We start from the raw sequence: 54,181 nt of genomic DNA on the forward strand, positions 1-54,181 counted from the left end.
TCTCAAGGGCGCGCTCGTCGATGACGTGACGCTGGTCCGCCACACCGAAACGGTGGACAAGGCCAGCGCGCCGGTACGGCTGTTCTCGCCAGCAGGAACGCCCGCGCAGCATTTCGCCCAGATCGGCTGGGTGGGTGAAGGCGTGGTGGCACCCGATGCGAACACGGTGTGGACCGCCGAAGGCGCGAAGCTGACCCCGCAGACGCCGGTTACGCTGCGCTGGAGCAACCCGACCGGGCAGACTTATACGATCCGTTACGCCATCGATGCCGACTATATGATCACCGCGACGCAAAGCGTTGCCAACGCTGGCGTTGCACCGGTCGTGGTGCGCCCCTTCGCGCTGGTCAACCGCACGGAAAAGACATCGAGCATCGATACCTGGCAGTTGCATTCAGGCCCGATCGGCGCGCTCGACGGCTCGGTGAACTTTGACAACAACTATTCGACCGTCGCCGAAGCGCCCGGTGGGGTGGTTCCCCTGAAGGGCATGGCCAACTGGATCGGCTTTACCGACATCTACTGGCAGTCCGCCCTGATTCCCGATGGCAATGCCAAGGCCGAAGCGGCCTTCCGCGCGCTCGGCCAGGGCATCTATCGTGCCGACCTGATCTATCCCACCGTGTCGGTGGCACCGGGCAAGGTCCAGTCGCAGACCCTGCGCCTGTTTGCGGGGGCCAAGGAGAACGCGGTCCTCGAAAAGTATGAGGAAGCGGGCGTTTCGAACTTCAGCTATTCGATCGACTGGGGCTGGTTCTCGTGGTTCGAAAAGCCGATTTTCTGGCTGCTCGATTCGATCTTCAACAAGGTCGGCAACTTCGGCCTTGCGATCATCCTGCTGACCCTGGTGGTGCGCGGCGTGATGTTCCCGATCGCCCAGCGCCAGTTCGCCTCGATGGCGGCCATGCGCGCGCTGCAACCCAAGATGAAGGCGCTGCAGGAACGCTACAAGGACGACAAGCAGGCGCAGCAGCAGAAGATCATGGAATTGTACAAGGAGGAGAAGGTCAACCCGCTTGCCGGGTGCCTGCCGATCTTCCTTCAGATTCCGGTGTTCTTCGCGCTGTACAAGGTGCTGACGCTGACCATCGAAATGCGCCACCAGCCGTTCGTGCTGTGGATCAAGGATCTGTCCGCGCCCGATCCTGCGCATATCCTCAACCTGTTCGGCCTGCTGCCGTTCGATCCGCCCGGCTTCCTCGCCATCGGCGTGCTGGCGATCCTGCTCGGCATCACCATGTGGCTTCAGTTCAAGCTGCAACCTGCCGCGATGGACCCGGCGCAGCAGCAAATCTTCGCGTTCATGCCCTGGATCATGATGTTCGTGATGGCTCCCTTCGCGGCGGGTCTGCTGATCTACTGGATCACCTCGAACCTGCTCACCATCGCCCAGCAGAAGTATCTTTACAGCAAGCATCCGCAATTGAAGGCGCAAGCTGACAAGGACCAGATCGACGTGAACCGCGTCGTCACCCGCGAACAGAAGGCTGCTTCCACCCGGAAGCCGAAAACACCTTGACCCCTGAAGACATCGAAGCAGCCGCCATCAAGGCCGAAATGATCGAACGCGCGCGTCTGCTGTTTGCCGGGCGGATCGAGTTCCTCAAGTCCGCGCCAGCGCTGCATTTCCTGCCTGATCCTGAAGTGCCGGAAATAGCCTTTGCGGGCCGGTCGAACGTGGGCAAATCATCGCTGCTCAACGCGCTGACCGGGCGCAAGTCGATTGCGCGTACCTCGGTCACGCCGGGTCGTACGCAGGAGTTGAATTTCTTCGAAGTGGGCGATCCCACGCTGCTGCGGTTGGTTGACATGCCCGGCTACGGCTTTGCCAAGGCCCCGCCCAAGGTGGTGGAGCAATGGCGCAAGCTGGTACGCGATTTCCTGCGCGGCCGCGTCGTGCTCAAGCGCGCGCTGCTGCTGATCGACGCGCGCCACGGCATCAAGGACGTCGATAGCGAGATGATGAAGATGCTGGATGAGGCCGCTGTCGGCTATCGCGTCGTGCTGACCAAGGCCGACAAGATCAAGGCCAGCGAACTCGATCAGGTCTATACCGAAACGCTCGCCGCCGCGCGCAAGCGCACCGCCGCCTATCCCGAAGTGCTGGTCACCTCATCCGAAAAGAAGATGGGCATCGAAGACCTGCGCGCCGCGGTACTGGCCGACAGCGAGATTTAGAGCGCCGTGCGGTCAATCTGAATCGTCGTCATTGCGAGGCCGAAGGCCGAAGCAATCCACACCCTTTGTGTCCGACACTCTGGATTGCCGCGTTGGGCCCGCCTCCTCGCAATGACGATTTCTGATTTGCGCCCACAGATATAGAGACACTTCCGACTTCGCTCGACACGAGCGCCTTTGTGGTTTGTTCAGTCTCGACACTTCAAAACTGAACCGCTACGCGCCTGTGCGACGCAACAGGGCGAGCGCGATGAAGCTGATCATCGGTAACAAGAACTACTCAAGCTGGTCGCTGCGCGGCTGGCTGGCCGCCAAGCAATCGGGCCTGACCTTCGAAGAAATCACCGTGCCGCTTTATGGCGAGGACTGGGACGAGGCGCGCCGGGCCGACGATCTTGCCCCGTCATCGGGCAAGGTGCCGATCCTGTGGGACGGCGAAGCGGTGGTGTGGGACAGCCTTGCGATCATCGATTACCTGGCGGACAAGGTCGGGCGCGACCGCTTCTGGCCCAAGGACGATGCGGCGCGGGCGATGGCGCGTTCGATGGTGGCCGAAATGCATTCCAGCTATCTGCCCTTGCGCCGCAGCCTGCCGATGAACATCCGCAAGCGCGTGGAAGGCATCGAGATCAAGCCCGATGTGCGCGCGGACATCGTGCGTATCCTGACGCTGTGGGCCGAATCGCGCGCCCGGTTCGGCAAGGGTGGGCCATTCCTGTTCGGCGCGTTCAGCGCTGCTGACATTATCTATGCCCCCGTTGTCTCGCGCTTCATGACGTATGGCGTGGGCGTTCCCGGTTTTGCCCTGACTTACATGGAAGCAGTCTGGACTCACGACTGGATGCAGGCATGGATCAACGCCGCCGAAGCTGAAGGCTGGGTGATCGAACAGTTCGAGGAGCCTGCCGTCTGATGCCCGATCCCGTCCTTCTTGCCGAACGGCTCATCGATTGCGAAAGCGTGACGCCCGCCACCGGCGCTGTGTTCGATTGCCTTGCCGGAATGCTGGAGCCGCTTGGTTTCGCGATTCACCGCTTCGTTGCGGGGGAAGCGCCCGATGGCCCGGTCGAGAACCTGTTCGCCATCCGCAAAGGCCCGGAAGGATCGCGCCACTTCGCATTTGCCGGTCATCTGGACGTGGTGCCGCCGGGCGAGGGCTGGGCGTCCGGCCCGTTCAAGGCTGAACGGCGCGGTGAACTGCTTTACGGGCGCGGCGCGGTGGACATGAAGGGTTCGATCGCTTCCATGGTGGCGGCCGTGGCCGACATTCCGGCAGAGGCGGGCACAATCAGCTTCATTATTACCGGCGATGAGGAAGGGCCTGCACGGTTCGGCACGGTTCCGCTGATCGACCTGATCCGCGAGATGAAGGCCGAGCCGGACCTGTGCCTGGTGGGCGAGCCGACATCGGTTCACCGGCTGGGTGACATGGCCAAGATCGGGCGTCGCGGTTCTGTGAACATGTGGATCGCCTGCAAGGGCGCGCAGGGGCACGTTGCCTATCCGCATCTTGCCGACAATCCGATCCCGCGCCTGATCGCCTTGCTGGCCGAACTCGATGCGCTGGTGCTGGATGGCGGCACGGCATGGTTCCAGCCGTCGAACCTTGAAGTGACCGATCTCGACGTGGGCAACAAGGCCACCAATGTGATCCCGGCAGAGGCGCGGGCGCGCATTTCGATCCGCTTCAACGATCTGCATTCGGGCGCGACCCTGGTGGCCATGGTCGAGGAAATCGCGCGCCGCCACAAGGGCGAGGTGCGCGCGGTGATTTCAGGCGAAAGCTTCATCACGCTGCCGGGCGAATTTTCGACGATCATTGCCGAAGCGGTAAAGGCAGAGACGGGCCTTGATCCCGAACTTTCGACCAGCGGCGGCACGTCCGATGCGCGGTTCTTGCGCGCGCTGTGCCCGGTGGTGGAATTCGGCCTGTGCAACGCCACGATGCACAAGAAGGATGAGGCGGTGGCGATGGAAGATCTGCGCGTATTGCAGCGGATCTACACCCGAATCGCGATCAGCGCGCTTTCCTGAGCACGATATAGACTGCGCCCGCGCCGCCATGGCGGGGCTGCGCCGCGCGGACGGCGGCGATCTGGCTGGCGTGGGGGCTGTGCGCGAGCCAATCGAGCAGCTTGGCGCGGATCACGCCGCGCCGCGATCCGCGCGCATCGTGTTCGTCATGCGGGCGGGGCTTCCCCGCGATCAGCAGGATCACGCGTGAACCCATGGCCAAGGCCTGCGCGATGCCGCCGTTGAGGCGGCCATGCGCGGCATCGAGGCCGAGGCCGTGGAGGTCTATCGTCACATCCGGCACGATCGCGCCGCGCGCCAGTTTGCGGTCCCACGTCGAATCGAGACCGTGGTTTTGCAGCGGCCGCGCGACCGGAGAGGGCGGTGGCGGCGGGACCGGAGGCGGTGGCACGCGGCCCTTGATCGCCTTGGGCGGCGCGGGAGCATGCACCACCGCCGGTTCGGCCAGCATCGGCCTTGCCTTGCGCACCGGGTGCAAGGGTACGATGGTGGCGGCGACCTTCTGCCACAGTTCTGCCTCTTCGGGCGAAAGACCGCGCGGGGGCCGCATCAGCGCTGACCCAGACGCGCCAGAGTGCCCTTGGGCAGGAGGATCAGGGCGCGGCCCCGCGCGCTCATGCCGCCAGCGATCTGCCGGGCTTGCGCGCCTGCGCCCCAGAAGCTGTCAAAACGGTTGGCACCCTGAATCGCGCCGCCGGTATCCTGCGCCACCCACAGCCCGCTCACCTCCTTGCGATCGACCTGGAGCCAGACCGGCGCACCCAGGGGCACGAATGCGGGGTCGGCGGCAACGGTCGAACGCCCGGCAATGGGCACGTTGAGAGCACCGACCGGGCCGGGACCGGTCAATTCACGGAAGAACACATAGCTGCGGTTCTGGCGCATCAGATCGCGGCCTGCTTCGGGAAAATCGCGCAAGTATTGCTGGATGCCCTGCATCGAGCCGGAATACTGGCCCGGCGCGCTGCCGATCAGCCCGCGTTCGCGCATGACTGATCCGATGCCGGTATAAGGGTGGCCGTTCTGCCCGGCAAAGCCGATGCGGATAACGCTGCCATCGGGCGCGCGCAACCGGCCGGAGCCTTGGATCTGCAGGAAGAACAGTTCGACGGGATCAGCAGCCCAGGCGATTTCGAGGCCCTTGCCGGCAAGTTCGCCATCATCGATCTGGCCGCGATCGTAATAGGGCACGAACACGCCTGCATCGTCATAACGGCCGAGCGGCATGCGGCCATCGGGAAGGGGCGGCGCATCCCCGGCGCGCGCGCGGACAAGATCGGGCGGCAACTTGTAAACGGGCACATCGTAGCCGGGCTGCCTTGTGCGGACGCCCGCGATTTCAGGTTCGAAATAGCCGGTGACGAAGGCATTGCCATCGCCCACTTCTGCGGTCTCGAAATAGGTCGTGAAGAACCGCGGTGCCTCGCCTTCGGGCCAGCCTTTGGCGGCGATACAGGCAGGCGCCCAGTCGTCGGGGCGGGTGAGGCCGGAATTGTCGATACGTTTGGTCAGGCGCGGGCAGGACTGGATGAAAGTGCGCAGCGCGGCGGCGGTATTGTCAGCCTTGAAGCCAAGACCCGATGCGAGCGGGCCGGGACTGACCCCGGCCAGGGCCGCGGTAGCAGCTTTTGTGGCGGGTGGCGCAATTGGCGCAGGTCTCGTCCCTTCGGGCACGAGACGCACGCAACCGGCAATCAGCGCAATCGCGAGGAGGAAAGCGGACCGGACAAGCCCTGACTTGCGCCGGATATGTCCGGTTACGCCATCCCCCCGCATCGTACTGGTTCAGGCTTCGTCGGTCTCGTCGAGCAGCCAGTCAGGATCGCGCGAGGTGAGGTCGCGGCGGAACGTCCACACGTCACGCGCTTCGACTGCATCGTCGAGTGTGCCGGCAATGACCGTGCCTTCGGCATCGCGCGTGACAGAGGCGATGTCTGCCAGGAAGCGCACGGTGATTCGCGCGGTCATGCCTTCGAGCGAGGCTGCGATGATGCGCGCTTCGTCGATGCGGATCAGGCGGGCATCGACCGTTTCCCCCGCAGCGACGCGCGCGTCGATCGCCGAGGCGAAGCCTTCGTACACATCGGCGTCACAAAGTTGCTGCAGTTCTTCCTTGTCGGCGCGCCAGAACGCTTCGAGAATCATGCGATAGGCGCTTTTCGACCCGGCGAGGAACTGCGCCAGATCGAAACGGCGATCCGCCGCAATGATCGCGCGGACGCCGATTTCGGCGCGGTTGTCGAACGTGTTCGGCTCTGGCGCGGCAAGTTCGCGCGTACGGGCGGCGTTCGCGCCGCCTTCGACAACGCGCTGGGAAACCGGCTGTTGCGGGTTGGCCGAAGGATCAGGCTGTTCGATCCGGCGGCGCACAGGCTCCTCGTCCCGCTCAGGCCGGCGGCCAAGGACGGAGTAGAGACGCAGGCCCAGAAAGGCCGCAATCATCGCCAGGATCACAATCTGAACAATCACGCGCTTTATTCCCGAACTGGCCACGACTTGCACCCGGCAAGTCTGGCATCATTCCAACCTGCCTTAAATAGGTACGGATTACAAATGAACAACGTGTGCACGGCCCTTTTGGGTGGTTCACTTGGGCAGGATTCGGGACCGCCTGCTTCAGGCGCGCCTGATACAAGGCGCATTGCCGCGCGATTGCCGCGGTGCTAGGCGCGCGGGCAAGGGAAAACCACCAGGAAAGCTGTCCTCATGGCCGACGAAGGCAACATCATTTCGAATCTCAATCTCGACGACCACAGCCATGGCGGCCCGCTGCCCAATGGCGAGGACACGGCGCCCGCAATCGGCCTGATCTCGCAATATGTGAAGGATCTGTCGGTCGAGAATCCGAACGCGCCGGAAAGCTATCAGTGGACTGAAGTTCCTGAAATGGCCGTGGACTTCAACATTTCGGCCCGCGCGATTCAGACCGAGATTCACGAGATCGAGCTGAAGATCAATGTGACATCCAAGGGTTCGCAAGGCACCGCGTTCATCGTCGAACTGGCCTATTGCGGCTTGATCGGCATGCGCAATGTGCCTGAGGAGCAGGCCCATCCGTTCCTGTTTGCCGAAGGCCCGCGCATCCTGTTTCCGTTCGCGCGCCGTATCATTGCCGATGCCGTGCGCGATGCAGGCTATCCGCCGATGATGCTGGAGCCGATCGACTTCAACGGGCTGTACATGCAGCAACTGGCACAGGCGCAGGCCACGGCTGACGCGGTTCCTGCGGGTCAGGCCTGATTTCGGGCTGCTTCCCCATTTCAGACGGGTTCTTTGATTTGGGGAAGCGGTCATGAATCTTCTCAAGGCCACCGGCACGATTGGCGGGCTGACATTGCTCAGCCGCGTACTGGGGCTGGTGCGCGACAGCCTGTTTGCGCGCTATGTGGGTGCAGGGTTTGCTTCGGACGCATTTCTTGTCGCGTTCCGGCTGCCCAACATGTTCCGCGCGCTGTTTGCCGAAGGCGCGTTTTCTTCCGCGTTCATCCCGATGTTCAACCAGAAGGTTGCCAACCCCGAAGGCAAGGGCTTGCGTGACGGGCTGGACTTTGCCGAAGCGGCGCTGGCGGTGCTGCTGCCGGTGCTGATCGTGATGACCGTGCTGCTGGAAGTGTTCGCCTGGCCGGTTACCCTGGTGCTTTCGGGCAGGTTCAACGGGGTAACGCCGGAACAGTTTGCCTATGCCGTGCAGCTTTCCCGGCTGACGATCCCCTATCTGATGCTGATCAGCATCGTGTCGCTGTTCGGCGGCATCCTCAATTCGATGCACAAGTTCTGGGTCAACGCGGCAGCACCGATCCTGCTGAACGTGACGCTGATCGTGGCGCTGCTGGGCTTTCATTCCGACGATCCGCTGGTCACCGCGCGCAATCAGGCGATCGGCGTTTCGGTTTCGGGCGCGTTGCAACTGGCGTGGCTGGCCTGGGCCTGTCGTCGCAATGGTGTAAGGCTGCGGTTGCGGCGGCCCCGGTTGTCGCCCGAAGTGAAGCGGCTGTTGAAGCTGATCTGGCCTGCTGCGGCAGGCGCAGGCGCGGTGCAGATCAACCTTGTGGTTTCCACCGCGCTGGCGGCATCGCTGCTGGCCAATGGATCGGTTACCTACATCTACATGGCTGACCGGTTGAACCAGTTGCCGCTGGGGCTGATCGGCATCGGCCTTGGCACCGTGCTGCTGCCGACGATTTCGCGCCAGTTGGGCGGGGGCGAGGAAGCCGCCGCGATGGAAACGCAGAATAGGGGCATGGAACTGGCGCTGCTGCTGACCCTGCCCGCCACGATGGCGCTGGTGCTGTGCGGTGAACCGATTGCCGCTGCGCTGTTCGGCTATGGCAAGTTCGATGCGATGGACACGCATTACACCGCGCAGGCGCTGGCCGCGTTTTCGATCGGGCTGCCCAGTTATATTCTGGTGAAGGTGCTGACGCCGGGCTTCTATGCCCGGCAGGACACGAAAACGCCGGTGCGCTATGCCACGATGTCGATGGGGGTAAACCTGGCGTTCAACCTCATCCTGATCCTGCCCTTGCAGCACATGGGGCCGCCGCTGGCCACCGCCATCGCTTCAACCGTCAATGTGTGGATGCTTTATCGCACCCTGGTAAAACGCGGACACTTTGTGGCCGATGCGCAATTGAAGCGCCGGGTGTGGCGGCTGGCGCTGGCGGCGCTGGCGATGGGCGGTGTGCTGTGGATGGGGCAGGGGCTGGTGATGCCCTATGTCCATGGCACATGGACGATCCGCCTTGCCGCGATGGCCGCACTGGTCACGTCCGGGGTGGTGGTCTATGGGCTGGCCGCCGTCTTGATGGGGGCGTTCTCGAAGAACGACCTCACGCTTCTCCTGCGGCGTCGCCGCGCAAACTGAAGGCCGATTGAATGCGTATCGTTTCCGGTATCCAGCCTACGGGCAATCTCCACCTTGGCAATTACCTGGGTGCGATACGGAACTGGGTACGCATGCAGGACGAGTATTCGGCCAAGGGGGGCCAGTGCCTCTACTTCCTGGCTGACCTTCATGCGATTTCCATGCCGCACAGCCCTGCCGAACTCGCATCGAACACGCGCGAGATGGTGGCGGCGCTGGTTTCGTGCGGGATCGACCCGGACAAGTCGATCCTGTTCAACCAGGCGCAAGTGCCCGCCCATGCCGAAATGCAATGGCTGCTGAACGGCACCGCGCGGATGGGCTGGCTGAACCGCATGACGCAGTGGAAGGACAAGGCGGGCAAGAACCGCGAAGGTGCTTCCGTGGCGTTGTTCACGTACCCTGTGCTGCAGGCCGCCGACGTGCTGCTGTATCAGGCGACACACGTGCCGGTGGGCGAGGACCAGAAGCAGCATCTGGAACTGGCGCGCGACGTGGCGCAGAAGTTCAACAACGATTTCGCATCGGTGGAGGCGCCGGTGTTCACCCTGCCTGAACCGATCATTCCGCCCGAAGCCGCGCGGATCATGAGCCTGCGCGATGGCAGCGCCAAGATGAGCAAGTCCGATCCTTCAGACATGAGCCGGATCAACCTGACCGATGACGCCGATGCGATCATGCAGAAGGTCAAGAAGGCCAAGACCGATCCTGAGCCGCTGCCCGCCACGGTTGAAGGACTGGCAGGTCGGCCCGAAGCGAACAATCTTGTCGGCATCTACGCTGCGATGGCGGGGACAACGCCTGCCGCCGTGCTCGCCGATTTCGAAGGCAAGGGCTTCGGCCAGTTCAAGCCTGCACTGGGCGAATTGCTGGTGGAGAAGCTCGCGCCGATGGCAGCGCGCTATCGCGAACTGCGCGAGGACCGTGAGGCGCTGGATGCGATCCTGTGCAAGGGCGCGCTGAAGGCTCGTGATCTTGCGGCACCAACGCTGGCGCGAACCTATGAGGCGCTGGGGCTTGTAAGGGGCTGATTGCCAACCTGAATTGTTGCAGAACATTAACGTCGTGCAACTTATGTTGCAGGCGGCATTCAACGTGCATTCAGCACCTCCCGTCCATAAGTGCGGCATGCTAAACAGGCCTGCGTCCGATAGGTTCATGCGAACTTTGGTGCGGCGGACTGCATTTGAGGAGTCGCAAGAATGAAAACCCTTTTGCAGAAGAAGCGACAGCGCCTTGCCGGGCTGGTCGCCGTTCCGCTGCTACTGGCCGCGCTGGGTGGCTGTGCCACGCCGTTCAAGGCTGACGTGCAGCGTTACCAAAGCCAGTTGCCCGCACCGCAGGGCCAGACTTTCGCCATCGTGGCTGACGATCCCAAGGACGCGGGCGGACTGGAGTTTTCGCAGTATGCGTCGCTTGTCGCCGCGCAGATGCGCAAGCTGGGCTATGCGCCCGCCAGCCCTGAATCCGCCGACATGATCGTGCGCTTCGATTACGGCGTCGATCAGGGCCGGGACCGCATCCGCCAGACCGGCTTCAACGATCCCTACTGGGGCGCGTGGGGCGGCTGGGGTGGCGGCTATTGGGGCCGTCCGGGCTTCTATGGCCGTCGCGGCTGGGGCTATGGCTGGTATGATCCGTTCTTCTTCGGCGGTGGCGGCTTCGGCAATTCTATCGACGTGGTGACGGTCTACACCAGCGGGGTGGACCTGAAGATCGATCGTCGCGCCGATGGCCAGCGTCTGTTCGAAGGCAAGGCCGAAGCGGCCTCGCAATCGAACCGCCTGTCCTATGTCGTGCCGAACCTGGTCGAAGCGATGTTCACCGACTTCCCCGGCAACAACGGCGAGACGGTGCGCATTTCCATCGCGCCTGAAAAGAAGACGGTGAAGAAGGTCAACTGACCCTTCTACCTGCTGGAAAACGAAAGGGCCTTGCAGCGATGCGAGGCCTTTTTGCTGTTTAGAGCCTGATGACATTAGATTGACCCACCCTGACGGAGTCGATTTTGGTCTGTGGGGAGGCGTGAGGAGTGAGCGATGCCGTAGCATCGTGATCGACGAGCAACGCTCCCACAGGGCAAAATCGGCCCGCCCCGAAGGGGTTGGACTGCAAGGCCCCGTGGACTGCGTTGCGGCCCTTGCAGGGGTAACCAGCCCCTGCTGCACACCGCGCCTTGCCACGGGGCCTTGCAGTCCAATCAGGGCGGATCAATCTAATGTCATCAGGCTCTAGCCCCGCAATGCAGCCAGTCCGCCGGTGGAGCCGAAGCCGCCTTCGCCGCGGGCGGTTTCATCGAGTTCGCTGACTTCAAGCCAGGCGCCGCGCGTGACCGGCGCGATCACGAGTTGCGCCACGCGGTCACCCCGGCGGATCGCGAAAGGTTCTGCGCCGAGGTTGATCATGATGACCTTCAGTTCGCCGCGATAATCGCTGTCGATGGTGCCGGGGGTATTGGGCACGGTGACGCCGTGCTTTAGCGCAAGGCCGGAGCGCGGGCGGACCTGGATTTCATAGCCGTGCGGGATGGCAACCGCCAGGCCGGTGGCAACCGCGTGGCGCGCGCCGGGGGCAAGGTCGACGTCTTCGGCCGAAACCACGTCCATGCCCGCTGCGCCATCGGTGGCATAGGCGGGCAGGGGCAGGTCTTCGCCGTGCGGCAGGCGCTTGACCATCACGGGGATTTCAGGCGAGTGCATCGGCAATCCTTTGAACCAGCACGGCCGCAGCCGCGTCCTTGGGCATTTCGGGCAGGCTTTCGACACCCGCTGCACTGACGATGTGCAGCGCGTTGATCTCGCCGCCCATCTGGTGCGTGGCAACATCGTTGGCGACGATCCAGTCCGCGCCCTTGCGGGCCAGCTTGGCTTGGGCGTGGGCCAGCACATCGTTGGTTTCGGCAGCGAAGCCGATGACCAGTGGCGGGCGGTGGGCCGATTTGCACAGGTCTGCCAGAATGTCGGGGTTTTCGACCAGACGCAGCGGCGGAACCGTGCCGGAACCGTCCTTCTTGATCTTCTGCTGCGCCTGGTCGGCGCTGCGCCAGTCGGCCACGGCTGCGACCATGATCGCGACATCGGCGGGCAAGGCAGCATCGATGGCTGCGGCCATCTGGCGGGCGGTTTCCACGTCTATCCGGGTGACGCCATGGGGCGTGGACAGGGTAACGGGGCCTGCGACGAGGGTGACCTTCGCACCTGCCCTGGCGGCGGCGGCGGCGATGGCAAAGCCCTGCTTGCCGCTGGAGCGGTTGGCGATGTAGCGCACCGGGTCGATCGGTTCGTGGGTGGGACCTGCGGTGATGAGGATGTGCCTGCCTGCAAGCGGCTTTTCCAGCGGCTGAGGATGAGCGGTGGTCAAGGCATCGGATATTGCAACCATGACCGCTTCCGGTTCGGGCAGGCGTCCGGGACCGTATTCGCCGCAGGCCATCACGCCTTCATCGGGATCAAGCACGGCAACGCCGTGGTCGCGCAGCGTGGCGATGTTGCGCACCGTGGCGGGGTGTTGCCACATGCGCACGTTCATCGCGGGAACGGCCAGCACCGGCTTGTCCGTGGCGAGAAGCAGCGTGGTGGCAAGATCGTCGGCGATGCCAGCGGCCATGCGTGCCATCAGATCAGCCGTTGCCGGGCAGACGACCACGAGATCGGCTTGCCGTGACAACTGGATATGGCCCATCTCGACCTCGTTTCTGAGGTCCCAGAGCGTGGTGTGGACGGGGTTTTCGCTGAGGGCCGCGAGCGTCATCGCGGTAACGAAATGTGCGCCGCCCTCGGTGAGGACACAGGTAACCTCGGCCCCTTGCCTGCGGATCAGGCGCACCAGTTCGCAGGCCTTGTACGCCGCGATTCCGCCGCCGACGATGAGAAGAATGCGTTTGCCGATCATCGCCCGCGCTTGTGCAATGGCGTGCGGACATGCGCAATCCTTTTGCGTGGGCGGATCGATTGGGGCAGACTTCGCATCCATCACAAAGGGAATGCACACATGCGATTGATCCTGACCGCGCTGGTGTTTCTGGCAGGACTGTTCGATCTGTTCCTGGCCATCGGCTTCCTGACCGATCCTGAACAGGCGGCGACCGGTTTTGGCATTGCCGCGACCGGCATATCGGGCGTCTCCACAATCCGGGCGGACTTCACTTCGTTCTTCGGCGTGGCCGCGTTCTGCATGATGTGGGGCGCATGGCGGCGCAATGCCGACCTGTTGCTGGTGCCCGCGCTGCTGTTTGGGGTTTCGTTCGTGGCCCGCGCGATCAATCTGGCCGTATCAGGAGCCTATCCTGCCTGGCCGCTGCCGATGGCGGTGGAGGCAGGCCACGTGATCCTGATGCTGGCGGCATGGCGGATGCTGCCGCATCACAGGTTGTCGGATATAGCCGCTTGAGTGCGCGATGATTTCCACCGCGCAACCAGTGCGAATACCGCTTTTTGCGCAGGGCGTTCAAACAGGGCGTGGCTGAGAAAGCCTGCGGTGATGGCCAGTGTGACGAAGAACACGAGGAACCACGGTTCGCGGGCAATGTCGCGCGGCACGCCGATGCTGTCGATCAGCAGCACGAGCGATAGCTGGATCGGGATGTGCCACAGGTAAATGCCATAGGAGGCATCGCCTAGCTTCTGGCCGAAGGCGAGGCGGCCTTTGGCGTCGGACATGTCAGCCGCAAGGGTGAGGAAGACCACGCCGAAAGTGCCCGCGATGGTCGCCGCATCGCCGCTGCGGTACGTCGATTTCAGCCAGAAAGCGCCGACGATCAGTGCCGCGCCGATGGGCAGGAGCGTGGCCGGGCGCAGCCAGCCCCTCAGCGTGGCGGCATAGACTGCGCAGCCAAGGAAGAAGTAGCCGACGCAGGACAATACGTCCTTGTTCGGCCCGTCCGCGAGCATGATCCCAAGCAGGCCTGCGCCAAGCACGATGGCCAGGACCAGCGGCAGGCGGCGCAAAGCGGGGAGTGCCAGCCAGAACACTGCGTAGGCCAGGATTTCGGTCGAGAGTGACCACGATGGGCCGTTGAACGACTGATTTTCCTGCCAGCCCCAGTAGTGCATCAACGGGATCGACAGCAGGAAATGTTTGAGATCGTTGGTGTGATAGATGAACTCGGTGCCGCTGCGCGCGAAGTAGAGGCCTTGCAGAAGCGCCATAAGGCCCAGTGTCAGCAGGTGCAGCGGCCACAACCGCGCTACCCTCGCCAGCCAGAACCGGCCATGCGCGCGCCTGTCCGAGAGGTAGACATGGGCAAACACGAAGCCCGACACCGCCCAGAAATACTGTACCGCCGTGTGGCCGTGATTGTAGAGCCAGTGCAGCGTTCCATACCATGGCTGGATCGCCCGATCGACGTTCACGTGATACGGTACTGCCGGCACGAAGATATGCTGGTAGTGCCAGAACAGCACCATGATCGCGGCCAGCAGGCGCGACAGATCGAGCGCGTGGAAATGGCGCGTGGGCAGGCGCAAGTGCGAGAGATCGTGCGTAGGCAAGGGTGGCTGGCCTGTCAGCCCCACAGGCCAAGCGCGTGCATGGCCGCAACCACTGCCCCACCCGCCAGGAATGGAAACAGTTGGTCGATCCAGTTGCGACGGCGACGGTCCGGCCCCACGATCAGATCTATTTCAGGAAGCGGCGGCGCTTCGGGCGCGCCGCCCTTGGGGGGATATTTGTCCTCGATGCGGCGGATCAGATCAGGCAGGCGCATCAGCGTTTTCACGTCATCGAGGACACGGTCTGCAATCGCGGCTTCAGGGCCGAGTTCGTCTCGAATCCAGTTGCGCACGAACGGTGCGGCGGTGTCCCACATGTTGATTTCGGGATCGAGTTGAGTCGCGATGCCCTCAACCATGACCATCGTCTTTTGCAGCAGCAGCAGGTGCGGCTGGGTCTGCATGTCGAAATCGCGGGTGATCGCAAACAGCCCGTCGAGCATCTGGCCGACCGACAGTTCTGAAACCGGCCGCCCGCGCATCGGCTCACCCACCGCGCGCAGGGCGGTCGCGAATTCATCGACCGAGTGATAGCTCGGCACATATTGCGCCTCGAAATGGATTTCGGCGACGCGGCGGTAATTGCCGGTGGTCAGGCCATAGAGGATTTCGGCGAGCCACTGACGCGCGCGGCGATCGATCCGTCCCATGATGCCGAAATCGATCGCGGTAATCGTCTCGTCGGCTTCGACGAACAGGTTGCCTTGGTGCATGTCTGCATGGAAATAGCCGCCGCTGATCGCCTGCGTCAGGAAGGCGATGACAAGGCGTGAGGCAAGGTCCTTGCGGTCGATCCCGGCAGCATCGAGCGCGGCCACATCGCTGATCTTGATTCCGTCGATCCAGTCGAGCGTCATCACCCGGCCATTGGTCCGGTCCCAGTCGATCGCGGGCACACGATACCCCGCATGGGCGTGCATCAGGTCGGCCAGTTCCGATGCCGATGCTGCTTCGCGGCGCAGGTCGAGTTCGCGCACGGTCCACCGCTTGAAATTGGCGATGACCATGCGCGGACGCAACCGGCTGGCTTCGCCGCCCAGCGCTTCGAGATGGGCAGCCGCCCATTCGTATGTGTCGATATCGCGCGCCAGCTTTTCGCGTACGCCGGGACGCAGGACCTTGACCGCAACCTTGCGGCCTTCGGCGGTGACGGCGCGGTGGACTTGCGCGATGGAGGCAGCGCCAACGGGCACCGGATCGAACTCGGCGTAGAGCTTCTCAAGCGGCTTTTCGAACGTGCGCTCGATCTCTGCCTTGATCAGCGCGAAATCGACCGGCGGCAGGTTATCCTGCAAAGCCAGCAAGTTGTGTGCAGCGTCGTCGCCCACAAGATCGGGGCGGGTGGCGAGCGTCTGGCCCAGCTTGATCGCGGCGGGACCGATGGCGCGGAAGGCGCCGGCATAGTCGGGCGTCTTGGGCTGGCGGGTGCCGAACCGGGCGACCTTGCAAAGCGTGCGCACGGCTGGCGGCGTGTTGAGATCTGCCTCGATCCCGCGCAGCGCGCCGTGGCGGGCGAGCGTGCGGCCCCAGCCCAGAAGGCGGCGCAAGTGTGTGGCGGGGTAAGTCATGCCTGAGCGGTGACTGAAAGCCCCATCCTCTTTAGAGGAGGGGGTTTGGGGGTGGTGGGATCAGGGCGCTGCGTTTGTGGCAGCACCACCCCCCGGCCCCCTCCTCTGAAGAGGAGGGAGAGAAACAGCGATAAAGAGCCCCCTCTTCTGAAGAGGAGGGGGAGAAACAGCGATAAGGCGCTCCCTCCTCTGACGAGGAGGGGGACAGGCAATGTGTTGCGCTGCATCACACCTTCCAGCCCGAATGGATCGCCACCAGGCCGCCAAGGATCGGTTCGACCTTGGTGTGGCGGAAGCCTGCGTTGCGGATCATGCCTTCGAACGCGGGCATGGTGGGGAAGCGGCGGATCGATTCGATCAGGTAGCGGTAGGATTCCTCGTCGCCCGCGATCATCTGACCCAGCTTTGGCACCAGCTTGTGCGAATAGGCATCGTATATTTCCGAAAAACCCGGCCATTGCGTGGTCGAGAATTCGAGGCAGAAGAAGCGCCCGCCGAACTTCAGCACACGGTGGGCCTCGGCCAGTGCCTTGTCGATGTGAGTCACGTTGCGGATGCCGAAAGCGATGGTGTAGGCATCAAAGAAGCGATCCCCGAAGGTCAGTTCCTCGGCATTCTGGCGCGACCAGACGAGGCCGTCGATCCCGCGCTTCATCGCGCGTTCGATCCCGACATCGAGCATGTCCTGATTGATGTCAGACACCGTGATCTGCGCGCCCGAAGGCGCCATGCGGAAGGCGATGTCGCCGGTGCCGCCCGCCATGTCGAGGATCGTTTCGCCATCTTTTGGCCGCACGCGTCGCACGAACTTGTCCTTCCACAAGCGGTGCATGCCGACCGACATGGCATCGTTCATCACGTCATACTTGCGCGCGACATTGGAGAAGATCGCGCCGACGCGGCGTTCCTTTTCCTCGGCGGGGATGTCGTCGTATCCGAACGATGCAGTTTCAGGAGCGGTCATGCCTTGCGCCTTTAGTGGGGAATTGCCCGGACGGCAAAGGGTGTTAGGGGTGGAAGGGTTATGCCCGAACTTCCCGAAGTAGAAACCACCGTCCGAGGCCTTGCAACCGTGCTTGATGGGCAGGTGATAACGCGCGTGGGCGTCAATCGTGCCGATCTGCGGCGTCCGTTCCCGGTCGATCTGGCGCAGGCGTTGACCGGCGCGCGCGTGACAGGGCTATCGCGGCGGGCGAAGTACGGACTGATCCATACCGACCGCGACCGGACGATGGTGTTCCACCTCGGCATGTCGGGGCGCTGGCGAATCGATCCCGAAGACATCGGCAAGCACGATCATCTGGTGCTGGAGACCGCTGACGGCCGGGTGCTGTCGCTGAACGATGCGCGCCGGTTCGGCTCGGTCGATCTGGTCGATACGGCGGCGCTCGACGCATGGCCGCAATTCGCCGCGCTGGGACCGGAGCCTTTGGGTGAGGGGCTTTCGGTGGCGCACCTGAAGGCCGCGTTCAAGGGACGGATCGCGGCGGTGAAGCTGTTGCTGCTCGACCAGCGGATCGTGGCAGGGCTGGGCAATATCTATGTGTGCGAGGCACTGGGCCGCGCAGGCATCCACCCTGAGCGCGAAGGCGGGAAGGTTTCTGCCAAAGCATTGGCCCTGTTGGTGCCGGCAATCCGCGATGTGCTGAACGAATCGATTGCCGCGGGTGGATCGACGCTGCGCGACTATGCCCGGCCCAGCGGTGAACTCGGCTACTTCGCCAAGGACTGGCGTGTTTACGGACGCGAGGGGGAAGCCTGCGCCTGTGGTGGCACCGTCGAGAGGGTCGTGCAGGGCGGGCGTTCCACGTTTTTCTGCGGGACGTGCCAGAAATAGGCAATATGTACGCACCTCGCGAATTAAGGTGTTCCACCGGTCTGCGAGGTGGTTATCCTGACTGTGTCATTATTGAACCACTGAAAGTATCGCCGATGTTCAGATCTGCATGTCCACGCATTCTGGCAATGGCACTTTTGATGTTGGCATGCCTGAAATCCGCGGCGTGGGCGGCGGATGTGCCGCCACTGTCGCTCTACGGGAATCTGCCGGGTGTAGAGCGGGCGGCGATATCCGCTTCGGGAGATCGCGTAGCCATCATCGGTCTGGTCAACAATGTGCGGACTCTTGTGATCCTCGATCAGAACAAGAAACCCTTGGGCGCAATTCCTGTGGACGATGCCAAAGTGCGCGGCTTGTATTGGGTGGGGGATGACCGGATACTGTTGTACAAGTCCGATACGGTCAAGCTTGGTCCCGGATTCATCACGGAGAAGACCGAGCTTTATGCGATGCTCGTCATCCCGGTCGATACGTTGAAGACGTGGATGGTCTTTGAAAACAATCCGAGAATTACCGGTGGTGTCCGGCAGTTTTACGGCGTTCAGCAGCGAGACGGTCGCTACTATGGCTACTTCAGCGGGATTGCGATGGAGCAGGATTTCCGTTCCGGGCCATATCTGAAAAGCCTGGCGGCCGTCTTGTATGAAGTTGATCTGCAAAACGGCAAGGCGACTATCATCGCGCCACGCTTTGAACGACCGGGCTTTCGCGATTGGGTGCTGGGACCCGGTGGAACCGTGCGCGCGACGCTCGATTTTGATTCGGGAACCGGTTCATGGGAAATCCGCAACGCAGAAAAGCAGGAGATCGCCAAGGGCAAGAACGGGTTGGGTCGTGTCAATCTGGTCGGCGGGGGCACCACCCCCGGAACCATCATCCTTGCGGAGGACCGTGAGGGCGAGGGGGAGCGTTGGTTCGAAATTCCCGAAGTCGGCGGTGAACCCAGGGAAATCCTGCCCAATGCTTCGATAGACGCTGCCTATCTGGACGAAGATACCCGCCAAATGGTCGGCTGGCGGGAGGAAGGCGATGTGCCTTCGTATCATTTCGCCGACACGTTCCGCCAGAAGGTGGCCAATGCCACGGTGAAGGCCTTTCCAAACCTTTCAGTGCATATCAAGGACTGGAACAAGGCTTTTGATCAGTTGCTGGTCATGACAGAGGGGCCGGGTGACCCGCAAACGTGGTGGCGCGTGAATATCCGCACCGGCAATGCGAGTGAAATCGGCACGTCCTATCCGATGGACCCCACCATGGTCGGGCCGATGCGGATGATCCGATACAAGGCCGCCGACGGGCTGGAAATCCCTGCCGTTCTCACGCTTCCGCCGGGGCGCGATCCAAAGAACCTGCCGGTGGTGATCCTGCCGCATGGCGGGCCGTCTTCGCGCGATTATCCCGGATTCGATTGGTGGGCACAGGCTTTTGCATCGCGCGGATATGCCGTGCTGCAGCCCAATTTCAGAGGCTCTACGGGCTATGGCGTGGCGTTCCAGCGGGCTGGCAATCGCGAATGGGGCCGCAAGATGCAGTCCGACATATCCGATGGTCTCGCTTATCTTTCGGCACAGGGCATCGTTGATCCCCGACGCGCCTGCATCGTCGGAGCCAGCTACGGCGGCTATGCGGCGCTGGCGGGCGTTACGCTTCAGCAGGGGCTTTATCGCTGTTCGGTGGCGGTGGCCGGGGTGAGCGACGTGGCAAAGATGGCGATTACCGACATCCGCGAATCCGGCTCGGACAAGGCGTTGAAAATGGCGCTGGCCGAAGAAGTCGGGGCCAAGTCCGATCTGCGCGCGATCTCTCCGGTCGTGTTCGCGGCCAAGGCGGATGCGCCGGTAATGCTGATTCATGGCAAGGACGATCTTGTCGTGCCGTTCGAACAAAGCCGTGTGATGGAGGTTGCGTTGCGCGCGGCGGGCAAACCGGTTGAGATGGTTACGCTTCCGGGCGAGGATCACTGGCTTTCGCGCAGCGCCACCCGGCTGGCGATGGTCGAGGCAAGCGTCGGGTTCGTGATGAAGCACAATCCGCCCGATCCGGTGCGGTGAAGTTCAGAGCACGGCTGTCAGCGCCTTACCGGCGCGGCGCTGCCCAGCTTTTCCGCCTCCGCAATGGCCGCCCGCGCGATTGGTTCCATGATGGCATAGCCCTTGGCGTTGGGGTGGATGCCATCGGGCGCAAGGTCGGGGTTGATGCCGCCTTGGGGGTTGGCGAGAGCCTTGTGGTAATCGGCATAGACCGCGCCGCGCGCCTTGGCGAAATCCCGCAGCCAGGTGTTCAGCGCAATGACCTGCGGCGCGGGGTTGAGCCGGGCGTTCCACGGGAATTTCGCAGCGGGCAATACGCTGCCGAGGACTACGGCAATGCCATTGGCGCGGGCGAGATCGACCATTGCCGCAACGTGGTTGGCGTACATTTCGGGGCTGGATGGCCCGGTATTGCCCGCAATGTCATTGGTGCCGATCATGATGTGTACCACCTTCGGGCGAAGACGGACGACATCCTGATAGAAACGCAACAGGATCTGTGGGCTGGTCTGCCCGCTGATTCCGCGCCCCACCGCGCCGCTGACGAACAGTGACGGGGCAAGGCCAACCCAGCCTTCGGTGATTGAATCGCCGATGAAAACAACGCGCGGAGCCTGCGCGAGCTGCTTGTCCGCCTCCGCATAGCGGCACAGCCATGCCCAATCGTACTGGCGTACATAAGGATGCGCGTAGTTGAAGCCCTGCGTCTGGGTGGGGCAGGGCTTTTCGGTCATGCCCACGGCAGGAGGCATGGTCGGCTGGGTCTGCGCCAGCGTCGCAGTCGCGAGAGCCTGGGTCGCGATCAGGGCCAGCGCAGCCCACGCACTGCGCATCAGATGATCCCCACGGCTTTCCCGGCGCGTTCGAACATGCCGATGATGGTCTGCACCTGATCGGCGGTGTGTTCGGCGCAAAGCGAGCAGCGCAGCAGGGTCATTCCCGCAGGCGTTGCCGGGGGACGGGCGAGGTTGACGTAAAGTCCTTCGTGAAGGAGTGCCTCCCACATGCCCGCGCCGCGTTCCAGATCGGGCATGATGACCGCGATGATCGCGCTTTGCGGTTCATCGGTGCCCAGCGTGAAGCCGAGATCGCGCAGGCCCTTGTGAAGCACACGCGAATTTTCCCACAAGTGCGCGCGCTTGGCCTCACCGTGCATAAGCTTGCGGATGGAGGTGGCGGCGGTGTGGACGACGCTTGGCGGAAGCGACGCGGTGAACACGTAAGGGCGGCAGACAAGGCGCAGGATTTCGAACTTGGGATGATTCGAAACGCAGAAACCGCCAACGGTGCCGACCGATTTGGAGAAGGTGCCGATCACGAAATCGACATCATCGAGGCAGCCCTGATCTTCGGCCACGCCGCGCCCGTTGGGACCGATGAAGCCCATCGAGTGCGCTTCATCGACCAGCACCATCGCGCCGTTTTCCTTGGCGACGCGGATCATGTCCTTGAGCGGGGCGATATCGCCCAGCATCGAATAGACGCCTTCGAGCACGACCAGCTTGCCCGCGCCTTCGGGAATGCGCTTGAGACGCTTTTCCATGGCGACGATATCATTGTGCTTGAACGGCACGACTTCGGCATCGCCCATCTTGCAGCCGTCCCAGATCGAGGCGTGGCTGTCGATATCGAGCACGATATAATCGCCCTTGCCCGCAATCGTGCTGATGATGCCGAGGTTGGCCTGATACCCGGTGGAAAACACCATGGCATGATCCATGCCGTAGAATTCCTTGAGCGCCTCTTCGCAGGCGCGGTGCCCGGCATAAGTCCCGTTCAACACGCGGCTTCCGGTGGTGCCCGATCCGAAATCTTCGAGCGCCTGCTTGCCCACCGCGATCACATCGGGATCGAATGTCATCCCCATGTAATTGTAGGTGCCGAGCAGGATTGTCTCGCGCCCGTTGCACACGGCGACCGTGGGCGAGATCACCCGTTCCATCACCAGATTGAACGGGTCTTCCACGCCACCTGCAAGCAGCGCGCGACGCTGCTCGATCAGGGGGTCGAACTTCGAAAAGAGGTCGGTCATGGGTTTAGGTTATCCTCTGCCTTCGGCAACCGGGATCAGCCCTGAAGCTTGGTCACAGCGTCGATCAACTGGCCGTACGTTTCGATTTCGGCCTGCTGGTTCATACTGATGATGATATCGAAATCGTCCTCAATGGCGGCCACGAAGTCCATCACGGTCAGGCTGTCCCATTCCAGATCGCCTGCAAAAGTGGTCGCCTCGGTCACTTCGATGCCCTTCTTGTTGAAGGGTTCGATCAGTTCGGCGATCTTTTCGGCGGTTGCGGCGCGATCCATTTTTACTACTCCAATGGGCGACAAGCCCCTGCCAGACGATTGCGGCGGAAAAGCGGCCATTGCCCCCGCTTGTCAAGCGCGCCAACAGTGTGTCATCCCCGGTTTAGATCAAAATCGCGCAAAACAGGAGTGGGGGAACTTGGCAGCAGAAGGACAGCAGACGGAAAAGCCTGTGGCGACACCATCGCCGCTTTCACCCACCGGGTTTTCCAACCACGCCATCCATCTTGTCCGCACGACCCAGCAGATCAACCTGTCGCTCAGCCAGATGGCCGATGCCAAGGCCTCGATATTGATGGGTGCGACGTTCCTGGTATTTACAATTGCGGTGGGGCAGGCGCGCAACGGATCGATGCCATGGTCGCTAGGCGTTCTGGCAATCTTTGCGTTCATATCGGCGATGTGCGCGGTGTTTGCGGTGCTGCCTACCGTTAGCGGGCCGAAGGTGATCCAAGATGGTCGCCCGAACAAGCTGTTCTTCGGTTATTTCAGCCATATGGACGAGGATGAGTGGACCGATGCCGTTCTGGCCGAACTGCATGCCGACGAAACGGTGTTCCGCGCCATGTTGCACGATATTTATCAGAACGGACAGGTGTTGCAGCGCAAGAAGTATCGCTATCTCGCCTATGCCTACAAGAGCTTCATGGCCGGGCTGTGTCTGACCGTGCTGACCTTCGTGATCGAGCATGTCTCGAATGCGGCCGCCGTGATGTGACGAAAGATGTGGCGGTGAATCATCCGATCAGGCGCGCATGGCATTTGGCCGTTTCGGACGGAGTGCCGATGCGATCGCTGAAAGTGGCAGTGGTTGTGGGCAGCGCGCTCAACCTGATCAATCAGGGAGACGCTCTTTTCGGCACCGCTCCGGTTAACTGGTTCAAGCTGCTTCTGACATTTGCCATGCCTTATGCGGTCAGCACTTATGGCGCCGTTTCGGTGCGCTGGGATACGACACCGGACGTAAAAGCCGACAACGGGGCGTAAGGCAGGCAGTCCGCCGTCAGACCAGCTTGTTCACCGCCACCATGAACGGCCCGATGGAAACGGGCTTGGCGAGATATCCTTCGGCGCCGGCATCGCGGATCGAATCCTCGTCGCCCTTGCCGGCATAGGCGGTGACAGCAAGGATCGGGATCGCTTTCAGGTCATCATCGGCCTTGATCGCGACGATCAGGTCCATCCCGGAAATGTTGGGCAACTGGATGTCCATGATCACCAGGTTGGGCATGAACAGCCGTGTCTTCTCGATCGCCTCGCGCCCGTCGGCAACCGGCTCCACCTCGAACCCGTTGGCGCGCAAAAGGTCGCAGAACAGTTTGCGGTTGAGGTCGTTGTCCTCGACAACCAGAATTCTTTTTGCCACTGACACGCCTGTTCCCGCAACGGCGTCGGATCGCCGCGTTCGGGGCACCCTTATTGCCCGCGAAAGGCCATGACAATCATCCGCGAGCCTGCCTCCACGCCTGATGCCACAGCGCTCGCCCTGCAGGCGCTCGGCTGGGTGCTGTCCGACGGTCCCCGCGCGGACCGTTTTTTGACGCTGACCGGCCTGACGCCTGAAGAATTGAGGGCGGGGCTGGAAGATGCCTCCATTTTGGGCGCAGTGCTCGATTTTCTCGCCAACCATGAGGCGGACCTTGTCAACGCGGCCTTCGCGCTCGACATTTCGCCAGCGGCCATCATCGCCGCACGAAAGGACCTTGGATGACCCGCCCCCTGATCATCAGTGATTGTGACGAGGTCCTGTTGCACATGGTGGCCCCGTTCCGGGATTGGCTGGCAGAGAAGGAAGGCGTCACTTTCCGCATGGACCAGCATGATTTCGCCAAGGCCCTGCGCTATGCGCATGATGGCAGCGAGGTTCCCACGAAGGAAATGTGGAACCTGCTCAACCGATTTTTCGATACCGAGATGTACCGCCAGCACACTATCGCGGGCGCGGTAGCGGGGATCAACACGATTGCCGAAAATGCCGACGTGGTGATCCTGACCAATCTGGACCATCACCGCCGGGAAACCCGTACGCGCCAATTGGCCGATGCGGGCATCAATGCGCGGGTGTTCACCAATCAGGGACCGAAAGGACCGGCGTTGAAGGCCATTCTGGATGAATACCGCCCCACCCGCGCGCTGTTCATCGATGACCTGCCCCAGCATCATGATTCGGTCTCGCAATTGACGCCGGAGGTTATCCGGCTGCACTTGTGCGGGGAGCCACTGCTTGCCCCGCATATCGATTGCGCGCATCAGGCGGGCCATGCCCATGCGCGGATCGATCAGTGGGATGCGGCCTTGCCGTGGATACTCGAACAAATTCATGGAGAAGATGCGTGACCGATACCGTTGAAGCCCGGCTGGCCGATTTGGGTCTGACCCTGCCACAGGCCGCCGCGCCCGTTGCCGCTTATGTGCCCACGGTCGAAGCGGGCGGGCTGCTGCACGTTTCCGGGCAATTGCCGTTCATCGATGGCAAGCTGGTCACCGGACGCCTGGGCAAGGACGTGAGCCTTGAACAGGGCAATGCGGCGGCGCAGGCATGCGCGCTTATGATCCTGGCGCAAGTCAAGGCGGCGCTGGGGTCGCTTGACCGGGTGGAGCGCGTGGTGAAGCTGGGCGCGTTCATCAGTTCGGCGAAAGACTTTACCGATCAGCCCAAGGTGGCCAATGGCGCGTCCGAACTGATGGTTGCCGCGTTTGGCGATGCGGGCAAGCATGCGCGCAGCGCGGTGGGTGTGCCGGTGCTGCCTTTGGGAGCGGCTGTGGAAGTCGATGCGATCATTGCTATTCGCCCTGCTTGACCGTTTTCTCGTCCCCGCGCCCGATCAGGCGCGAGTCGGCTGGCTGCGCGGGGTCACTTATGCCCATCGCGGGCTGCATGGATCCGACGTTCCTGAAAACTCGCCAACCGGCTTCACGCTGGCGATAGAGCGCGGTCTGGGCATAGAATGCGATGTGCAGCGCACGGCGGACGGGCAGGCCGTAGTATTCCACGACTGGGAACTGGACCGGCTGACCGGAGAAACCGGCGCGGTGCTCGACTGGCGCATGGACCAGTTGACGAAGGTCACCTTGCGCGGAAGCGAGGATTGCATTCCGACGCTGCGGACGTTTCTCGATCAGGTCGGCGGCCGGGTGCCCGTGCTGATCGAACTGAAATCGAAGCGGGAATTGCGCGCGGCGCCGCTGTGCCTTGCGGTGCGGCGGGCGCTGGAAGGCTATCGCGGACCAGTGGCGGTGATGAGCTTCGATCCGCGCGTATCGCGCTGGTTCGCGCGCTATTCGCCGCATATCGTGCATGGGCTGGTAGTGACCGAGAACGGCAGCCGCACATTGCCTGCGCTGGTAAGGCTCTATGCCGCGTTCTGGCAGGCCAGGCCGCAGTTCTTGGCGTGGGACGTGCGCGATCTGCCGAGCAAGTTCGTGGCCGCGCAGCGCACGCGCGGGTTCCCGGTACTGACATGGACAGTGCGTTCGGCGGAACTGGCGGCGCGGGCGGCTGACTGTGCCGATGGACCTATTGCCGAGGGCGCGGGGCTGGGGGCATAAGCCTGCCGTGACCTTTACCGCGCGCATCCACAAGGCCGTTTCGGAAATCGCCGCCGCCGACTGGGACCGGCTGGCGGGGCCGTGTAATCCTTTCGTATCCCACGCTTTCCTGAAGCTGCTGGAAGATTCGCGCTCGGTCGGTGCACGTACCGGCTGGTCGCCCCTGCCCATCGTGATCGAGGGCGAGGACGGACGCCCCGCTGCGGCGCTGCCCGCGTATCTGAAGAGCCACAGCCAGGGCGAATATGTGTTCGATCATTCGTGGGCGGATGCATGGACGCGCGCGGGCGGGGACTATTATCCCAAGCTGCAGATCGCCGCGCCGTTCACGCCCGCCACCGGGCCAAGGCTGCTGACGGGTGATCGCCCGGACCTCGCCTTGCCGCTGCTGCGCGCCGCCGAACAGTTGTGTGATGGCAACGGCCTGTCATCGGCCCACGCCACGTTCATCACGCCCGGACAATTGCCCTTGTTCGAAGAGGCGGGGTGGATGCTGCGGAGCGACATCCAGTTCCATTGGGAAAACCGCGGCTACGCCAGCTTCGACGATTTCCTTGGCGTACTGTCATCGGACAAGCGCAAGAATCTGCGCAAGGAACGCGCAAAGGCGCAGGACGGCGTGGAAATCCGCACTCTCAGCGGAGCACAGATCAGGCCCGAACACTGGGATGCGTTCTGGATATTCTATCAGGACACCGGCGCGCGCAAATGGGGGCGGCCCTACCTGACGCGCGAGGCGTTCGACCTGATCGGCGAACGCATGGCCGACAAGGTGCTGCTGCTTATGGCGTTTATCGATGGGCAGGCGGTGGCGGGCGCGCTGAACTTCATCGGCGCGGACGCGCTATACGGCCGGTACTGGGGCGCGCAGGTAGACAAGCCGTTCCTGCATTTCGAACTGTGTTATTATCAGGCGATAGACGCCGCGATTGCGCTGGGCCTGAAACGCGTTGAGGCGGGCGCCCAAGGCGGGCACAAGCTGGCGCGAGGCTATGAGCCGGTGCAGACCTGGTCGGCGCACTACATCGTCGATCCGGGGTTCCGGCGGGCGGTTGCCGATTTTCTGGAACGCGAACGCGCCGGAATCGCGCAGGACCAGTTGCTGCTGGGCGAGCGGACGCCGTTTCGGAAGGGGTGATGGCGTGGGACGGGGATGATCTACCCCAAGCCCGCTCATCCTGAGCCTGTCGAAGGACACGCGCCACGGCAGGTCTGGACGCCTTCACCCCGTCGGCTGCCCGGCACGTGACCGTGGCGCGGATGGCCAGCACCGGCACCACCCTCTGCGCGACATCCTTCGACAGGCTCAGGATGAGCGGGGTTGGAAGGCATGACGCTAATGACGGCTTCCGGAATTTCGACTTTTTCGGTCGGACGGCTGTTTTGGGGTGGGGAGCGGTCTCTAGGGGGAGGTCGCGTAAATCAGGTTAGCTAGTGCATTTGACACCCAAGCAAACAGTGCGAATGCGGCTACCTCGGCTAATGGGACTAAGTAATTTGGCCTCCATCGGAGCATCCGACTGCCAGCAAAGAAAGCGACAGAAAACGCTGCACCCGGCAAAAGCGGTAGTCGCTCAATTTCATGCGAAGGCACATATGGAAGTGTGAAAAATAGGGCCGCGAGAAGAAGGCCCGCTTCAGAGATTTTCGGCAAGATTTGCTTCATACGCATAGTCTGGTGCAACCTCGCACAACAGCGATCATGTCCGCAATGGCGTCGTATCCGGAAAGTCCGCTTTCGTTAGCCGAGCGGCATTGATCGGCCGTCAGGCGGCGGCCCTTCCGCTGCGCAGCCATTCGCGGGCGCGACGCTGGGCTTCGGAAATTTCGCGGGCGGTCATTTCGTCGGAAATGTCGGCGCGGCACCGGGCGGCTTCATCGTGGCCGCCGACAGCGGCGAGGTTGAACCACTTGTGCGCCTCGATCATGTCGCACGCCACGCCATGGCTGCCGGTGGAATAGGCGACTCCAAGGTCGAACAGCGCGTTGCTATCGCCACTTGCGGCAGCGGCAAGGCAGGTCGCGACCAGCAGGTCTCCCGCTTCGGTTGATTCGGCGGCGATGGCTTGGCTCGATTCATCGGAAACCAGCTTTATCCAGGACTGTGTCATTTACCTTTACCCCCGTGGTGGAGCACAATCCCTTGGTGGCTCCGATAAGACGAAAGTCACCAATCTTGGTCAATAAATGGTTAACGCACCCACTGATCTGTTTTCGGATGAAACAGGGTGGGGATAACCCGGTGTGACCAATGCCTCTTCAGCAGCCCTTAATGCATTGTATGCGCCAAATAGCTTGTGCCCGTTTGGGGCCGACCCTATAGGCGCGCCAGTGTAGAGCTTGCTCGTCCGCAAGGGGAAAAGAAGCGAGCCGGGAGGGGCGGATAGCTTGGTATGCGGAGGGCCGAATGGCTGGTGTCTTGAGTGACGAAATCGACGTCCTGGCAAAGGCGCGCCGCGCCATGCCAGGTGATTATGTGCCCAATGACGACGAACCTTACATGAATGAAGCGCAGCAGGATTATTTCCGCAAGCTATTGCTGGAATGGAAGAAGTCGATCCTCTCGGCGGCGGCCGGTACGCTTTCGGCGCTGCAGGATGGCCCGATCCGCGAGCCGGACCTGAATGACCGGGCATCGAGCGAAACCGACTGGGGCATCGAACTGCGTACGCGTGATCGCCAGCGCAAGCTGATCGCCAAGATCGATTCCGCCATGCGCCGGATCGATGAAGGCGACTATGGTTACTGCGAAGTGACGGGTGAACCGATAGGTCTTGGCCGCCTTGTCGCTCGCCCTATCGCGACAATGACGGTCGAGGCGCAGGCCGCGCACGAACGTCGCGAGAAGATTTCGCGCGATATGTGATGGTTGGGCCGCCTTCGGGCGGCCCGCCATGGCCAAGGATCTGGTTAACGGCCTCCGCCGCTAACCTGTTATTTACCTTGGCCGTTTAGGAACGAGCCACGAATTTGTGCGATTGCTCTGTGTGCGGACGCTCCCAGTGTGCCGCATGCATGGCGAAACTCTTGAAGCGGCGGGACCTTTGGTGACGGACATGGACCATCGGCAGTTGGGGCGTGACAGCCTTTTCCTCCTGGCAGAGGTGCGCCTGGTGGGGGCCGACGCCGAACATCGGGTCAAGGTGCGCAATCTTTCCGCCGGCGGCATGATGGCCGAAGGCCCGATGCGGGTGCAGCGCGGCACGAATGTTGAAGTGAACCTGCGCAATATCGGCTGGGTCGAAGGCGTCGTCGCCTGGATTCAGGACAATCGCTTCGGCATAGCCTTCATCGATGAAGTCGATCCCAAGCTGGCCCGCGCCCAGGTGGCCGAAAGCGCAACCCCGCCCAGTTTCATCAAGCCGCCGATTGCCAATTACACACCCGGTCCCTTGCGCAAGATCTGATCGACGCAGGCTCTTGGGCAACTCTGGACCTGACCTCATCCCGGCCTTCTGCTAGGCTGATGCCATGGTCGCCCGTTTCTCCGCAATCGTGATGCTGGTCCTTGCCCTTGGCGCATGCGGCAAAGGGCAGGATGGGGCGTTGGCCGTGGCGGTCATGGGCGATTCGGCTGCGCTGAAAGAGCGCGGGGTGCGGCTTTCTCCACCGGCACAACTGGTCCGTTCCGCCACGACAGAGGGGCTGGTCGGCTTCGACGAACAAGGCCGGGTCGTGCCTGCGCTGGCAGACCGCTGGATCGTGACCGACAACGGGCAGAGCTATATCTTCCGCCTGCGCGACGGGACGTGGCCCGATGGCAAGCGCATCACCGCCGATACTGCGGCCAGCGCCCTGCGCAAGGCGATTGCCGCGCTGAAGGGTACGGCGCTGGGGCTGGACCTGGCCGCCATCGATGAAATTCGCGTCATGGCGGATCGCGTGATCGAATTCGACCTTGCGGCGCCAGTGCCGGAATTGCTGACGCTGCTGGCCCAGCCCGAACTTGGCCTGCCCTATCGCGGCAAGGGCGTGGGACCGATGGCGATCACGTTGGGAGAAGATGGCGCACAGGAACTGGTCCTGATTCCGCCCGAACAGCGCGGGCTGCCCAAGCAGGCCAATTTCGCCAGGCGTGCCCGGCCGCTGGCGTTGACGTTCGCGACCCCGGCCAAGGCTGTTGCGCTGTTCAACGATGGCTATGTCGATGTGCTGCTGGGTGGCAAGATCGATACCGTGCCACTGGCCGGGCGCATCGGGTTGACGCGCGGCAACGTGCGGCTTGATCCTGTTACCGGCCTGTTCGGGCTGATGGTCGACCGGAGCGATGGTTTCCTGGCAGACGCTGCCAACCGCGAGGCACTGGCCATGGCGATCGATCGCGATGCCTTGCTGGGCAACTTCGGCATCGGCGGCTGGCAACCGACCACGCGGATCGTCTCGCCCGATGTGGAGGACGATCTGGGGACCATCGGCGAACGCTGGCAGGGCATGAGCCTTGAGCAGCGGCAGGCACAAGGTGCGGCGCGGGTGGCGGCGTGGAAAGGTGCCGGACGGCCTCTCCCGACGCTGAACGTGGCCATGCCCGATGGGCAAGGCTCCAGCATCGTGTTCGACGCCCTGCGCGATGGCTTTGCGCGAATCGGCATTGCCGTCCGGCGTGTGCCCGAACGCGATCGCGCCGATTTGCGGCTGATTGACGTAACAGCCCGTTATGGCCGCGCGACGTGGTTCCTCAACCAGCTTTCGTGCACGGTGCAGAAGGCGGTGTGCAGCCCGATTGGTGACGAGCGCGTGGCCGAGGCCCGCCGCGCCACCGATCCGCAGGCGCGCGCGGGACTGCTGGCCGAGGCAGAGGCCGAGATCACTGCGGCCAACGGCTTCATCCCGATTGCCCGGCCGCTGCGCTGGTCGATGGTGCGCAGCGGCACCAGCGGCTTTGCACAGAACCCATGGGGGTGGCATCCCTTGCCTCCGCTGGCATGGCTCCCCAAATAGGGTTCATGGACAAGCCCCTTTCCGCCATCCCGCCCTCTGCCATGCGCCGTCCTGAGCGGATGCGGCCTGAATTGCCCGGCCTTGGCAATGATCCTGCATCGGTGCGCAGCCGCTTGGAAATGCTGGAGAAATTGCTGGAACGCAGCTTCAGGATCCCGGTGATCCGCCGAGACGTGGGTCTGGACGCCATTGCCGGACTGGTGCCGGTGCTGGGCGACGTGATGACGGCGGCGATGGGCGCCTATGTGGTATGGGAAGCGCGCAACCTTGGCCTGCCCAAGTGGAAACTGTGGCGCATGGGCGCGAACGTGGCGTTCGATACGGCGATTGGCGCGGTGCCTCTGGTGGGCGATGCGTTCGACTTCTTCTTCCGTTCGAATTCCAAGAACCTGCGGATTTTGCGCAAGCACCTCGACAAGCACCACCCGGCAGCCGGTGTGATCGAAGGCTGAGCCTCAGAAATCGATGGCGATACCGTTCTTTTCCCAATCGCCGAAGCGGGTGGGATCAAGGCCATCGGGATCATCGCCGTGTTCGACCGGCTTTGGCGCAGGCGCGGGATCGTTGGTCCAGTGATCGGGGCGGATGAATTCCGCCGGGCGGGTGGTGGCGCGGGGCGTTGGCTTGGTCATGGTGTTGCAAATGGGCCTTCGTTCGGCGAAGCGCAATTGCCATTTGGGGCAGCAGCGCCGATAGGCCCCGTCCATGGCCCGTAATAACAACCCAGACGAGATTCCCGGCGTTCCCGCACGCCTTGCCGCCTTGCGCCTGCTTGACGCCGTTCTGCGACGCGGCGAACCACTGGATCAGGCAGCTCCCCCAATCCTGCGCGCGATAGAGCGTGGCGATGACCGGGCGCTGGCCACGGCCATTGCGCAAGAAGCGCTGCGCTGGATGGCGGACCTCGATGCGCTGATCGATCAGGCAACGAAGACCGTGCTGCCCGAAGATGCCAAGGCGCGCAATGTGCTGCGGATCATGCTGGCGCAGGCGCTGCGGCTGGGCCTGCCGGGCCATGCGGTGGTCGCCACCGGGCTGCCCTTGCTGATGGGCGGACCGCGCCGTCTGGCGCATGGTGTGTTCTCGGCGGTGACCAGAGCCAATCCGAAACTGCCCGAATCGCCAAGCCTGCCTGATGGGGTCGCGGATCGCTGGGACACGGCATGGCCGGATCGCGTCGAAATGATCGCGCGTGGCCTTTCCGAACCGCCGCCGCTCGACCTGACCCTGCGCGATGCCAGCGAGACGGCGCAGTGGGTCGAGACGCTTGGCGGGCAGTCTCTGGCGCCGGGCCATGTTCGCCTTGCGCGGGCCGGATCGGTCGAGGCACTGCCCGGCTTTGCCGAAGGCGCCTGGTGGGTGCAGGATCTGGCCGCCAGTGTGCCTGTACGGCTGCTGGGTGAGGGGCAGGGCCATCGGGGGCAGGGGCAGCGCGCGCTCGATCTGTGCGCCGCACCGGGCGGCAAGACGCTGCAACTGGCAGCGGCGGGCTGGAAAGTTACCGCGCTCGACAAATCCGCCCGCCGGGTGGAGCGGTTGCACGACAACCTCAAGCGCAGCGGGCTGGAAGCCGATGTTGTGGTGGCCGATGTCCTGACGTGGACGCCGGACGCACCGTTTGATGCGATCCTGCTCGACGCGCCATGCAGCGCCACTGGCACCTGTCGCCGCCATCCCGATGTCCTGCACCGCTTGGCGAATATGGGCGAACTGGTCGAGTTGCAGCGCGCGATGCTGGAACGTGCGGCCGGTTGGCTCGCACCCGGCGGGCGCCTGGTCTACGCCGTGTGCTCGCTGGAACCCGAAGAAGCCGAAGCGCAAGCCGATGCATTCGGCTTGCTCACCGCGCAGCCCGTCACTGCGGCAGAAGTGCCTGATGGTGTTTCAACTGCGAACGGCTACTTCCGCGCCGACCCCGGCATGCTGGCCGAAGTCGGCGGAATCGACGGCTTCTTCGCCGCGCGCTGGGTGAAAGCCTAAGCCTTCACTTTCTCAGCGAAGCTCTTGCGCAGTTTCATCAGCTTGGGCGGGATCACGGCAAGGCAATAGGGATTGCGCTGGCCTTCGCCCTGCCAATATTCCTGATGGTAATCCTCGGCAGGATACCATGTCGCCGGGCTTTCGATGGTCGTCACGATCGGTGCGGGCCAGTTGGGCTGATTGCGCGCGATTGCTTTTTCCGCCTCGGCCTTTTGCGCTTCGTCCAGCGGGAACAGCGCGGAGCGGTACTGGGTGCCCACATCGTTGCCCTGGCGGTTCAGTTGCGTAGGGTCGTGCGTGGCAAAGAACATGTCGAGGATTTCGCCATAGCTGACCACGTCAGGGTCGAAGGTCACACGGATTGCCTCGGCATGGCCGGTGCTGCCCGAACAGACCTGCTTGTAGGTCGGGTTCTCGACGCTACCACCAAGATAGCCGCTTTCGACCTGCGATACGCCGATCACATCGCGGAACACGGCTTCCGTGCACCAGAAGCACCCGCCGGCAAGAATGGCCGTTGCTTGTTCGCTCATGCGTCTTATTCTCCTTGTACGATTGCAAGATAGGCAGGCGCATCCCGCTTGTCATCGGCACGAAGGAGAATCCTGTGATGCGCAAAGCCAGCCTTGCCACTCTTGCCCTGATCGCCGGCCTTGGGCTGTCCGCGCCCGCCCTTGCCCAGCATGAAGGGCATGTCATGGCAAAGCCTGCGATCGATCCTGCGCTGGCCGCTGCCGTGGCTGACAAATCGCGCGAGACCGACAAGTTGCGCGACAAGTATCGCCGCCCGGATGAAACGCTGGCCTTCTTCCAGGTGGCCCCGACGATGAAGGTGGGCGAATACGCGCCCGGCGGCGGCTGGTATTCGCGCCTGCTGGGGCTGTACCTTGGGCCGAAGGGCAAGCTGGTGGGATTGTATTTCGATCCGACATCGGGCGCGTTCAACGAAAAGTCGCAAGCCGGGATCCGGGCGGGCGCTGCCAAGTTTCCGGCTGATGTTGCCGGCTGGTCGGGCCAACCGGCAGATCGGTTTGCCGGATATACGCTCGATGCCGTGCCCGAAGGCGAGAAGGGCAGCTTTGACCGTATCCTGATCATGCGGATGATGCACAACCTGATGCGCTGGAACATCGCGGACAGCGAAATCAAGAAGATGCGCGATATGCTCAAGCCCGATGGCATGATCGGCATTGAACAGCACCGTGCCAGGGCCGATGCGCCCTATGCGTTCACCGATGGCAGCAAGGGCTATCTGCGCGAGGCCGACGTGATCAAGTTCATGGAAGTGAACGGCTTCACTTTCGTAGGCAAAAGCGAGGCCAATGCCAATCCCAAGGACCCCGCCAACTGGCCGGGCGGCGTGTGGACGCTGCCGCCTGCGATGGACGGTGCCAAGGACGATGCCGAAAAGGCGAAGATGCAAGCCATCGGTGAAAGCGACCGCATGACGCTGCTGTTCCGCAAGCGGCCATGATATGACAGGTCGCGGCGACGGTTGAATTGATGCGGGCGGCGGCTTAGGTCACACGGCATGAGCCAGATCACCGTCGCCGCCCTGCAACTTGCCCTGAATGCGGGCGAGGCCGAGAATATCGCTGCCGTTGCCGCACTGGTGGAGGAGGCGGCCAAAGACGGCGCGCAGATCGTGCTGCCGCCTGAACTGTTCGCCGCGCCATACTTCTGCAAGGTTGAGGACGAAGCGCTGTTTTCGCTTGCTTATCCGCTGGAGCAGGACCCATCGGTGCGCGAAATGCGCAAACTTGCCAAGGCGCTGGGCATCGCCATCCCGACCAGTTTCTTCGAGCGCGACGGGCACCATTACTACAATACGCTGGCGATGATAGGCCCGGATGGCGAGATCATGGGCATCTATCGCAAAAGCCATATTCCCGATGGCCCAGGGTACGAGGAAAAGTACTATTTCCGCCCCGGCAACACCGGGTTCAAGGTGTGGGACGTGTTCGGTACGCGCATCGGCGTCGGGGTTTGCTGGGACCAGTGGTATCCCGAATGCGCGCGCGCGATGGCGCTGATGGGGGCGGAACTGCTGTTCTATCCCACTGCCATCGGCACCGAACCCTATGACGCCGATCTCGACACCAGCCGCATGTGGCGGCGCGCGATGCTGGGCCATGCGGTTTCAAACTGCATGCCGGTGATCGCCGCCAACCGCATCGGTAGCGAGGACGGGCAACGATTCTACGGTCACAGCTTCATCAGCGATGAATGGGGCGATTTCATCGCGGAATTCGGCGCAAGCGAAATCGGCGGACTGCTGGCCACGATCGACCTGAAACGTGCCGCCACGCACCGCGCCGGAATGGGTTTCTTCCGCGACCGTCGCCCGCAGCTTTACACGCGTCTGTCCGAGGACGTGTGAACCGCTATGTGATCGCGCTGGGATCGAACCAGCGGCATGCGCGCCATGGCAGTCCTCAGGCGATCCTGCGGGCGGCATTGGCGGAACTCGATGCGCAGGGCGTTACGATGCATTCTGCCAGCCCGATCCTGCGCAGCCGTCCGCTGGGACCATCGCTGCGCGAATACGCCAATGGCGCGGCTTTGATCGAGACAGTGCTGGAACCGCTGCAACTGCTGGATCTGTTGCAGGATATCGAGACCCGCTTTGGCAGGCGCCGCCGGGGCCAGCGCTGGCGCGCGCGTACGCTCGATCTCGATATCGTGCTGTGGTCGGGCGGGGGCTGGGCGGATGACCGGCTGACCGTGCCGCACCCCGAATTCCGCAAGCGTGCCTTCGTGCTGCGCCCGGCTGTCAGCGTAACGCCCGGCTGGCGCGATCCATTGACCGGGTTGACGATCAAACATCTGTTCGCCCGCTTGACCCGCCGCGCCGCGCCCCCTAGGTGACGCGCCACGCAGTGGTTCGCGCATGAATCAGAGCGGTGTGGACCCGTAGCTCAGTTGGTAGAGCAACGGACTTTTAATCTGTAGGTCTCGGGTTCGAGTCCCGACGGGTCCACCACTTTTTCCCTTTTCAGTTCAGAAACTTGCCCGCGCGGTAATGCGGATGTCGCGTCCGGCAAGCGGGGCGAAGTCCTTGAGGACCGAGGCGTGGCGGCGGGCGTCGACATCGAAGATGTTGTTGGCCGACAGCGCGAACGAGAGCGGGCGGGTGCTGCCCCACGGGCGGTAATTGATTTCGGCATTGACCAGCGTGAAGCTGCCGGTCTGCGTTTCGAACGCGGTGGTGCGGGTCTGGCTGTCGCTCCATTCCACTTCGCCGCGCAGGTCCATCTTGCTGCCGTTGAGCGCGAGGCCGCCCTGCAGGCGCAGCGGCGGGATGCGCGGGGCGGGGCCGATGTCCTTGATATTGGCGTGGACGTAATCGGCCAGGCCATCGGCGACGAGATCGATTCCGTTGAAGCTGGCGAGCGTGGCCGTGCCTTGAATTTCGAAGCCATAGTAGCGCGCATCGGCCTGGCCAAACTGGAATACCGGCAGTCCGTCCTCGACCGCGCCAGTCAGGTTTTCATAAATGAAATTGCTGAACCAGCTATGATAGGCCGATGCTTCGAGGCTGTAGCCTTCGCCGCGCCCGCGCAGCACGGCTTCGAGGCCCCATGCGCGTTCGGTGCGGAAATCGGGGTTCCCCACTTCGAACGCCTGCGTACCCGCATGGGGTCCGTTGGCAAACAGTTCCTCGCCCGATGGCGCCCGCACCGTGCGCGAAAGGTTCACGCCAAAGCGCCAGTCGGACGTGAGCGCATAGGATGCGCCGACCGAACCGGAGACGGTATCGAACGTGCGTTTGCCGCTGAAGAACTGAGTCTGGTCAAGCAGGGGCTTGGCTTCCAGAACGGAGTGTTCGTAGCGTGCGCCGCCTTCCAGCTTGAGCGCGCCGAAATCGAGCTGCTGGAGCGTGAAAACGCCGAATTGCTGGGTGGAGTTCCTGGGGAGAAAGGCTTCATCGCCGATCACGTTGAAATCGCGTGAGAAGTACTGGACGCCGCTGGCACCCTTCCACGCACCCCGGTCTGCCTGCACCAGTTCGACGCGGCCCTCCAGCCCCTTGTTGTAGAACGCGGTGCCCACCGCGCCATCGGGTTCGAGTTCGAAGTGGCGATAGCTGGCAAAGCCCGCGCGGGCGCGGATCGACTTGATCAGGCTGCCGCCGGTTTCCACTTCGGCGCGAAGATCGAGGCGGTCCTGCACCACATCGAGGCGTGGGCCTTCCTGCTCCTGATCCGGCTGGATCGCATGGCGGACGGGGATGCCGTAGAGGCTGTCGTAGCGGCTGTAGGCGATGCCGAGATTGCCGGTTTCTGTAATCAGCGATGCACCGACGCCCGCTGTCCATGTTTCAGCCTGCGAATTGGGCAGCTTGTCCTTCAGCGCGGCATTGGCGGCAAAATCGATGCCTTCGGCGATCTGATCCTCGGTTTCACTGCCAGCATTGGCCAGTGCGGTCAGCCGGGCGCGGGGGGCCAGCACATAATCGCCGACGCGAAGGTTGCCGGTCTTGAGGTAACTGCCATCGGCGTGGATGACGAACTTGCCGCCGAGTGGAACATCCACCGCGCCGCCGATCGCGCGTTCATTGGCGGCCGAGCCATAGCTGGCGATCATGTCGACGTGGGCCGGTTCTTCGGGGATGACGCGCGGAATGCGCTTGTCGATCACGTTGACCACGCCGCCGATGGCCGATGAGCCGAATAGCAGGGTCGCGGGGCCGCGCAGCACTTCGATGCGTTCGGCCAGCAGGGGATTGATCACCACGGCATGATCGGCACTGGTGTTCGATACGTCGAACGCCCCGATGCCGTCGGTGAGGATGCGTACGCGTTCACCCTGAAGCCCGCGCAGGACCGGGCGCGAGGCGTTGGGGCCGAACGATGTGGCCGAAACGCCGGGTGTGCGATCAAGCATTTCGCCCAGCGTGGGCCGCAGCGACTGGGTCAGCGCTTCGCCTTGCAGGACCGAAACGCCGGAGATGACATCCTGCCGATCACGGTTGAACGCGGCGGTGACGACGATCTGCGACGATGGCTGGACGTGCGTGTCCTGTTCACCGTCTTCAGCCGATGCTGGCGCAGCCAGGGCGAAGGCGGCGAGGGCTGAGCAGCTTGCGAGGAGGGCTGGAAACTTCATCGGTGGCGATCCCTTTCGATATGGGCGAGCCAATAATGCGATTCGTTTGATGATACAAGATAACATCACAAAAAGGGTGGCGTTAAGTCATCGGCGAGATCGGAGGTGACATTCTTTGCGAAAAATGGTATCAAGTGAAACGAAATAAAGGAGCGATGCCGTTGGACGTTTCCCCCGCTACAGGCTTGCCAAATCCGCTGCGCCTCGATGGCTTCGAATTCATCGAGTTCACCGCGCCTGAAAAGGGTCTGCTGGAACCTGTTTTCGCTGCCATGGGGTTTGCCCATGTCGCCGATCACCGCACCAAAGACGTGCACTTGTGGCGGCAGGGCGGGATCAACCTGATCGCCAATTACGAACCGCGCAGCCCGGCAGCCTATTTTGCCGCAGAGCACGGCGCTTCAGCCTGCGGGATGGGCTGGCGGGTAAAGGACGCGGCAAAGGCTTATCAAGTGGCGGTCGAGCGGGGGGCGGAGCCGGTCCATGTCGAGACCGGACCGATGCAGTTACGCCTGCCCGCAATTCGCGGCATCGGCGGTTCGATCATATATCTGATTGATCGCTACGACGAGGACATCTCGATCTACGACATCGACTTCCGCTATTTGCCGGGCGTGGACAGGCATCCGGCGGGCGCGGGCTTCCACACGATCGATCACCTGACGCACAATGTCTATGGGGGGCGCATGGCCCACTGGGCAGCGTTTTACGAGCGGATCTTCGGGTTCAAGGAAATCCGCTATTTCGATATCAAGGGCGAATATACCGGCCTGACCAGCCGCGCGATGACCGCGCCAGATGGGCTGATCCGCATTCCCCTGAACGAGGAAGGAAAGGCGGGCGGGGGACAGATCGACGAGTTCCTGCGCGCCTACAATGGCGAGGGCATCCAGCACATCGCCTTTGCCTGTGACGATCTGCCAGGGTGTTGGGACAAGCTGAAGGCACTGGGCACACCGTTCATGTCTGCGCCGCCTGCCACCTATTACGAGATGCTGGAAGAGCGGCTTCCGGGACATGGCGAGCCGGTGGACGAACTCCAGAAGCGCGGAATCCTGCTCGATGGTTCGACCGAGGACGGCGATCCGCGCCTGTTGCTGCAGATATTCTCCGAGACGGTTATCGGCCCGGTGTTCTTTGAATTCATCCAGAGAAAGCGCGATGAAGGCTTTGGCAACGGCAACTTCACCGCCCTGTTCAAATCGATGGAGCGCGACCAGATGCGCCGGGGCGTATTGCAGGTGGAAGACGCCAGGTGACCACAGCCCCGAACCTGTCGCGTATTCATCACGTGGCCTACCGTTGCCGGGACGCAGCGCAGACTGTCGAATGGTACGCCCGTGTGCTGGGCATGGCCTACGTCACCGCCTTCGCCGAGGACAAGGTGCCCTCCACCGGTGAATACGATCCCTACATGCATGTGTTTCTCGATGCGGGCGGCGGCAATGTGCTCGCATTCTTCGAATTGCCGAACCAGCCTGCGATGGGGCGTGATCCGGCAACGCCTGCCTGGGTTCAGCATATTGCCTTCGAAGTGCCTGACGAGGCCGCGCTGCTGGCGGCGAAGGCCCATATCGAGGCACAGGGCGTGGAAGTGCTGGGGCCGACGTATCACGGCATCTTCCGCTCGATCTACTTCTTCGATCCCAATGGCCACCGGCTGGAACTGGCCTGCAATATCGGTACGCCGGACCAGCATGCCGAGTTGAAGGCGCTGGCGCCGCAAATGCTGGAGGAATGGAGCCGCACCCGCCGCGCCCCGCGCCAGGCGGCCTGGCTCCATCAGGAGCCGGAACGCTGACGCAGGGCGGGGCGCGTAATCAGAATTCCGACCAGTCCGCGTCCAGTGCAGCGTTGCCCATGGTTGCGAGCTTTGGTGCAGGCGCAGGGGCCACGCGCGATGCTTGCCGGGGTGCGGCCACAGGGGCCGGTGCGGCATAGCCGCGATGCATCAGGTGCGGTTTTTCATCGCCGATCTTGAAGCTGGCAAAAGCCTGCGAAAGCTGGGTGGATTCCGTCGTCAGGTTCTTGGTGGCGGCGTTGGTTTCCTCGACCATCGCGGCATTCTGCTGGGTCATCTGGTCCATGGCGTTGATCGCCACGTTGATCTTGCGCAGCGTCTGCGATTGCTGTTCGGCCGTTTGGGCAATGCTGGAAATCGATGTGGTGACCGTGGCGACGCGGTTGATGATGCGTTCGAGCGCGGTTCCCGTTTCGTTGACCAGCCCTACGCCCGACTGGACATAAGTGGTTACGGCCTGAACCCGCTGCTTGATGGCATTGGCGGCTTCCGTTGCGCGTAGCGCCAGTGCCCGCACTTCGGACGCCACGACCGCAAAGCCCTTGCCCGCTTCACCTGCACGCGCGGCCTCGACGCCTGCGTTAAGCGCGAGAAGGTTGGTCTGGAACGCAATCCCGTCGATCATCGTGGTGATGTCCGAAATCTCGGCGCTGGCGCGTTCGACCTTGTCCATCGCCTCGATCGCCTTGCCGACGATCGCGCCGCCGCTTTCGGCTTCGCCGCGCGCTTCGACCATGGAATGGCTTACCTCGCCTGCAATCTTGGCATAGTCCTCGATCTTGTTGGTAAGATCATCCATCGCGCTGGACGAAGCCTGGAGGCTGGCGGCCTGCTGCTCGCTGCGGGTTGCAAGATCGGTCGTGGCCTGGCGAATTTCGCTGGAGGTCAGATCGATGGTGCTGATGCTGTCCTGCACCTGCCCCATGGCATCGCACAGCCGCGACATGGCATCGTTGAAATCGTTGGCCACGGTGGCGAAGGCGGGCGGCAGATCGACAAGGCGTACGCTGAGATCGGCATTGGCCACGGCATGCAACTGTTCGCCGATCTTGGCCATCGCCTGTTCGCGTTGGGCAACTGCGCGCGCACGTTCCAGAGCTGCATCGCGGAAAACGGTGACGGCCTTGGCCATGTCGCCCAGTTCGTTGGCACGTCCGGTGCCGGGAATGGGGTGATTGTTCTCGCCGCGGGCCAGTGCGGTCATCGTTTCGGTCATTTCCGAAATCGGCCGTGCGATGTTGGTGCTGAGCTTGCGCGACAGCATCAGGGTCAGCCCGATCAGCGTGGCGCCGCCGATACCCAGTGCCAGCCATGCAAAGAAGATCGCGCTGTCCTGCGATGCGGTGTTCTGTGCGATCAGCTTTTCATGATCGTCGCGAATTTCGCGCAAGGGGAGAACCGCGGCGCTGACCAGCACGGCCTTTCCTGCTGAACGAACGGTCTCCTGCGCCAGATCGCGCTGGCCTGCCTTGACCATGGCGATGGTCTTGTCGCCCCAGTTCTGTCGCCATGCTTCGGTTTCCTTGCGCGATTCGCGCACCAGTCCCTTGTGCTCCTCGTCGAGCAGCGATTCGAGCTTGGCCGAGGCCGCATCGTAATCGTCGCGCCCTTCGTAATAGGATTTGAGATAGGATTCGTCCGCGGTGATGAGGAAACCCCGCATCTGGCTGTTCTGGCGCAGCAGTGCAGTTTCCAGCGACAGCGTATCGGCGAGAACCACCTGCGCCTCGGTATTGCGCACCGAGATGTTGCCTACCATCGCCAGGCTGATCCCGAAGACGATCATCATCAGCGCGGCGGTGACGTTCAGCGCGACGAACGCGAATCCGAGTTTGCGGGGGATGTTCATGTTTTCGAACACAGGCTGCACCTTGATTTTGCGACCAGAAGGGTCGGACCCGCCCGCGAAGGACGGGTCCGATAGCGGCGTCAGAACGAGAAGCGGGCAGATGCCGTGACGGTTCGTCCGTTCATCACTTGCGCGTTGGCAATGCCCGATGCCGGGATTGCCGCCGAAGCAAGTTGCACGATGGCCAACTTGTTGAAGACGTTGAAGGCATTGATGCCGATCTGGAACCGCTCTGTCGGACGGACCTGAAGGAACGGGCTGACCAGTACATAGCCCGGCTGTTTCAGGAGGTTGGTATCCTGGGCAAAGCTGCTGGCGGTGCCGTTGATCACGGTGCCGAAGGTTACGCGGTCCAGTTGCACTTGCGGGCGCGCCTGAAACGACAGGGTCGGGATGTGACGCGGGCGGTTGCCGTTGAGCGCCGGGTTGGAAACGTCCTTGTCGATTGCGGCGCGGGTCCATGTGGCCCCGACCATCATCGAAAACGGTCCCCGACGGACTTCGCTTTCAAGTTCGACGCCCTTGGCGCTGTACGTGCGATCGATATTCAGGATTACCGATTCCCCGGTGGCGTTTGCGGCCACCTGGACAGTGCGTTCGACCGTCGAAGCCCAGAATCCGGTAACGAATACGCTCAGTCCGTCCTGCCGGAACTTCACGCCGCCCTCAGCCTGTTTCACGACGCCGAATGCAAGCGCCGGATCTGCTAACTGGCCCGATCCGAAATCGATGTTCGGAACTCTGACGATACGGTTGGCATTGGCCCGCGCGCCACGGCTGTACCGCGCGAATACCGACAGCGCATCGGCCATCCGGTAATTCACACCGGTAGAATACGAGAGGTAATCGTAACCGTAATCGACCGTGCCGGGGCGATCCAGCGGCAGGATGGCGGAACGGGATTCCGCCGCGGAAATCACGCCGTCGCCGTTGACATCGACCGAACCGACCCCGACGCGTCCGTCGCCAAGGCTTGCACTGATGACCGTGCCCTTGGTCGTGCCGCGATCAAATCGGACGCTGCCGCCGATGGCCAGCTTGCCGATCTGGTAGTTGATCGAACCGTAGGGGGCAGTCACGCGATAGGTGAGGTTATAGGAGTCATGGGCCGTGGCGAGCGGCAGGCCGAGGCTGAAACCATATGCCTGCGTGCCACCATCGGTCTGGCGGATACCGGCGGCGGTGGTTACATCGACCGCTGCGGATTTGCCGCCGCCCACGACATCGCTGACCGTCCCGACAAATCCCCAGGTCGATTCGATGCGCTGTGACGAAGTGTACAATCCCATCGTCGTGGTCAGCTTGCCGCCACCCACTGGCCAGACGCGGCTGGCGCGCAGATCGTTGGTGGTGTTGCTGATATCGTCGAGTGTGGCATGCATTCGGGTGCGAACTGCCAGCAATCCATTGCCGTTGAGACTGTCCGGGGCAAGGATCTGCTGCCCGGCGTTTGGCCCGGTGGCATAGGACAGTGTGGCGCCAGGTCCGCCGAAAGTCGTGGCGATGACACTGGCTGGTGCGGTCAGGGCCAGGGATGATTCGTTGTATTCCCCGCCGATGTCGGCATGGCGGAAGCGGTTGCTGACCGTCCAGCCAGCCACATCGAACTGCGCTTCGAAGCCGAGCGCCTTGACGATGGCATGAATGCCGTCACGGCTGTCGACGGATTCCGATCCGTTGTTGCGATCAACCGCCAGAAACTGCGAGGTAAACCCGGAGGCCAGCACATCACCCCGTGCGCTCAGACCGGGAATGTCGGTTATGACAGGCTTGTCGTTGGTCCCTGTCAGCAATACCGGCGTCTGCGAATAGTTGATCTGGCGATCATCGAGATACTTTGCATAAATGCGAATGTATCCATCGGCCAGTTGCCGGGTTACGTTGAACTTGACCTGCCCGCCGCGAAATCCGTCATAACCAAGTTCGCGCGGACCTTCGCCCTGTCGGTAAAAACCACCCACGTGGAAGCGCCAGCCCTCACCGAGCGGACTGCCATATTCCAGATCGATCCGGTTCAGATCGTGGCCAAGGCCGCTGGAAAGCTGGATCGTGCCGCCTTGCGTCTCACCGGTCTTGGAAAGCAGGTTGACGACACCGCCGGGCGAGTTCGAGGAAAATGTCGAAGCAGACCCGCCTCGGATCACCTGGATCTGCGACAAGGTAAGGTCGGCCCGAACGAACGTGTCGGGCGTTGCGAAGCTGATGTCGCCAAATTCCAGGACGGGCAGGCCGTCTTCCTGGATTTGCAGGAACTTCGATCCTGTTGCCGCCAGCGGCAGGCCGCGCACGGTGATCGAGGAGACGCCGTCAATATCGGATGTCTCGGAACGGATGCCGGGGATGTTCTGCAATATCCCGGCGATCGAAGTTGCCGAGATATTCTTGAGATCAACCTCGTCGATGACGCTCGCCGAAATCGCCGTGTCGAGCAGATCGCGGCCTTTCGCTACGCCGGTGCTGAAGGCTTTGCCGGCCGGGGCTTTGGTCACAACGGGGGTCTGCTCTTGCGATTGACCGCCCTTCGCTTCGGCTTCGGATGCGTATGCCGTGCCGGTAATGCCAGAAGCAAGAACGGTGCAGACTAGGTAATGCCAGTTTTTCATCAGACCCTCATCAGTGGAAATTCCGTGTCGCCATCTAGCGGGTGCGGTTTTAACCACGTCTTGGGAGATCATTAGGTAGTCGCCGCAAGTATGATGGAGGAAAATCGATGAATTGTCTGAATATCAGGGCATTTACGTAGTCTGCATTTAACGCGGTAAAAGCCGGGATGGTTAAGGGTTGCCGGGTTCAACCTGCGGCCGAAAGTTCTGATTGTTGTCTGGCCTTGTCCATATCCTGCCGCTTGATCGTGCTGACCGACCGGTCCTCCACCAAGGGGACCGGTGCGCCGCATACTTCGAACGCGAGGCGGGCAAGGCTGCCGCGCTGGGGGCCAGCTATGTGGCCTCTGTGCTGGAAGCCTGCGCGCACACGCTTTCGCTGGCGCCATGTCTGCATGCACTGATCCGAAACTGGCCGGATGACCTTGCGTCATCGGGTGTGGCGTTCCGCCTGAATGCCGGTCTTCATGCGCTGGCCCGCAGCGGTCGTGCGCCACTTCTGTCGCAATTGTCGCAGACCGATAGTGCCATCGGGTTCGATCTGGCGGTCGCGCAGGCCTTGACCACGAACGAAGACGCCATGCTTCGATGGGTGTCCAGACCCACCCAGACCAACGAAGTGGCACGGATCGCCGGACTTATGGGTGTGCTTGCCGAACTGGACAGGCGTCATGGCCTCCGCTCGGAATTGCTGGAACTCGGATCAAGCGCGGGGCTGAATCTCAATCTGGCGCACTATGCCTTCAAACTTGGCGGAACATTGATGGGACCGCGCGATAGCGCGGTCTCCATTGCGCCGAACTGGCGAGGGCAAGCGGTCCCGGCAATGCTGCCATTCATCGCAAGCGCCCGCGGTGCCGATCTGGCCCCACTGGACATCGCCCGCCCCGATCATCGTGAACGGCTTTACGCCTGCACCTGGCCCGGCATTCCCGCGCGGATGAAGCGGTTGCGCGGCGCGATTGAAATTGCGCATCAGCATGTCCCGCACGTGGAACAGGGCAGCGCCGGACCCTGGCTTGCACGGCAACTCGCCCAGCCGCAGCCCGAAGGTGTGCGCCGCGTGGTGTTCCATTCGATGGTGATGCAATATGTGCCCCAGCCTGAACGCGATTCCGTTGCCCGGTCTCTCCGCCGCGCCGGTGCGCGGGCAACACCGGAGCGGCAACTCGCCCGCGTCGGACTGGAATGGTGCAAGGACCGCCGCGATGTTGAATTGCGGCTGACCCTGTGGGACGGAACTTGCGCCGCAGGACGCGAGGCCGTGGTGGCAACTTGCCACCCTTATGCCGAATGGTTCGACTGGCGCGGTATCTCGCCTGCGCTGGACTGACTCAGCACAAAGTCAGTGCGCCGTCTGGCCGCCGTCAATGGTGAAAGTCGCGCCGTTGATGAAGCCTGCGCCGTCCGAGCACAGATGCAGCACGGTGGGCGCAATTTCTTCAGGCCGTGCGGCGCGGCCCGAAATGTTCTGGGCAAAGAACATGTCGGTGAACGCGTTGCTGTCGGCCCAGTGCTGGGTCATCGGCGTGACGACAAAGCCGGGCGCGATGGCGTTTACGCGGATGTTCGCGCGTGCATATTCGACCGCGCCTGCCTTGGTCAGGCCCGCCACCGCGTGTTTCATTGCGCAATAGGCGCTCATGTTGGGGTCCGCGATCAGCGCGCCGACGCTGGCGGTGTTGACGATGGCCCCGCCGCCCACTTTCAGGAAGTGGCGGATTTCGGCCTGCATGGCAAAGAACACGCCCTTGAAATCGACGTCGATGGCAAGGTCAAGTTCGTCCTCGGTCACTTCGTGGATCGGGCGTTGCGGGGGCAGGACTCCGGCGTTATTGAACGCCGCGTCCATCCGCCCGAAGCGTTCGACGCAAGCCGCGACCAGCGCGTCAAGATCGGCGGCCTTGCGCACATCGGTATGGCGGAACGCGGCGGTGCCGCCTTCGCCTACGATCATCGCGACGGTTTCCTCTGCCCGCGCATCGATATCACCGATCATTACAGAGGCACCTTCGCGCGCAAAGGCAAGCGCGGTGGCGCGGCCAATGCCCGTGGCCGCGCCGGTGATCAACACGGCTTTTCCTGCAAAGCGTTCCATCACATGATCCCTGATTTGCCGGGAGCAAGGATGCCGTTGGGATCGAGCGCGTGCTTGATCCTGGCGTTGAAGCCGCGGTTCACTTCGCCATATTGCTGCGCGACAAGGTCCATCGAATTGACCCCGGTTCGGTAGCTGGCCCAGCCTTGCGCGCCAAACCGGATGACCAGTTCGCGATAGCAGCCGTCCGCCTTCTTTTCCTGTTCGGGATCGGATTTGTCGAACAGCAGCGCAAGGATGTGGTGCAGGTCGCGCCACCCGATGGCGTAAGCGGCGGTGTAATCAAAGCCCCACTTCTCGACGATTTCCTTGGCGAGCACGGTCTGGCGTTCGGCTTCGATCCCCCGCGCTGCGGCAACCGGCGCAAACCACGCAAGACCGCCGCCCGCGCCGCGCCAGCGCAGCAGGCCGATCTCATCAAGGTTCAGCCCGCCTTCCATCAGCGTGGAGTGGTGGTGGAACCACGGGTTGTCGCCCATTTCGGCAGAGGTCAGCACTTCGCCGCCGCTGGCCGTCAGGCTGGCGCGGATGATCGGCTCGACCGCAGCCACGGTCTGTTCGGTGCCATAGAGCGCGAAATATGTGTTCCACATGCCGAGACCATTCGCCTTGGCCGCTTTCTTGAGCGATGCTTCGTCCAGCATCGCGCCATCGGGCACGATTTCATTGCGGCGCTTGAACATGGCGAGCTGATACGATGCGCTCATCATCAGATTGCAATTGGCAACAAGGTTGGAGACGCGCAAAGGACGCATCGCCTCGATGATGCGCGGCACGTCGCCCATTTCTGCGTGGCGCACCATGAACGGTTTGTAGACCGGGGGCTTGGGCATCAGCCAGAGGCCCATCTTGGTGACGACGCCGAAGTTCGACTGGGTGAACAGGCCATCGAGATAAGGCCCGTAGCCCCACTTGAATGCCTGCCACGCGGTGCTGCCCTTGATCGATCCCATCCCGGTGCGCATGACCTGCCCATCGGCCAGCACCACTTCCATGCCGCACTGGAACATGAAGTGTTCGCCATAAGGCGTGTAGCCCACGCCGCGATCCAGCGTGTTGCCAACGGGTGAGGCGATAGGGCCGACCGTCGGCACATCGATCCACAACGGGATGTTGTTTTCGACGAGATAATCCTTGAGCTGCTGGCAAGTGACGCCGGGTTCGAGCAGGCAGGTGCCGAGGTCCGCGTCCACTTCAAGAATGCGGTTCATCCGCTTGAGGTCGAGCACAACCTGGCCGGGCGTGGCGGGCGCGGCCATGCCATAGCCCATGTTCTTGCCGGTTGAGATCGGCCAGATCGGCTGGCGGTACTTGTTGGCGATGCGGACGATTTCCTGCACCTGCTCCACCGTTTCGGGGCAGACCGCGCCCACCGGCACATGACGGTTGGCCGGATCGGGCACATAGACCTTGGCGTAGGGCGCTACGGCCTCTTCATCACCGAACACCCATTCCGCGCCGACGACGCCGCGAAATGCTTTCATGGCGCTGGAAAAATCGGCCTTGGTCAGGCCCGGCGCGAGCGGGGCGGGGTTCTTTGCGCTGGCACTTGTACCAAGGCCCAAGCTGGCAGCGCCGAGAATGCCGGCGCCAAGCAGCCCGCGACGGTCCATGTCGATGCCGCTCATTGTCCGTGCTCTCCGCTACGTGCCGTGCTTTTTTCGATCCAGATGGCCAGCGCATCGAGTTCGGATGGCTTGATTTCGGTCGGGCGGAACGCGGGCATGCCGTTCTGGCCGTGACGCACGATGTACGCGATGCTTTCGGCGGGAAGCGCACGGCCGAGGATGATCGGGCCGACATTGCGGCCGTGGCAATAGCCGCAGGTCTTGGCGTAGATCACTTCGGGCGGGCGCAGGCCTTGCGCTTCGCCGCGTTTCTGTGCTGCCAATAGGGGCGCAGCGCAAGCCATGGCCCCGATGGCCAGAATCGGGCCGATCATTCCCTTCATCCCTGCCTCCTCAATCCCAACAGGCGCAGCGGATTAGCCCGCCGTCAGCCTGATTGGCTCGGATTGCAGCTTATCAGGGCTTGCGCCGGGAGCCAGAAATGGAGACTTGAAAAGTTACACTGTGTGAAATTCGAAGTGGATCAGAATGGGAGCTCCGAGCCGTCCCATGACATCAGTTTTCCGCTGTAGGCACCCGAAAGCGCGTCGATCACGCGGAGCAGGTGCGCGGCGGACTGCGCGGGGGTGAACAGCCGTTCGGGCGGCACCCTGCGCTGGAACGGACGGGAAAGCGGCGTATCGACCGTGCCGGGATGCAACGTCACGGCAATCGCGGCGGGATTGCTTCGGCCAAGTTCGATCGCGAAGTTGCGTACCATCATGTTGAGCGCGGCCTTGGAAGCGCGATAGGAATGCCAGCCACCAAGCCGGTTGTCGGTGATCGAACCGACCTTTGCCGAGATTGCCGCGAACACCGGCCTCCCGCCCTTGCGCAACAGCGGCGCGCAATGCTTGCCGATCAGCGCAGGACCGATGGTGTTGATCGCGAACATTTCCGCCATCGCCCCGGCATTCAGGGTGCGCCAGGATTTCTCCGGGCCATCGCCATTATCGCGCACCAGTAGCCCTGTCGCGACGATCACCAGATCGAGCGGGGCAGCGATTTCAACGCAGGCGGTGGCGATGGTCGTTTCGTCAGTCAGATCGAAAGTATGCGAGTGGACCTTGGGCGCTGCTGCCGGGTGCTTTCGTGCCACCGCGTGAACTTGCGCAACGTCGTCACGCGCGGCCAGCAAGGTGACTAATGCCGCGCCGATTCCGCCGCTTGCCCCGAATATCGCGCATCGCATTCCGTTTTCCATGATGCAGTTCATGGAACGCGACAGGTCCCGCGTCGATATGGCCGTTCGCCTGTTGCTGTATTGCAGCTATAATACAGCTTGCACAGGGCGAGATGAAATCCCATGTTGCCGGTTGATCCTTTCTGGAAAGCACGATTGCGATGGCCACGACTTTGACCGAGACTGCAACCGCCAGCCCCTTGACGCTGACGCCGCCCGATCCGGTGCCGGTCGTCGCGCCCGTTCAGGCCGCCGGACTGGTGCCGGTATCGGACGAAAACCGTTCGAAGCTGGAATCGAAGGTCGATGCCTTCGTGGCCGATCTGATCGCGCAGGATGCGCAAAGCCCGGAGTTCGGCAAGAAGGTCGATCAGTTGACCAACATGGGCCGCAAGGAAATTTCACAAGCGGCGGGCATGGCCAACCGCTTCCTTGACCGCCCGATCCGCGCGATGGACAAGGACAGCGGCGTGGGGTCCGATCTGGCCGCACTGCGCCGCACCGTGGAGGAGCTTGATCCGGGCAAGCAGGGCAAGCTGTCCACCGGCCGGAAGATCCTCGGAATCATTCCCTTCGGCAACAGCATGAAGAAGTATTTCGATGGTTATGTCTCGGCGCAGGGCCACATCAAGGCAATCCTTGAACGCCTTGCCTCAGGCAAGGACGAATTGCTGATGGACAACGCCGCCATCGACGTCGAGCGCAGCAAGCTGTGGGAGGCGATGGGCAATCTGGAGCAGATGATCCTTATCTCCAAGACACTGGACGCCAGGCTGGAGGAAGCCGCCGCCGATCTGGATCACACCGATCCCGCCAAGGCCAAGGCGATCCGCGAAACCGCTCTGTTCTACACCCGCCAGCGTACACAGGACCTGCTCACGCAGATGGCTGTCACGGTGCAGGGCTATCTCGCGCTCGATCTGGTCAAGAAGAACAACGTCGAACTGGTCAAGGGCGTGGACCGCGCCAGCACGACGACCGTCGCAGCGCTGCGCACCGCGGTGACCGTGGCGCAGGCGATGACCAACCAGCGGCTGGTCCTGCAACAGATTACCGCACTTAACACCACCACCGCCAACATGATCGATAGTACCGGCAAACTGCTGCGCGAACAGACCGGCAAGATTCACGAACTGGCCGCCGCCAGCACGATCCCGCTGGAAACGCTGCAACGCGCGTTCCAGAACATTTACGACACGATGGACACGATCGACACGTTCAAGCTGAAGGCGCTCGATTCGATGAAGCAGACGGTCGATACGCTTTCGGGCGAGGTCGAGAAATCGAAGGGCTATATCGCGCGGGCAGAAGGCGCGGCGCAAGCAAAGCTCGCCGGACCGGACAGTTCGCCGCTGTTGAGCCTGGAGGTTTGAGGCACTGATGGCCAATTCTCCCGCGCAGGACAGCCAGCGCATCCTTGCCGAGGCAAAATCAACGCTCGTTCGCCAGCAGGCGGGCGGACGGCGCAGCATCGGCCAGCGTTCGGCCGATCTGAAGCGTCAGCATCGCGGCAAGAAGCTGGCGCGCATGGCGATGGCCGTGGGCGTGGTATTGGTGGGCGCGATGGCGGCGGGGCTGGTGCTCGATGGCATCGGCATCACCGGCGTGATGCTGCTGGCGCTGGCGATCGTGGGGACGCTGTGGTTTTTCGCCACGTTTCCCAAGCTGAAAGTGCCCGATCTTGCCGCGCTCAATTCGGGCGATGTGCGGACGATGGTTGGGCGCACGGAACTGTGGCTTGAAGCGCAGCGGCCTGCGCTCCCCGCGCCAGCGGTGCGGCTGGTCGATCAGATCGGTGTGCAGCTCGATGGGTTGGGCGTGCAGCTTGAAGGCATCGATCCGGCCGAGCCAGCCGTGGGCGAAGTGCGCCGCCTTGTGGGCGAACACCTGCCCGGCATGGTCGAAAGCTGGCGCAAGATCCCGCCGCACTTGCGCAAGGAAGAGCGCGCCGGTCGCAATGCCGATGAGCAATTGAGCGAGGGCCTGGGCAAGATTTCAAAGGAAATTGACGAGATCACGCGGCAACTGGCGGCGGGCGATCTCGATGCGCTGGCTGTGCGTGGGCGCTATCTGGACTACCGCTATGGGGAAGGGCTAGAGGCCACGCCTCAGCTTGCTGTTCCCCAGATCGCTGTAAACAAGGACGTATGATGCGTGTTGCCATTCCCCATACCCTCGGCCGGGACGAAGCCCGCCGCCGTCTGCGCGACAAGGCAGCAAAGGCGATGGAAAAGGCCGAGAGCATGGCGACGATCACGACGACCTTTGCCGATGACGATCACATGACCATGACCGTGGGCGCGATGGGCTATAGCGTGGATTGCGCGGTGGAACTGACCGACAGCGAGCTGGTGGTGGACGTCGATATTCCCGCCAGCCTGGGCTTTGCCAAGCGCATGATCGAAGGCATGATCCGCGAGAAGACCGGCAAGCTGCTGACCTGACCGTTCAGATGTCCCGTTCAAGCTCCAGCAGTTCCTGCGGCAGGCGCAGGGAACTGGCGGCGATGCGCGTTTCCAGCAGCAGATAGACCAGCGCGATCATCAACAGGCCGATCGCCACGAAAAAGGTGATGCCGGTCAGGTTGCGCAATTCGCGGTCGATCATTTCGCCCACGAACAGCGATCCGACGGTCACGCCGATAGCAAGGCCGGACAGCACGAGCAGCAGCAGCGCCCGCCCGATCAGGTGAATGCGCCGGTCGACGTAGCGGATTTCCACCACCACCACATCGTGTTCGGGTCCGATGGTTTCACCATGCAGCTTCTGCAGCGTACGCGACCGGTCCACGATGCGTCCCAATCGCGTGGTCAGGATGTTCATGATGTTGCCGATGGCAACCAGCACGAAGACCGGTGCCAGCGCGAGCTGGATGGTCTGCGCGATTACGCCGGTATGGACAGCATTCATGCGATACCCTCGAATTTCCTGCCTGACCGCTGCCGTTTCCGTTCGACGCCCGCTTACAACCGATCGGCATGCCAGCGGATATGATCTTCCATGAAGCTGGAAATGAAGTTGTAGCTGTGGTCATAGCCCGGCTGCAACCGCAGCGTCAGGTCAATGCCCGCCGCCGTGCATGCTTGCGCCAGCAGTTCGGGGCGGAGCTGTTCGGCAAGGAAGCCGTCGGCATCGCCCTGATCCACCAGCACGGCGCCCGCCGGACGCCTGCCATCCTCGATCAGCGCCACGGCATCATGCGCCCGCCACGCGGTGCGATCATCGCCCAGATAGCCGCCCAGCGCCTTGTGACCCCACGGCACCTGACCCGGCGCAACAATTGGCGCAAAGGCCGAAAGCGACCGGAACCGTTCCGGGTACGTCAGGCCAAGCGTCAGCGCGCCGTGCCCGCCCATCGAATGGCCGGTGATTCCCATGCGATCAGGATCGACCGGAAAGTTCGCCGCCAGCAGCGCGGGCAATTCGTCCGCGATGTAATCCCACATGCGGTAGTGGGCCGCGAACGGAGCTTGCGTGGCGTTGACATAGAATCCTGCGCCAAGCCCGAAGTCATAGGCGGCGGCAGGATCGTCGGCCACGCCTTCGCCGCGCGGACTGGTATCCGGCGCAACGAAGACGATGCCGCGTTCGGCACACGCCCTGCGATACTCGCCTTTGTCGGTCACATTGGCGTGGGTGCAGGTCAGGCCGGAAAGATAAATCAGCACGGGCAGTTTCGCGCCTTGCTCCAGACCTGCGGCTTGCGGCGGCAGGAAGACTGAAAAGGTCATTCCCGTCGCAGTTGACGTGGACTCGTGCTTGTAGACGCCAAGCGTTCCGCCATGCGCCTTGCTGGTCGAGACCGTTTCGATCGGCATCAGGCGATTATGTCCAGCGCGCAAAGCTTGTTGCCCGAAGGGTCGCGCAGGTAGGCAAGGTAATAGGGCGAACCCTCGCGCGGTCCCGGTGGGTCTTCGCAAGCGGTGCCGCCAGCGCTCAGGCCTGCCGCGTGCCAGGCGTCCGCCTGTTCGGGGTTCATGCGAAAACCGATGGTGCCGCCGTTGGCGCCACATGCCGGATCGCCGTTGATCGGCTTCGTCACGATGAACAGCCCGCCGTTGTGCTGATAGATCAGTCGCCCCTTCGGGTCGGTGATCGCTTCCGGCCCGCCGAATGCCTTGAACGTGGCGTCGTAGAACGTCCTGGCAGCGGCAATATCATCCGCGCCGACCATTACATGGCTGAACACTTGGGCATTCTCCCGTTGAAAAGTTACGGACCTGGCAGATCTCCGGCTGCGATTTGCTCGGCAAATGCTGTCGCGGTCAAGGTCCGATAAGGGGAAACTTTGTTGCGGTTCGGTCATGATGATCGCCAAAGCTGGCAAGAAGGACGATTTGTGCCCGCACCCCAGGCGTTGCATGACGAATTTTCTTGCGCGGTTTCATCATCATGCTGGAAAGGCCACGTCTGGCGGGTATTCCATGACAATGCGAAACACACTCCTGATCGATCGTCGTCGCTTGCTGCTGGGTGCGGGTGTGCTGGCCGTGGCGCCGCCATTCCCGGCCTGGGCGCAATCGGGACATGGCGGCCATGGCCGAGGTGCCGGGCCGCTGGCCGGGCGCGATACCGGGGGAACGCTTTCGGGCGAGACGATCAGGCTGGAGATCGGCGAGGCGCGCTTTGCGGTGGGTGATCGTTCCGCTTCGGCTATCGCGATCAACGGCACGATTCCTGCTCCGCTGATCCGCCTGCGCGAAGGGCAGAGCGTGAAGATCGCGGTTACGAACCGCCTCAAGGAACAGTCCTCGATCCACTGGCACGGGTTGCTCGTCCCGTTCCAGATGGACGGGGTGCCGGGCCTGTCGTTTCCCGGCATCGATCCGGGCGAGACGTTCACCTATGAATTCCCGGTCATGCACTCTGGCACATTCTGGTATCATTCGCATTCCGGCATGCAGGAAGCGGTGGGGCTTTATGGCCCGATCCTGATCGACCCGGCAGAGCCTGACACCACTGTGCCGTTCGACCGCGAATATGTGCTGGTGCTGGCAGACTGGAGTCCGGTCGATCCGCACACCCAGTTGCAAAAGCTCAAGACCATGGGCGGCTATTACAACTGGCAGCGCCAGACGGTCGGCGGGTTGCTCAAGGGCCAGGACCAGAGCCTGAGCAAGCGCATGGCATGGGCGAAGATGCGCATGGACGCGA

Annotated in this window: 58 protein-coding genes and 1 tRNA gene (2 of these 59 running past the window's edge); 34 read left to right on the forward strand and 25 right to left on the reverse strand. The window is 62.7% G+C overall.

The features are described 5' to 3' along the window. The 4 genes from yidC to dapE form a co-directional block, all read left to right on the forward strand. Positions 1 to 1,519, forward strand: the 3' portion of a protein-coding gene (gene yidC, locus LUA85_RS02435) for a membrane protein insertase YidC (protein WP_231466751.1). It extends 269 nt beyond the left edge of the window; 1,519 of the gene's 1,788 nt are visible here — the last part of the coding sequence; its start codon lies off the left edge, out of view; the stop codon is at positions 1,517 to 1,519. 38 nt (positions 1,520 to 1,557) lie between these two features. Then, the gene (gene yihA / locus LUA85_RS02440; protein WP_231471741.1) at positions 1,558 to 2,178 is read left to right on the forward strand and encodes a ribosome biogenesis GTP-binding protein YihA/YsxC; all 621 of its coding nucleotides are present in this window, start codon (positions 1,558 to 1,560) and stop codon (positions 2,176 to 2,178) included. 250 nt (positions 2,179 to 2,428) lie between these two features. Beyond that, positions 2,429 to 3,091 carry a glutathione S-transferase family protein gene (locus tag LUA85_RS02445; RefSeq protein WP_231466752.1) on the forward strand — a complete coding sequence of 221 codons (663 nt, stop codon included), beginning with the start codon at positions 2,429 to 2,431 and terminating at the stop codon, positions 3,089 to 3,091. After that, the gene (dapE, locus tag LUA85_RS02450) at positions 3,091 to 4,212 is read left to right on the forward strand and encodes a succinyl-diaminopimelate desuccinylase (protein WP_231466753.1); all 1,122 of its coding nucleotides are present in this window, start codon (positions 3,091 to 3,093) and stop codon (positions 4,210 to 4,212) included. The genes LUA85_RS02445 and dapE overlap by 1 nt, the downstream gene beginning before the upstream one ends. On the opposite strand, the gene LUA85_RS02455 is transcribed toward dapE, so the two are convergent. From LUA85_RS02455 to LUA85_RS02465, 3 genes are read right to left on the reverse strand one after another with little or no spacing between them, the layout of a single operon-like run. Beyond that, entirely contained in the window at positions 4,196 to 4,762 is a 567-nt protein-coding gene (locus LUA85_RS02455) for a Smr/MutS family protein (RefSeq protein ID WP_231466754.1), read from the reverse strand. The two genes, dapE and LUA85_RS02455, sit on opposite strands and share 17 nt — an antisense overlap. Next, complete coding sequence (locus LUA85_RS02460; protein WP_231466755.1) at positions 4,762 to 5,988, reverse strand: murein transglycosylase A; 1,227 nt, start codon at positions 5,986 to 5,988, stop codon at positions 4,762 to 4,764. The genes LUA85_RS02455 and LUA85_RS02460 overlap by 1 nt, the downstream gene beginning before the upstream one ends. A 9-nt stretch (positions 5,989 to 5,997) precedes the next feature. After that, the gene (locus LUA85_RS02465) at positions 5,998 to 6,681 is read right to left on the reverse strand and encodes a Tim44/TimA family putative adaptor protein (protein WP_231466756.1); all 684 of its coding nucleotides are present in this window, start codon (positions 6,679 to 6,681) and stop codon (positions 5,998 to 6,000) included. A 237-nt stretch (positions 6,682 to 6,918) separates the two neighbouring features. On the opposite strand from LUA85_RS02465, the gene secB reads away from it, so the two are divergent. The 4 genes from secB (at position 6,919) to LUA85_RS02485 (ending at position 10,980) form a co-directional block, all read left to right on the forward strand. Beyond that, the gene (gene secB, locus LUA85_RS02470) at positions 6,919 to 7,452 is read left to right on the forward strand and encodes a protein-export chaperone SecB (protein WP_231466757.1); all 534 of its coding nucleotides are present in this window, start codon (positions 6,919 to 6,921) and stop codon (positions 7,450 to 7,452) included. A 52-nt stretch (positions 7,453 to 7,504) separates the two neighbouring features. Continuing rightward, entirely contained in the window at positions 7,505 to 9,076 is a 1,572-nt protein-coding gene (gene murJ, locus LUA85_RS02475) for a murein biosynthesis integral membrane protein MurJ (RefSeq protein ID WP_231466758.1), read from the forward strand. A gap of 11 nt (positions 9,077 to 9,087) precedes the next feature. Next, positions 9,088 to 10,107 carry a tryptophan--tRNA ligase gene (gene trpS, locus LUA85_RS02480; RefSeq protein ID WP_231466759.1) on the forward strand — a complete coding sequence of 340 codons (1,020 nt, stop codon included), beginning with the start codon at positions 9,088 to 9,090 and terminating at the stop codon, positions 10,105 to 10,107. 171 nt (positions 10,108 to 10,278) lie between these two features. Further along, a complete protein-coding gene (locus tag LUA85_RS02485) occupies positions 10,279 to 10,980 on the forward strand; it encodes a DUF4136 domain-containing protein (protein WP_231466760.1) in 702 nt (233 codons plus the stop codon). A gap of 327 nt (positions 10,981 to 11,307) precedes the next feature. On the opposite strand, the gene dut is transcribed toward LUA85_RS02485, so the two are convergent. Further along, positions 11,308 to 11,775 (reverse strand): dUTP diphosphatase, encoded by a 468-nt coding sequence (dut, locus tag LUA85_RS02490; RefSeq protein ID WP_231466761.1) that lies wholly within the window; start codon positions 11,773 to 11,775, stop codon positions 11,308 to 11,310. After that, positions 11,762 to 12,967, reverse strand: coding sequence for a bifunctional phosphopantothenoylcysteine decarboxylase/phosphopantothenate--cysteine ligase CoaBC (coaBC, locus tag LUA85_RS02495; protein ID WP_231466762.1), 1,206 nt, complete (start codon positions 12,965 to 12,967; stop codon positions 11,762 to 11,764). Before coaBC ends, dut begins: the two co-directional genes overlap by 14 nt. Positions 12,968 to 13,066: 99 nt before the next feature. Between coaBC and LUA85_RS02500 the strand changes: the two genes are divergently transcribed. Beyond that, positions 13,067 to 13,465, forward strand: coding sequence for a hypothetical protein (locus tag LUA85_RS02500; RefSeq protein ID WP_231466763.1), 399 nt, complete (start codon positions 13,067 to 13,069; stop codon positions 13,463 to 13,465). Here LUA85_RS02500 and LUA85_RS02505 read toward each other — a convergent pair. The 3 genes from LUA85_RS02505 to LUA85_RS02515 form a co-directional block, all read right to left on the reverse strand. Beyond that, entirely contained in the window at positions 13,438 to 14,565 is a 1,128-nt protein-coding gene (locus LUA85_RS02505; RefSeq protein WP_231466764.1) for an acyltransferase, read from the reverse strand. The two genes, LUA85_RS02500 and LUA85_RS02505, sit on opposite strands and share 28 nt — an antisense overlap. Before the next feature lie 14 nt (positions 14,566 to 14,579). Next, entirely contained in the window at positions 14,580 to 16,133 is a 1,554-nt protein-coding gene (gene ubiB, locus LUA85_RS02510) for a 2-polyprenylphenol 6-hydroxylase (protein ID WP_231466765.1), read from the reverse strand. Between the two features lie 226 nt (positions 16,134 to 16,359). Next, entirely contained in the window at positions 16,360 to 17,097 is a 738-nt protein-coding gene (locus tag LUA85_RS02515; RefSeq protein WP_231466766.1) for a class I SAM-dependent methyltransferase, read from the reverse strand. A 60-nt stretch (positions 17,098 to 17,157) separates the two neighbouring features. Between LUA85_RS02515 and mutM the strand changes: the two genes are divergently transcribed. Next, positions 17,158 to 17,970, forward strand: a complete 813-nt coding sequence (mutM, locus tag LUA85_RS02520) for a bifunctional DNA-formamidopyrimidine glycosylase/DNA-(apurinic or apyrimidinic site) lyase (protein ID WP_231466767.1) — start codon at positions 17,158 to 17,160, stop codon at positions 17,968 to 17,970. 128 nt (positions 17,971 to 18,098) lie between these two features. Next, positions 18,099 to 20,024 carry a S9 family peptidase gene (locus LUA85_RS02525; RefSeq protein WP_231466768.1) on the forward strand — a complete coding sequence of 642 codons (1,926 nt, stop codon included), beginning with the start codon at positions 18,099 to 18,101 and terminating at the stop codon, positions 20,022 to 20,024. A 17-nt stretch (positions 20,025 to 20,041) separates the two neighbouring features. On the opposite strand, the gene LUA85_RS02530 is transcribed toward LUA85_RS02525, so the two are convergent. Genes LUA85_RS02530 through LUA85_RS02540 form a run of 3 tightly spaced genes read right to left on the reverse strand, consistent with a single transcriptional unit; the run spans position 20,042 to position 22,310 of the window. After that, complete coding sequence (locus LUA85_RS02530) at positions 20,042 to 20,836, reverse strand: GDSL-type esterase/lipase family protein (protein WP_231466769.1); 795 nt, start codon at positions 20,834 to 20,836, stop codon at positions 20,042 to 20,044. Continuing rightward, positions 20,836 to 22,035, reverse strand: coding sequence for an aminotransferase class I/II-fold pyridoxal phosphate-dependent enzyme (locus LUA85_RS02535; protein ID WP_231466770.1), 1,200 nt, complete (start codon positions 22,033 to 22,035; stop codon positions 20,836 to 20,838). Before LUA85_RS02535 ends, LUA85_RS02530 begins: the two co-directional genes overlap by 1 nt. Positions 22,036 to 22,070: 35 nt before the next feature. After that, entirely contained in the window at positions 22,071 to 22,310 is a 240-nt protein-coding gene (locus LUA85_RS02540; RefSeq protein WP_231466771.1) for an acyl carrier protein, read from the reverse strand. A gap of 139 nt (positions 22,311 to 22,449) precedes the next feature. On the opposite strand from LUA85_RS02540, the gene LUA85_RS02545 reads away from it, so the two are divergent. Beyond that, entirely contained in the window at positions 22,450 to 23,028 is a 579-nt protein-coding gene (locus LUA85_RS02545) for a Pycsar system effector family protein (RefSeq protein WP_231466772.1), read from the forward strand. 68 nt (positions 23,029 to 23,096) lie between these two features. Continuing rightward, positions 23,097 to 23,297 (forward strand): nitrate/nitrite transporter NrtS, encoded by a 201-nt coding sequence (nrtS, locus tag LUA85_RS02550; RefSeq protein ID WP_231466773.1) that lies wholly within the window; start codon positions 23,097 to 23,099, stop codon positions 23,295 to 23,297. 16 nt (positions 23,298 to 23,313) lie between these two features. Here the strand turns inward: nrtS and LUA85_RS02555 are convergent, their stop codons facing one another. Then, complete coding sequence (locus tag LUA85_RS02555; protein WP_231466774.1) at positions 23,314 to 23,676, reverse strand: response regulator; 363 nt, start codon at positions 23,674 to 23,676, stop codon at positions 23,314 to 23,316. 69 nt (positions 23,677 to 23,745) lie between these two features. On the opposite strand from LUA85_RS02555, the gene LUA85_RS02560 reads away from it, so the two are divergent. From LUA85_RS02560 to LUA85_RS02580, 5 genes are read left to right on the forward strand one after another with little or no spacing between them, the layout of a single operon-like run. After that, complete coding sequence (locus tag LUA85_RS02560; protein ID WP_231466775.1) at positions 23,746 to 24,021, forward strand: DUF3572 family protein; 276 nt, start codon at positions 23,746 to 23,748, stop codon at positions 24,019 to 24,021. Beyond that, on the forward strand, positions 24,018 to 24,647 hold the full coding sequence (locus LUA85_RS02565) for an HAD family hydrolase (RefSeq protein WP_231466776.1): 630 nt from the start codon (positions 24,018 to 24,020) through the stop codon (positions 24,645 to 24,647). Before LUA85_RS02560 ends, LUA85_RS02565 begins: the two co-directional genes overlap by 4 nt. Beyond that, positions 24,644 to 25,111 carry a RidA family protein gene (locus LUA85_RS02570; RefSeq protein ID WP_231466777.1) on the forward strand — a complete coding sequence of 156 codons (468 nt, stop codon included), beginning with the start codon at positions 24,644 to 24,646 and terminating at the stop codon, positions 25,109 to 25,111. The genes LUA85_RS02565 and LUA85_RS02570 overlap by 4 nt, the downstream gene beginning before the upstream one ends. Further along, positions 25,083 to 25,859, forward strand: coding sequence for a glycerophosphodiester phosphodiesterase family protein (locus tag LUA85_RS02575; RefSeq protein WP_231466778.1), 777 nt, complete (start codon positions 25,083 to 25,085; stop codon positions 25,857 to 25,859). Before LUA85_RS02570 ends, LUA85_RS02575 begins: the two co-directional genes overlap by 29 nt. A gap of 7 nt (positions 25,860 to 25,866) precedes the next feature. Then, a complete protein-coding gene (locus LUA85_RS02580) occupies positions 25,867 to 26,997 on the forward strand; it encodes a GNAT family N-acetyltransferase (protein WP_231466779.1) in 1,131 nt (376 codons plus the stop codon). Between the two features lie 628 nt (positions 26,998 to 27,625). Here the strand turns inward: LUA85_RS02580 and LUA85_RS02585 are convergent. Continuing rightward, positions 27,626 to 27,970 (reverse strand): hypothetical protein, encoded by a 345-nt coding sequence (locus LUA85_RS02585; protein WP_231466780.1) that lies wholly within the window; start codon positions 27,968 to 27,970, stop codon positions 27,626 to 27,628. A gap of 296 nt (positions 27,971 to 28,266) precedes the next feature. On the opposite strand from LUA85_RS02585, the gene dksA reads away from it, so the two are divergent. From dksA to LUA85_RS02605, 4 genes are all read left to right on the forward strand, one after another. Further along, the gene (gene dksA / locus LUA85_RS02590) at positions 28,267 to 28,725 is read left to right on the forward strand and encodes an RNA polymerase-binding protein DksA (protein WP_231466781.1); all 459 of its coding nucleotides are present in this window, start codon (positions 28,267 to 28,269) and stop codon (positions 28,723 to 28,725) included. Positions 28,726 to 28,870: 145 nt separating this feature from the next. Next, complete coding sequence (locus LUA85_RS02595; protein WP_231466782.1) at positions 28,871 to 29,266, forward strand: PilZ domain-containing protein; 396 nt, start codon at positions 28,871 to 28,873, stop codon at positions 29,264 to 29,266. Positions 29,267 to 29,330: 64 nt separating this feature from the next. Next, the gene (locus tag LUA85_RS02600; RefSeq protein ID WP_231466783.1) at positions 29,331 to 30,797 is read left to right on the forward strand and encodes an ABC transporter substrate-binding protein; all 1,467 of its coding nucleotides are present in this window, start codon (positions 29,331 to 29,333) and stop codon (positions 30,795 to 30,797) included. A gap of 5 nt (positions 30,798 to 30,802) precedes the next feature. Then, entirely contained in the window at positions 30,803 to 31,249 is a 447-nt protein-coding gene (locus LUA85_RS02605; RefSeq protein WP_371823637.1) for a DUF4112 domain-containing protein, read from the forward strand. A 3-nt stretch (positions 31,250 to 31,252) separates the two neighbouring features. On the opposite strand, the gene LUA85_RS02610 is transcribed toward LUA85_RS02605, so the two are convergent. Next, positions 31,253 to 31,429: a DUF1674 domain-containing protein gene (locus tag LUA85_RS02610; protein WP_231466784.1), complete on the reverse strand. Its 177-nt coding sequence runs from the start codon at positions 31,427 to 31,429 to the stop codon at positions 31,253 to 31,255. A gap of 73 nt (positions 31,430 to 31,502) precedes the next feature. Here LUA85_RS02610 and LUA85_RS02615 point away from each other — a divergent pair, with 73 nt between their 5' ends. Continuing rightward, positions 31,503 to 32,777 (forward strand): RsmB/NOP family class I SAM-dependent RNA methyltransferase, encoded by a 1,275-nt coding sequence (locus tag LUA85_RS02615; protein WP_231466785.1) that lies wholly within the window; start codon positions 31,503 to 31,505, stop codon positions 32,775 to 32,777. Here LUA85_RS02615 and msrA read toward each other — a convergent pair. Then, positions 32,774 to 33,310 carry a peptide-methionine (S)-S-oxide reductase MsrA gene (gene msrA / locus LUA85_RS02620; protein WP_231466786.1) on the reverse strand — a complete coding sequence of 179 codons (537 nt, stop codon included), beginning with the start codon at positions 33,308 to 33,310 and terminating at the stop codon, positions 32,774 to 32,776. The genes LUA85_RS02615 and msrA overlap by 4 nt on opposite strands. A gap of 77 nt (positions 33,311 to 33,387) precedes the next feature. On the opposite strand from msrA, the gene LUA85_RS02625 reads away from it, so the two are divergent. From LUA85_RS02625 to LUA85_RS02640, 4 genes are all read left to right on the forward strand, one after another. Further along, entirely contained in the window at positions 33,388 to 34,251 is an 864-nt protein-coding gene (locus LUA85_RS02625; RefSeq protein ID WP_231471743.1) for a class I SAM-dependent methyltransferase, read from the forward strand. Positions 34,252 to 34,308: 57 nt separating this feature from the next. Then, positions 34,309 to 35,157 (forward strand): N-carbamoylputrescine amidase, encoded by an 849-nt coding sequence (gene aguB / locus LUA85_RS02630; RefSeq protein WP_231466787.1) that lies wholly within the window; start codon positions 34,309 to 34,311, stop codon positions 35,155 to 35,157. Then, a complete protein-coding gene (folK, locus tag LUA85_RS02635) occupies positions 35,154 to 35,645 on the forward strand; it encodes a 2-amino-4-hydroxy-6-hydroxymethyldihydropteridine diphosphokinase (protein ID WP_231466788.1) in 492 nt (163 codons plus the stop codon). The genes aguB and folK overlap by 4 nt, the downstream gene beginning before the upstream one ends. 39 nt (positions 35,646 to 35,684) lie before the next feature. After that, positions 35,685 to 35,760 (forward strand) — tRNA-Lys (locus tag LUA85_RS02640). A gap of 17 nt (positions 35,761 to 35,777) precedes the next feature. On the opposite strand, the gene LUA85_RS02645 is transcribed toward LUA85_RS02640, so the two are convergent. Further along, positions 35,778 to 37,886: a TonB-dependent receptor gene (locus LUA85_RS02645; RefSeq protein WP_231466789.1), complete on the reverse strand. Its 2,109-nt coding sequence runs from the start codon at positions 37,884 to 37,886 to the stop codon at positions 35,778 to 35,780. Positions 37,887 to 38,047: 161 nt separating this feature from the next. On the opposite strand from LUA85_RS02645, the gene hppD reads away from it, so the two are divergent. Together hppD and LUA85_RS02655 are read left to right on the forward strand one after the other, a co-directional pair. Then, positions 38,048 to 39,145 (forward strand): 4-hydroxyphenylpyruvate dioxygenase, encoded by a 1,098-nt coding sequence (gene hppD, locus LUA85_RS02650; RefSeq protein WP_231466790.1) that lies wholly within the window; start codon positions 38,048 to 38,050, stop codon positions 39,143 to 39,145. Then, positions 39,142 to 39,687, forward strand: coding sequence for a VOC family protein (locus LUA85_RS02655; RefSeq protein WP_231466791.1), 546 nt, complete (start codon positions 39,142 to 39,144; stop codon positions 39,685 to 39,687). The genes hppD and LUA85_RS02655 overlap by 4 nt, the downstream gene beginning before the upstream one ends. A 19-nt stretch (positions 39,688 to 39,706) precedes the next feature. Here LUA85_RS02655 and LUA85_RS02660 read toward each other — a convergent pair whose 3' ends face one another. Beyond that, positions 39,707 to 41,536 (reverse strand): methyl-accepting chemotaxis protein, encoded by a 1,830-nt coding sequence (locus tag LUA85_RS02660; RefSeq protein ID WP_231466792.1) that lies wholly within the window; start codon positions 41,534 to 41,536, stop codon positions 39,707 to 39,709. An 80-nt stretch (positions 41,537 to 41,616) separates the two neighbouring features. Further along, the gene (locus LUA85_RS02665) at positions 41,617 to 44,139 is read right to left on the reverse strand and encodes a TonB-dependent receptor domain-containing protein (protein ID WP_231466793.1); all 2,523 of its coding nucleotides are present in this window, start codon (positions 44,137 to 44,139) and stop codon (positions 41,617 to 41,619) included. Positions 44,140 to 44,353: 214 nt separating this feature from the next. Here LUA85_RS02665 and LUA85_RS02670 point away from each other — a divergent pair, with 214 nt between their 5' ends. Next, positions 44,354 to 45,472 carry a DUF2332 domain-containing protein gene (locus LUA85_RS02670; RefSeq protein WP_231466794.1) on the forward strand — a complete coding sequence of 373 codons (1,119 nt, stop codon included), beginning with the start codon at positions 44,354 to 44,356 and terminating at the stop codon, positions 45,470 to 45,472. A gap of 12 nt (positions 45,473 to 45,484) precedes the next feature. On the opposite strand, the gene LUA85_RS02675 is transcribed toward LUA85_RS02670, so the two are convergent. The 4 genes from LUA85_RS02675 to LUA85_RS02690 all read right to left on the reverse strand — a co-directional run bounded on the left by LUA85_RS02675 (position 45,485) and on the right by LUA85_RS02690 (position 49,036). After that, a complete protein-coding gene (locus LUA85_RS02675; protein ID WP_231466795.1) occupies positions 45,485 to 46,237 on the reverse strand; it encodes an SDR family NAD(P)-dependent oxidoreductase in 753 nt (250 codons plus the stop codon). After that, positions 46,237 to 47,865 carry an FAD-binding oxidoreductase gene (locus LUA85_RS02680; protein ID WP_231466796.1) on the reverse strand — a complete coding sequence of 543 codons (1,629 nt, stop codon included), beginning with the start codon at positions 47,863 to 47,865 and terminating at the stop codon, positions 46,237 to 46,239. Before LUA85_RS02680 ends, LUA85_RS02675 begins: the two co-directional genes overlap by 1 nt. After that, positions 47,862 to 48,188 (reverse strand): cytochrome c, encoded by a 327-nt coding sequence (locus LUA85_RS02685; RefSeq protein WP_231466797.1) that lies wholly within the window; start codon positions 48,186 to 48,188, stop codon positions 47,862 to 47,864. Before LUA85_RS02685 ends, LUA85_RS02680 begins: the two co-directional genes overlap by 4 nt. Before the next feature lie 140 nt (positions 48,189 to 48,328). Next, entirely contained in the window at positions 48,329 to 49,036 is a 708-nt protein-coding gene (locus tag LUA85_RS02690) for an SDR family NAD(P)-dependent oxidoreductase (protein WP_231466798.1), read from the reverse strand. Between the two features lie 152 nt (positions 49,037 to 49,188). On the opposite strand from LUA85_RS02690, the gene LUA85_RS02695 reads away from it, so the two are divergent. Genes LUA85_RS02695 through LUA85_RS02705 form a run of 3 tightly spaced genes read left to right on the forward strand, consistent with a single transcriptional unit; the run spans position 49,189 to position 51,471 of the window. Then, a complete protein-coding gene (locus LUA85_RS02695) occupies positions 49,189 to 50,400 on the forward strand; it encodes a toxic anion resistance protein (RefSeq protein WP_231466799.1) in 1,212 nt (403 codons plus the stop codon). Positions 50,401 to 50,407: 7 nt separating this feature from the next. Beyond that, a complete protein-coding gene (locus LUA85_RS02700) occupies positions 50,408 to 51,178 on the forward strand; it encodes a hypothetical protein (protein WP_231466800.1) in 771 nt (256 codons plus the stop codon). Next, positions 51,175 to 51,471 (forward strand): polyhydroxyalkanoic acid system family protein, encoded by a 297-nt coding sequence (locus tag LUA85_RS02705; protein WP_231466801.1) that lies wholly within the window; start codon positions 51,175 to 51,177, stop codon positions 51,469 to 51,471. The genes LUA85_RS02700 and LUA85_RS02705 overlap by 4 nt, the downstream gene beginning before the upstream one ends. A gap of 4 nt (positions 51,472 to 51,475) precedes the next feature. Here the strand turns inward: LUA85_RS02705 and LUA85_RS02710 are convergent, their stop codons facing one another. The 3 genes from LUA85_RS02710 to LUA85_RS02720 are packed head-to-tail and all read right to left on the reverse strand — an operon-like array spanning position 51,476 to position 53,216. Further along, complete coding sequence (locus LUA85_RS02710; protein WP_231466802.1) at positions 51,476 to 51,937, reverse strand: DUF2721 domain-containing protein; 462 nt, start codon at positions 51,935 to 51,937, stop codon at positions 51,476 to 51,478. A 53-nt stretch (positions 51,938 to 51,990) separates the two neighbouring features. Then, entirely contained in the window at positions 51,991 to 52,845 is an 855-nt protein-coding gene (gene fghA / locus LUA85_RS02715; protein ID WP_231466803.1) for an S-formylglutathione hydrolase, read from the reverse strand. Then, positions 52,845 to 53,216, reverse strand: coding sequence for a VOC family protein (locus LUA85_RS02720; RefSeq protein ID WP_231466804.1), 372 nt, complete (start codon positions 53,214 to 53,216; stop codon positions 52,845 to 52,847). The genes fghA and LUA85_RS02720 overlap by 1 nt, the downstream gene beginning before the upstream one ends. Before the next feature lie 235 nt (positions 53,217 to 53,451). Here LUA85_RS02720 and LUA85_RS02725 point away from each other — a divergent pair, with 235 nt between their 5' ends. Continuing rightward, on the forward strand, positions 53,452 to 54,181 hold the 5' end (the start) of the coding sequence (locus tag LUA85_RS02725; protein ID WP_231466805.1) for a copper resistance system multicopper oxidase. 1,022 nt of this gene lie beyond the right edge of the window; only the first 730 of its 1,752 coding nucleotides appear in the window; it begins with the start codon at positions 53,452 to 53,454; its stop codon lies beyond the right edge, outside the window.

Origin of the sequence: Novosphingobium sp. CECT 9465 (genome assembly GCF_920987055.1) — a bacterium.
GTDB lineage: Bacteria > Pseudomonadota > Alphaproteobacteria > Sphingomonadales > Sphingomonadaceae > Novosphingobium.

What these genes read in the sequence shown, in the direction of transcription:
- yihA (WP_231471741.1), top strand. Translation starts at nt 1,558, where the DNA reads ATGATCGAACGCGCGCGTCTGCTGTTTGCCGGGCGGATCGAGTTCCTC.
- LUA85_RS02445 (WP_231466752.1), top strand. Translation starts at nt 2,429, where the DNA reads ATGAAGCTGATCATCGGTAACAAGAACTACTCAAGCTGGTCGCTGCGC.
- dapE (WP_231466753.1), top strand. Translation starts at nt 3,091, where the DNA reads ATGCCCGATCCCGTCCTTCTTGCCGAACGGCTCATCGATTGCGAAAGC.
- LUA85_RS02455 (WP_231466754.1), bottom strand. Translation starts at nt 4,762, where the DNA reads ATGCGGCCCCCGCGCGGTCTTTCGCCCGAAGAGGCAGAACTGTGGCAG.
- LUA85_RS02460 (WP_231466755.1), bottom strand. Translation starts at nt 5,988, where the DNA reads ATGCGGGGGGATGGCGTAACCGGACATATCCGGCGCAAGTCAGGGCTT.
- secB (WP_231466757.1), top strand. Translation starts at nt 6,919, where the DNA reads ATGGCCGACGAAGGCAACATCATTTCGAATCTCAATCTCGACGACCAC.
- murJ (WP_231466758.1), top strand. Translation starts at nt 7,505, where the DNA reads ATGAATCTTCTCAAGGCCACCGGCACGATTGGCGGGCTGACATTGCTC.
- trpS (WP_231466759.1), top strand. Translation starts at nt 9,088, where the DNA reads ATGCGTATCGTTTCCGGTATCCAGCCTACGGGCAATCTCCACCTTGGC.
- LUA85_RS02485 (WP_231466760.1), top strand. Translation starts at nt 10,279, where the DNA reads ATGAAAACCCTTTTGCAGAAGAAGCGACAGCGCCTTGCCGGGCTGGTC.
- dut (WP_231466761.1), bottom strand. Translation starts at nt 11,775, where the DNA reads ATGCACTCGCCTGAAATCCCCGTGATGGTCAAGCGCCTGCCGCACGGC.
- coaBC (WP_231466762.1), bottom strand. Translation starts at nt 12,967, where the DNA reads ATGATCGGCAAACGCATTCTTCTCATCGTCGGCGGCGGAATCGCGGCG.
- LUA85_RS02500 (WP_231466763.1), top strand. Translation starts at nt 13,067, where the DNA reads ATGCGATTGATCCTGACCGCGCTGGTGTTTCTGGCAGGACTGTTCGAT.
- ubiB (WP_231466765.1), bottom strand. Translation starts at nt 16,133, where the DNA reads ATGACTTACCCCGCCACACACTTGCGCCGCCTTCTGGGCTGGGGCCGC.
- LUA85_RS02515 (WP_231466766.1), bottom strand. Translation starts at nt 17,097, where the DNA reads ATGACCGCTCCTGAAACTGCATCGTTCGGATACGACGACATCCCCGCC.
- mutM (WP_231466767.1), top strand. Translation starts at nt 17,158, where the DNA reads ATGCCCGAACTTCCCGAAGTAGAAACCACCGTCCGAGGCCTTGCAACC.
- LUA85_RS02525 (WP_231466768.1), top strand. Translation starts at nt 18,099, where the DNA reads ATGGCACTTTTGATGTTGGCATGCCTGAAATCCGCGGCGTGGGCGGCG.
- LUA85_RS02530 (WP_231466769.1), bottom strand. Translation starts at nt 20,836, where the DNA reads ATGCGCAGTGCGTGGGCTGCGCTGGCCCTGATCGCGACCCAGGCTCTC.
- LUA85_RS02535 (WP_231466770.1), bottom strand. Translation starts at nt 22,035, where the DNA reads ATGACCGACCTCTTTTCGAAGTTCGACCCCCTGATCGAGCAGCGTCGC.
- LUA85_RS02540 (WP_231466771.1), bottom strand. Translation starts at nt 22,310, where the DNA reads ATGGATCGCGCCGCAACCGCCGAAAAGATCGCCGAACTGATCGAACCC.
- nrtS (WP_231466773.1), top strand. Translation starts at nt 23,097, where the DNA reads ATGCGATCGCTGAAAGTGGCAGTGGTTGTGGGCAGCGCGCTCAACCTG.
- LUA85_RS02560 (WP_231466775.1), top strand. Translation starts at nt 23,746, where the DNA reads ATGACAATCATCCGCGAGCCTGCCTCCACGCCTGATGCCACAGCGCTC.
- LUA85_RS02565 (WP_231466776.1), top strand. Translation starts at nt 24,018, where the DNA reads ATGACCCGCCCCCTGATCATCAGTGATTGTGACGAGGTCCTGTTGCAC.
- LUA85_RS02575 (WP_231466778.1), top strand. Translation starts at nt 25,083, where the DNA reads ATGCGATCATTGCTATTCGCCCTGCTTGACCGTTTTCTCGTCCCCGCG.
- LUA85_RS02585 (WP_231466780.1), bottom strand. Translation starts at nt 27,970, where the DNA reads ATGACACAGTCCTGGATAAAGCTGGTTTCCGATGAATCGAGCCAAGCC.
- dksA (WP_231466781.1), top strand. Translation starts at nt 28,267, where the DNA reads ATGGCTGGTGTCTTGAGTGACGAAATCGACGTCCTGGCAAAGGCGCGC.
- LUA85_RS02595 (WP_231466782.1), top strand. Translation starts at nt 28,871, where the DNA reads ATGCATGGCGAAACTCTTGAAGCGGCGGGACCTTTGGTGACGGACATG.
- LUA85_RS02600 (WP_231466783.1), top strand. Translation starts at nt 29,331, where the DNA reads ATGGTCGCCCGTTTCTCCGCAATCGTGATGCTGGTCCTTGCCCTTGGC.
- LUA85_RS02605 (WP_371823637.1), top strand. Translation starts at nt 30,803, where the DNA reads ATGGACAAGCCCCTTTCCGCCATCCCGCCCTCTGCCATGCGCCGTCCT.
- LUA85_RS02610 (WP_231466784.1), bottom strand. Translation starts at nt 31,429, where the DNA reads ATGACCAAGCCAACGCCCCGCGCCACCACCCGCCCGGCGGAATTCATC.
- LUA85_RS02615 (WP_231466785.1), top strand. Translation starts at nt 31,503, where the DNA reads ATGGCCCGTAATAACAACCCAGACGAGATTCCCGGCGTTCCCGCACGC.
- msrA (WP_231466786.1), bottom strand. Translation starts at nt 33,310, where the DNA reads ATGAGCGAACAAGCAACGGCCATTCTTGCCGGCGGGTGCTTCTGGTGC.
- LUA85_RS02625 (WP_231471743.1), top strand. Translation starts at nt 33,388, where the DNA reads ATGCGCAAAGCCAGCCTTGCCACTCTTGCCCTGATCGCCGGCCTTGGG.
- aguB (WP_231466787.1), top strand. Translation starts at nt 34,309, where the DNA reads ATGAGCCAGATCACCGTCGCCGCCCTGCAACTTGCCCTGAATGCGGGC.
- LUA85_RS02645 (WP_231466789.1), bottom strand. Translation starts at nt 37,886, where the DNA reads ATGAAGTTTCCAGCCCTCCTCGCAAGCTGCTCAGCCCTCGCCGCCTTC.
- LUA85_RS02660 (WP_231466792.1), bottom strand. Translation starts at nt 41,536, where the DNA reads ATGAACATCCCCCGCAAACTCGGATTCGCGTTCGTCGCGCTGAACGTC.
- LUA85_RS02665 (WP_231466793.1), bottom strand. Translation starts at nt 44,139, where the DNA reads ATGAAAAACTGGCATTACCTAGTCTGCACCGTTCTTGCTTCTGGCATT.
- LUA85_RS02675 (WP_231466795.1), bottom strand. Translation starts at nt 46,237, where the DNA reads ATGGAACGCTTTGCAGGAAAAGCCGTGTTGATCACCGGCGCGGCCACG.
- LUA85_RS02680 (WP_231466796.1), bottom strand. Translation starts at nt 47,865, where the DNA reads ATGAGCGGCATCGACATGGACCGTCGCGGGCTGCTTGGCGCCGGCATT.
- LUA85_RS02685 (WP_231466797.1), bottom strand. Translation starts at nt 48,188, where the DNA reads ATGAAGGGAATGATCGGCCCGATTCTGGCCATCGGGGCCATGGCTTGC.
- LUA85_RS02690 (WP_231466798.1), bottom strand. Translation starts at nt 49,036, where the DNA reads ATGCGATGCGCGATATTCGGGGCAAGCGGCGGAATCGGCGCGGCATTA.
- LUA85_RS02695 (WP_231466799.1), top strand. Translation starts at nt 49,189, where the DNA reads ATGGCCACGACTTTGACCGAGACTGCAACCGCCAGCCCCTTGACGCTG.
- LUA85_RS02700 (WP_231466800.1), top strand. Translation starts at nt 50,408, where the DNA reads ATGGCCAATTCTCCCGCGCAGGACAGCCAGCGCATCCTTGCCGAGGCA.
- LUA85_RS02705 (WP_231466801.1), top strand. Translation starts at nt 51,175, where the DNA reads ATGATGCGTGTTGCCATTCCCCATACCCTCGGCCGGGACGAAGCCCGC.
- LUA85_RS02710 (WP_231466802.1), bottom strand. Translation starts at nt 51,937, where the DNA reads ATGAATGCTGTCCATACCGGCGTAATCGCGCAGACCATCCAGCTCGCG.
- fghA (WP_231466803.1), bottom strand. Translation starts at nt 52,845, where the DNA reads ATGCCGATCGAAACGGTCTCGACCAGCAAGGCGCATGGCGGAACGCTT.